The sequence below is a fragment of the Phormidesmis sp. 146-20 genome, assembly GCF_052939475.1.
In genome coordinates, this window is sequence record NZ_JBJPHT010000009.1 from 115,343 (window position 1) to 173,013 (window position 57,671).

The window sequence follows — 57,671 nt, forward strand, 5'->3', positions numbered from 1 at the left end:
CTTCCCACACTTGTTTTGCATGGCGTTGAGGACGACGTGATCCCCATTCAGGCGAGTCGAAACTATGCCAGCGATCGTCCCTGGGTAACGTTCATTGAATTGGAGAGTGATCACGCCTTGGCTAACGTCAGCGACGAAATCTGGCAGGCGATCCAAACGGTTTGTTTCAATTAGGGTTTAGCCAGACTATTTGTACTATTATTCGTACTATACTGACGAACCAGATGCGCCTAGAATCAATCCTCTTTAGGAAAAAGCAACGTGTCTGTCTTGGGAAAGTATCGTTTGTTTGATCGGTGTCGAGGAAAAATAAGTGCTTTCACTCAGTTTTCTGGCTTTTAAATCAATACAATATTGGTTTCTGATTAAGTGGGCGGATGGAGCAAAATCTGGAGACTCCACCTCTGATAGAATTCATCTTCTCAAACATCTACTACTATCTTCAGTAAAGATGTAGTTTACAGAATCCGAATATTCGGGTAATTATTTATCTTGCAAGTGGCGTGTTCAAATTTTGGTTCGTCTATGTTTGAAAGATAGCGAAACCTGTTCTTGAATTCTGTTACTGTCCGATCGCTGGCCCTTGTCCAGTCGATGCCCCAATTGTCGTTCTCAAGGAATTTACTATGGTAGAACCTGAATTGAAACAAGCAGAATACACCGCTACTCCCAGTGGCGTAATTGAGCCAATCAACACAGACGAAGCGGGCACTCTCGCACCGATGAACTCGGCTGATAATGAACAATGGCGCGAAATTGGTGAAAAAGCCTACTCCTTTGTCTCTGCGCTGCCCGAATACATTGGCAAGTTTTTTGCAGAATACCAAAAGCCGATCGTAAATCTGGGTCTGATTTTTGGCTCGATCGTCTCTGTGAAACTGACCCTCGCCGTCCTGAGCGCGCTTAACGAAATTCCCTTGCTGGAGCCAACCTTTGAGCTAATTGGTTTTGGATACGCCATCTGGTTTGTCTATCGCTATCTGCTGAAAGCCTCTGATCGTCAAGAACTGTCGCAAGAGATTGATAAGCTAAAAAATCAGGTAGTTGGCAAATAATCTGGATGATCGGCATCCTGTTTTAAGATAGACTGCCCAAGAGGTTCAATTGGCCTTTTGGGCAGTTGTTTTAAGGGAGCGATCGAGTTGACAGGTAAGGGTTGCGAGGTTCTGTGAATGTAGTTTTGTTTGACTTTGATGGAACGATCGCAGACAGCATTGAGACGGCGATTCGAGTGATCAATCAACTGGCAAAAGAGTTTGGCTATCAGCCGATCGAGGGTGAAGATCTCCAACGATTGCAAAATCTAAGTTCTAAAGAAATTATCAAACAAACCGATATTTCTATTTTCAAATTGCCCTTTCTGCTGCGCCGATTTATTGGTGAGATGCGACGAGAAGTTCAGCAAATTGAGGTGATTCCTGGCATGAAAGAATCGCTGCAAGCCCTGAAAGTGAGAGGCGATCGTCTGGGTATCGTTTCTACCAATTCTGAAGAAAACATCCAATCCTTTCTCAAGATTCAGCAGTTAGACGCGCTTTTTGACTGTGTGGTTTGTAGTCGCCACCCGTTTGGCAAAAGTCGCTTGATCAAACGCATTCTTTGGCAAAATCAGCTTGATCCCGGATCAACTTTCTATGTCGGCGACGAAACGAGAGACATTGAGGCAGCCAAAAAGAGTGGTGTGAGGGCGATCGCGGTGACCTGGGGTTTCAATTCTCCTGACGTGTTAGCGGCGCACCAGCCCGATTTTTTGATTCAAACTCCTGCTCAACTCCTGGAAATTTTGGCTTGACCTGTCCGATTTTGAATCTGTCTCGCCTCAGAGTCTTAATCTAATCTTCCAGGCTATCTTGTGAGGATCAGGCTACCGTAAGGGTGAAGAATTGCAGCCCCAGCTTTTACAGAGTTAGCAGAGAGTCTTATGGCACAGAGTTTTGGAGTAATTGGTCTTGCAGTCATGGGCGAGAACCTGGCGCTCAATGTCGAGCGTAATGGCTTTCCCGTTGCGGTTTACAACCGTTCTCGTGAGAAAACCGATGCCTTTATGGAAAAACGGGCAGGCGGTAAAAATGTTAAGGCGGCTTATACGATCGAGGAGTTTGTTGCGTCGCTCGATCGTCCCCGTAAAATTTTGATTATGGTCAAGGCGGGCGCACCTGTCGATGCCATGATCGATCAACTCAAACCCCTGCTCGATGAGGGTGACATTCTGATCGATGGAGGAAACTCCCTGTTTAGCGATACTGCCCGTCGCGCCCGCGCCTTAGAAGAAGCCAAGTTTACCTTCATCGGCATGGGAGTCAGTGGAGGCGAAGAAGGTGCCCTAAATGGCCCCAGTTTGATGCCGGGTGGTACAAAGTCCGCCTACGAATATCTAGAACCGATTCTCACCAAGATTGCGGCTCAGGTAGACGATGGGGCTTGCGTGACTTACATTGGGGCGGGTGGCGCAGGTCACTACGTCAAAATGGTTCACAACGGTATTGAGTACGGTGATATGCAACTGATTGCAGAAGCCTACGACCTGCTCAAAAATGTGGCTGGTTTGAATAATGATCAGATTCAAGCCGTTTTTGCTGAATGGAATACGACCCCAGAACTCAATTCTTATCTGATTGAAATCACCGCCGACATCTTCAAAAAACTCGATCCCGATACGGGCGGGCACATTGTTGATGTGATTCTAGATGCCGCTGGACAAAAGGGGACAGGGCGCTGGACGGTGACAGATGCTCTCGAACAAGGGGTCGCGATTCCCACGATCATTGCGGCGGTGAATGCTCGGATCATGTCTTCCTTCAAGACAGAGCGGGTAGAAGCGTCGCAGGTGTTGACTGGCCCAGGAACGCAGTTTTCAGGGGATGCCAAAGCCTTTACCGACATGGTGCGGGATGCGCTCTACTGCTCAAAAATGTGTTCTTACGCGCAAGGCATGGCCCTACTTAGTTCCGCTTCCAAAACCTATGGCTATGCGCTAAATCTGGCTGAATGTGCCCGCATCTGGAAAGGTGGCTGTATTATTCGGGCTGGCTTTTTGGATAAGATCAAGCACGCTTTCAATGAAAATCCTGATCTACCCAACTTGCTCCTGGCTCCTGAGTTCAAACAAACCATTTTGGATAAGCAGACTGCCTGGCGTGAAGTGGTGGCTCAAGCGGCTAAGAGTGGAATTGCGGTTCCGGCGTTTAGTGCATCGCTGGACTATTTTGATAGCTACCGCCGCGATCGCCTGCCTCAAAATCTCACTCAGGCACAGCGCGACTACTTTGGCGCTCACACGTACTTGCGTACCGATAAGGAAGGTGTTTTCCATACAGACTGGACTCCGATCGAGTCTGCCAACACTTCAACGCCGCCCGTTTTCTTAAAGGATCAGTCAGAAACTCATTCAACGGCTGATGTCGAGAAAGTAGAAGTGCAAACCAAGAGCTAAGGGGTTGAGTTGAGGGATGAAAAAAGCATTAGAACTGGCTTCATCCCTTGACTTTAGCAGCTTTTAACTGATTCACGATTGAAATTCACAAAACAAGGCGCATTCAGTTGTGCCTTTTTTTTGCTTCCGGTTATTTGGGATCAACGATCGACCCCATGAATAAAATCGAACCCGTCTTGTTGTCCCGAATCGCACAGAAAAAGGGACGATCGACTTTCATCTCAAAGGGCTGACTGTCCACCTGAACGGAGGTAGTACGAATGCCTATCGAGGTGACAGCCGCCGCCTCGGTGCCTTCTTCATTGACTTCGACAAAGGTTTTGTGTTTGACTTCATCGATCTTGACGGGCACGTCGGCTAAGTTGGAGAAATTGGCTTGGCGATCGAAGGTTTCTCCCATGCCCAAGGCAGACAATGCTTTCTTGAGTTCGATCTCATATTCCATCTTGAAGCGGGGCAGTTCGATCAGTCCTTCCCGCTTGCCAAATTTTTTCATCCAGGTCTGCCAATTTTCGGCCGTCAAGGTCTTGGAGAACGCAGTCAAATTAGATCCTTTTTTGGGCAAAAACACATACAAACTGGTGCGCCCCTTTCCATAAGGCAAGCTCACCGCTTGAAACTGCTCCGTCTCAAAGTAGCGATATTCGCCTTTTTGCTGCATGGTGGGATGCTGTTTTTGGCTGCCGTTGGGCAAAGAGAACGGACGATCGCTCGTCTGCTGTTTGTCAAATTCAGTTGTCCACTTGCCTTTAAAGTAGATGGCGTTGACCAAAAACATCACTTGGTCGGGGTCGATCGAGTCTACGATTTCGCTAATTTTGCCGCGAGTATTGCGATCAACCCAACTGTTGATAGTTTTGGGGGCGGTCGGACTGGAGAAATCTAGCGTCGTCACCTCGGCATTGTAAAAAGTTTTGTTACTTTCCAAAAACGCAGCCTTGAAGGTTACGCCCTGTCTAGCCCAAAGAGAATTGGCGATCGTTAGCTCAACTTTTGGATCTCCCTGTTGCAGAAGTTGCTTCAAGTCCGAGTTTGCCTGATTCACTGCTTGCAGGCTCAATCCATTGACTTCTAACGCTTTGGCCATCGCTTGCTGAGTTGTGCCCCCTGCGCCGTTGTAAGCCATTGAGAGCGCGATCGCCACACTCGACGGCGACACAAACACATTCTTTTTGCCATCCTGCTTCAGCACTTCAGAAAATAGCTTGAAGCCAAAGCGGGTGTTGGCGGTGACGAGTTGCGGGTTGACCACAAGCTTGGTTTTTGGAGGCTGCTTGGTTTCGGTGCGGGGTGGATTTTTGGCCGTCAGATTCGGACTTGCCACGCTAGAGCAACTGATCGAACTGAGCGTGACGATCGTCGTCAGCATTGCAATTCCAAGTTTGGTCAAAATAAATTTATTCATCGATCGCGTCCCCAATGAGTAGCGTTTGGCAGTCAGCAACCACTAACTACGCTTTATGTTCTTTCTGCTACGGTACTTTACTCAAACCTCAGATTCGCGATTGGTTACCGTTTTTGTGACGGCACTGCCCACCACGCCAGCGCATAAGGCTGAGTCGGCTCATTCAACCGTTGGCGAAACTGCACCCGAATCTTGTAGCGTCCTGAACTAGGAACCTGATGAAAGATGTGTTCTACATTGTCCTTGTCGCTAACCGATGACCAGACACTTTTACGAATGTCATTGTCCTCGACCCGCATTAAGTAGAGATCTAGATTGTTGAGTCCGCGATCGCGAAAGGTGTCTCCCACCTCATAGGAACCGTTGCGATTTTTATCCAACAGTTCCACCAGCCGATCCCAGATCAGCGTGATCGAGACAAAACTCCCCTGCTGCAAAGGCTTTTCTAATACATAATCCTGAGAAGATTTTTGACCAGAAGCTTCTACACGCCTCACCCCTCTCTCCTCACTCCTCACTTCCCCATAATCCCAGCCGATCGCAGGCACCATTCCCGCCTTCCACTCGCCCGAACTAAACTGCTGATACGCTCGAAACACATTCAAGTGACCCGCCCCCATCTGAATATTCAGCGGAATTTTGGCATCTCGGTAAGCATCAGAATCGAGCCAGGTTTGATTGTTTTTCTCAACCACGGTGCGCGTCATTCCTAACAGCAGTCCATCGCCTTTGTCTTTGAGCTTTTCGGCAGAGTTAATCATGACGGCTTTCATCACTTCGTGGCGACGGGCATTCAATCCCCAGGGGAGTTTGCAGCCCAGACCGCGTTGACAACTGGCGCGAAGTTGACGATCGCCATATTCCTGCAAAAGTGCCACAGCCCCGGTGACGTGGGGGGCCGCAAAACTGCTCCCGACTGCACTCGTCTGTCTACCATCCAAAGTTGCCACCGGAATTTTGCTACCAGGAGCCAGTAGTGAAATGCCTCGACGGCCGCCCAAAATCGTTTCTACGCCATCGTTTTGCTTGAGAATGCGGGGAGCCGTATCGCCAATATTTGAGAAATCAACCTTTGCAAACACCCCATTCACTCGTCGGCTAAAGGCAATATTCATACCGTTGAAATTGTCTGTAGGAATGGGAATGCCGCCTTTGCCCTGGTTGCCAGCAATCACATAGACGACATCATGCACTCGTGCAGACCAGTCAATACACTGAGTCAACAAAGCATTACCGTCGAGTTTGGCGTTGGGGCGCGGGTCTTGCTGAAGGGCTTCCCCAAAGCTAAAGTTGACCGCTCTCAGGTCGCCGCCGTTTTGCATCGCCAGATGTTGGGTTGCTGCACATTCTTCGGGTTGTCCGCTGCGCTGAGGAATGGCGGCCGCAGATGAATAGAGTCGAGCATTGGGCGCAACGCCTTTAATTGCTTTGCTGTTGGCGATCATGACGCTGGCTACCTGAGCCGCATGGGTGTCTAAATTTGTATTACTTTTAGCTGGCTGGTTTCTTAAGAACGTTCTCGTCAAGAACACCACGCGATTTTTGTTAGCCGCTTTATCTACACCTAACTGAGGCGGCCGGCCGATTTCGACCTGTCCGATCGCGATCTTCTTGCCTGTCAAGTTATAAGGCGGCTGTTGCAATCTCAGCGCATCAATGCCATCCTCATCGATCGACGTTCGTACCGTGGCCCCCTGCAACCCTAAGCATCCAACTCCCAAAACAACCCAACTCAGATTTAAAGCTCGCGATCGCTTCACCGTCTTCACGCTCCATCACACCGTTTCACCTATTCTCCCTCATCCCTCCTCGCGCAGCGGATTACCCCCAAAGGGGGAACAGATCATCGCAGTTCTCCCTCATAGGTATTTGTTCCTAAATCTTCACAAACTTCTGCTGAATAAATGAGAGAAAATATTCACAATTTGTTAAACTGATCACAATCCTTGAACCCCAAACCGCAATACCACCATGAGCCAATCCCAAAAGCCGATCGTCATTGCTCCTTCTATTCTCTCTGCTGACTTTAGCCGTTTAGGAGACGAAATCCGCGCTGTCGATGCAGCAGGAGCAGACTGGATTCATGTGGATGTAATGGATGGTCGGTTTGTCCCCAATATTACGATCGGGCCCCTGATTGTCGAAGCGATTCGTCCGGTCACCCAAAAGCCGCTCGACGTTCACTTGATGATTGTTGAACCTGAGAAATATGTCGGCGATTTTGCCAAAGCTGGTGCAGATCACATCTATGTTCACGCTGAACACAATGCGTCTCCTCACCTGCATCGTACGCTGGGTCAAATCAAAGAATACGGCAAAAAGGCTGGTGTTGTCCTCAATCCAGGTAGCCCGTTAGAACTGATTGATTATGTTCTGGAACTGTGCGATCTGGTGCTGATTATGAGCGTCAACCCCGGTTTTGGTGGACAGAGTTTTATTCCTGGGGTGTTGCCCAAAATTCGCAAGCTGCGTCAAATGTGTGATGAGCGTGGTTTAGACCCCTGGATCGAAGTCGATGGCGGTCTGAAAATTAACAATACCTGGCAAGTGATCGAAGCGGGAGCAAACGCGATCGTCGCTGGCTCCGCTGTTTTCAACGCGCCCGATTATGCTACTGCCATTGAAGGCATTCGTAACAGCAAACGTCCTGCGCCTGAGTTGGCCGCTGTTTAGTTCTCGGATTTCAAAAAATAATCACAAAAAAGGGGGCGATCGAACTGTCGATCGCCTTTTTGATGTTTATGTAACCAATTTTTTCAAAATATTTATATAGTTGGCGAATCGTATCTGATGTTCTCAACCTGCTGTTTGATAGAAATAATTCGTAGTTTCTAGTTAATCGAAGTTTCCAAACTTGATGTAAACCCGACTGAGTTGCAATGGAAGTTTCTTCCTGGCTCGAATAACCCTCTACGAAACAACGCGCACTGTTCATCGCTTCGACGCAAAGACTTCTTCACTCCATCTAAGTTCACTCCATCTAAGCTTGCCGCCTTACATTCTGAGGCGCAGCAGATTGCTCATTTTGCTGAGGACAGTTTGATGAAAGTACTCTTGCTCTATCCCCGCTTCCCCAAAACCTTTTGGTCTTACGATCGCTTCATGGAAATGGCCAGCCTGAAGGCAACCATTCCGCCGTTGGGAATCATCACCGTTGCCGCACTTTTGCCGTCAGATTGGGAAATTCGCTTCTACGATCGCAACGTTGGTTACGAAACCGAGGCAGATTGGGACTGGTGTGATGTCGTGATTTTGTCAGCAATGCAAGCACAGCAAACCGATTTCCACGCGCTGATTGGCGAGAGTGTGCGGCGAGGCAAAAAGGTTGCAGTTGGCGGCCCCTATCCGACTTCGGTGCCTGAAGATGCTTTAGCGTCCGGTGCAACTTATCTGATTTTGGATGAAGGCGAACTCACCATTCCCTTGTTTGTCGAGGCGATCGCTCAGGGTCAACAAAGCGGCACTTTTCGAGCCACCGAAAAACCTGATGTGACACAAAGCCCTATGCCTCGGTTTGACTTGCTCAAATTGGATGCCTATTTCATGATGGCAATTCAATTTTCACGTGGATGCCCGTTTAATTGTGAATTCTGCGATATCATCACCCTCTACGGTCGCAAACCCCGCACTAAAGAGCCTGCCCAAACTTTAGCCGAACTGCAAACGCTCTATGACATGGGATGGCGTAGCTCGATTTTCATTGTGGACGATAACTTTATCGGCAATCAGCGCAACGTCAAGCGATTTTTGCGAGAACTGATTCCCTGGATGCAACAGCGCCAGTATCCGTTCACCTTTTTTACAGAAGCGTCGGTCAACCTGGCTGAAGATGAGGAATTGTTGGATCTGATGAGGCAAGCAGGCTTTTACAGCGTCTTTTTGGGCATCGAAACGCCGGATCAAGACAGCCTGCAAGTCACGCGCAAACCGCAAAACACCCGTAGTCCCTTGATTGAGGCTTGTCACAAAATTACCCAGGCAGGAATGCTAATCTATGCAGGTTTTATCTTGGGGTTTGATGGAGAACGCCGAGGTGCAGGGTCACGAATTCAAGCATTTGTTGAGGCCACTAATATTCCCCAACCCATGCTGGGAATTTTGCAAGCTCCCCCCAACACGGCACTGTGGGATCGGCTGCAAAAAGAGCAACGCTTGATCCGCCGTAGCCACGATGCTCTCGAAGTTGGCGATCAGAACACGCTGATGAATTTTGAGCCAACCCGCCCGATCGAAGAAATTGCCCAAGAATATCTGCAAGCGCTGTGGACGATGTATGAGCCAACCCACTACCTGCGGCGTTGTTTTCAGCATTGTCTGGCGATTACTGCCAATCCTCGACTTCAGCAAAATGTCCACTTTCCGCCAGGAAAAGGTCTGCGGCTCATCGCTCAACTGCTGTGGATTCAGGGAATTTGGCGATCGGGCACACGATCCCAGTTTTGGTGGCAGCTTTGGCAAATTGCGCGTCAGAAGCCGCAGTTTCTCAACATGTACCTGGGATTGTGTGCCGCGGGGGAGCATTTTCTAGAGTACCGATCGCTGGCCCGTCAGCGCATTAGCCAACAACTGGGCTACGACCCGCTCTCGGTTGCAGTAGAAGAAAGTCCACTAGAGGAAAGTCCACTGCTCGCCCACCCTCTGAAGGTGCCCTAGGCAAGGTGCTTTAGAAATTCATTCTTCGATGACTTCGCGAATCCGCCGCTCTAAGCGATCGAGATCCAGCCCACCTTCATCTCGCGAAAACCGACGAACTGACTTATTCACCTGCTGCAAATCGTTGAAGACATCGCGCAAAATCTCTTGCTGCTGACGAGCCTGGGTGACTTCGCGGGGTTCTTGCACGAGATCACGGACAATCGAATCTTCGGCACGAGAGGCAATCAGAGGGTCAGACTGTCCCTGCACATGCACAAAAGTCCGACGACCGGGGCCGCGCTCTTCTTCGATCGGAATCACAGCCGTCACCTGGTCAGAGCGCACATACTTACCAAACCCTAAGTGAACTAGCACGGATGATTGAATTCTCATTCGGATTAATCTTCTCTTTGATATTTCTATTATCGCGAGTATTCGACTTGGCTGAGTGCTAGTCTCTGAGCGGATTTCACGCTATTTTAAGTTGGGTTTTCCGCAGGATTTTAAGGGGCATTCTTTCTCAGATTCAGCCGATCGAAGAATGCCTTCAGACAGATTTTTATTCTCAAAACCTTATTTGAATGGTGAGTATGGCACTCAATTTTTCAACCACTGAGGTAATCAAATGCAGAATAGTCTTCCTTCTACCTTTAAGAAGTTAATTGACAGCGAACGTGCAGTCGCTCTGATTCTAGGAATTGTCTTTTTAGTGGTCGGGATTGCTGGGTTTATTCCTGGCTTTATTCAGTTTCCGGGAGATGCTCCTGTGACTGGAGTTTATGTTCCTAGACTGTCTTTTTCGGATGGCTATGGACATGTTTTTGGATTGTTTCCAACTAACTTTTTGCACAATGCGATTCACATCGTCGTTGGCGTTTTAGGAATTGCGGCTGCCACAAGTTTTAGCGGCTCGTTGGTTTACAATCGCGGCTTTGCGATCGTCTATACGCTGATTGTTCTCATGGGTTTGCTGCCCGCCACAAATACGACATTTGGGCTAATGCCGATCTACGGAAACAATGTCTGGTTTAATGCATTGACGGCTCTTGTTGCAGGATACGTCGGTTTCTTTAAGCCTGCTGAAGTCGAAAAAATGACTTCCTCGAATGCCTAATTAGGTAACCAAAACAACTTCAAATTAAAAGTTAGTTAGATGGGTTTGATGGGACGGTTTTGTAGCGATCGTGCTTCATCAGACCCATTTAATATTTAAGTAAAACAACACGACGTAAATTGACTGGAAAGAACTTCGTCGGATTGACATTAGTAGAACAAACATTACAACAACAAAAAAGGGAGATAGCATAAACTACTCCCCGATGCATATGAAAGATTCTCTGTTAAGAACCTCAAAACAACTGCTAATTAAACCTTGGCGAATCGCAAACTAATAACGGTAGCCACTGCTGTTGCCACTCGTACCAGGTTTGTGAACAATAAAGCTCATCACCTGACACTGTTTGATGTTGTCAAAGGCCACAACACGAATGTAGCAGTTGGAATACTCAGAGCGGCACTGTTGCACTTCGTTCAAGACTTCTTGAGGGCCAGTTGCATTAAACAAAGGCAACTTCCACATCGTCCAGTAGTATTCTGCGGGGTCAGACTTCTCGTTAAACTCGATGCAAGGAAAATAACCCTGGTCGATCGTGTATTGAATCTGACGGGCAATTTGGGCATCAGTCAGCGGGGGCAGGTAGGAGAAAGTCTCAAAACGCTGCTCTTTGGGTAGAGTTTTCATGAATGTCCTCAAAGATGGATGGGTTAAGGTGGACGCGACTCCTTTAGGAGTCTTCAGAATCAGAAGATTCAGACGGTTCAGAAGCAGTGGGAGTCGTCAAATCTAGCTGCGTAATACGTTCTAACTGCTGGCGGCGCTGCTCCATGTTGGACTCTTGAACCGACGATCGCAGCATTTCCGGCAAAAACTCTGAGATCTCATTTGCAAGATGTTCTCGCACAGTCAAAATTCTGAATGCCAAATCCTGCCGTTCGCGAAACAGCGCTTGCAAATAAGCCTCGCCGTCCTGAATTCGTTCTCGTGATGAGAATTGATGCAGCCAGTAAGCCCGCTTCGGCTCAGTTTCATCCAACTGGGCAATCACCACTCGCACTGCTTGATAAGTCAAGTAGCTGACCAGCGTTTTTGTCGTATCTTTCGCAATTCGCTTGAGATCCATAAAGGGAGGGATGAAGGATGAGGGATGAGGAATGAGTAGACTGTATTGAAGAGTAAGGTCTAGAGATTGTTGAGAATGAGTGTACTACTACATTTCTCCTCTCTCACCACCGACTCTTCTTTTCATCCTTCATCCCTTCCGCGAAGCGTATTACCCCCAAAGGGGGAACAGATCATCGAAGACAACCCCTCATCCCTGTTCATCAAACGGTATCGACAGCCTCAAACTCAAACTTGATTTCTTTCCAGAGTTCGCAAGCGGTCGCCAGATCAGGAGACCAACGGCAAGCTTCACGAATGATGTCTCCGCCTTCACGCATCAGGTCACGACCTTCGTTGCGGGCTTGGACGCAGGCTTCGAGAGCCACGCGGTTAGCCGTTGCACCAGGTGCGTTACCCCAGGGGTGTCCGAGCGTCCCACCACCAAATTGCAGCACGGAATCGTCACCGAAGATTTCCACAAGAGCAGGCATGTGCCATACGTGAATCCCACCGGACGCAACCGCCATCACACCGGGCATTGAGGCCCAATCTTGGGTGAAGTAGATCCCACGAGACGGATCGCGCTCGATGTAGTTTTCGCGGAGCAGGTCGATGAAACCAAGGGTAATTGCCTTGTCACCTTCGAGCTTACCAACGACAGTTCCCGTGTGAATGTGGTCACCACCGGACATTCTCAAGCACTTAGCCAAGACGCGGAAGTGCATCCCGTGGTTTTTCTGACGATCGATGACAGCGTGCATCGCGCGGTGAATGTGCAGCAAAACGCCATTGTCGCGGCACCAGTGAGCCAGCGTGGTGTTTGCGGTGAAGCCTGCTGTCAAGAAGTCGTGCATGATGATGGGCATTTCGAGTTCTTTGGCGTACTCAGCCCGCTTCAGCATTTCTTCGCAAGTCGCGGCAGTACAGTTCAGGTAGTGACCTTTGATTTCTCCGGTTTCTGCCTGAGATTTGTGGATGGCATCTGCGACAAAGAGGAAGCGATCGCGCCACCGTTGGAAAGGCTGCGAGTTGATGTTTTCGTCGTCTTTGGTGAAGTCCAGACCGCCACGCAAGCATTCGTAAACGGCGCGTCCGTAGTTCTTAGCCGATAGACCGAGTTTGGGCTTGATCGTGCAACCCAGCATTGGGCGACCGTATTTGTTGATTTTGTCGCGTTCAACTTGAATGCCGTGAGGGGGCCCCTGGAAGGTCTTCAAGTAAGCGATGGGAATCCGCAAATCTTCTAAACGCAGTGCTTTGAGCGCTTTGAACCCAAACACGTTACCAACCAACGAGGTCAAGAGATTGGTGACGGAGCCTTCTTCAAACAAATCCAGCGGATAGGCGATGTAGGCGATGAACTGGCTGTCTTCACCGGGGACGGGTTCGATATCGTAGCAGCGTCCTTTGTAGCGATCGAGATCGGTCAGCAGGTCTGTCCACACGGTTGTCCAGGTGCCTGTAGAAGACTCGGCTGCGACGGCGGCGGCTGCTTCTTCGGGGGGGACTCCAGGCTGAGGCGTGACCCGGAACGCTGCCAGAATATCGGTATCTTTGGGGGTGTAATCTGGGGTGTAATACGTTAAACGGTAATCTTGAACCCCAGCCTTGTACCCAGTTTTGCTCTGGGTCTTGGTTTGAGCGTACGACATATCTCCCTTCCTGTTTAAATCGTCAAAATTTCAGCAAGCAGCACCAAGCGCATTCAGACAGACCGCCTGACCGATTTTGGTTGTCCATTTTGTACCGTACACCAATAGGGGATCAGCTTGATATAAATGATCCCAATTTCTTGAATCAGTTTTTTGGCTTACATCCGCTCTGGTGTTTTTGCACGGCTTCTTAATAACAATATCAGGATTGTGATAAGCCACACTTTAGAGATTCTGGTTTGTTAAATAACTTATCGTTATGCTTTGCGTCGGTAATTATCTTTTTGCAATACGTTTTGTAATGAGATATTGAGTAAAAGTTGGGAGACGGAAATTGGAGGAGCGATCGACGGTTTGAAATTCTCTTGGCCGACCTGAGACAGCTAAAGATTGATAGCGATCGCCGTTTTGATGAGATGCAGCGCCGTCTTGATCGAAAGCGCGATCAACAAGACGAAGGCTAGTTAGAGACGACCACTAAGAGTCAGTTTGTCTATGTTGTGATTGAGAGATCTGGAAATGCAGGGGCTTTTCAAGAGTTCAAATCTCCAACTGTGATATCGATATCTTTTGAGATTGCTCCTCCAGTTATGTTGCTACCTTTCATCTCAAGATGAATCCAATCTACTAAGGATTGCTCCTCATGTAGAAACTGAAGGGCGGGTGTGACTGGAAAACAAAACAAGCCATCGGGTTTCACAACACAAGGCTCCCAAAACGGATAAACATTTCTCCTAATCTATAAACATCTTTAAGCTTCCTCCAGTTGTTTCAGCTATCAAGTGTGTAATGAAAGCAACTGTTGGTGCAAATAGCTCTTGAATAGTGCTTCCGTTGGATAGTCGTTCTCTCAAACTTGACTCCACAACAAAAAGATTATTCTCAACGTCTTCTGAGCAAGCATCAAAGCCCAGTAAAGTATTAAATTGCTCCTTCAGGAACGGCATTTCAGAAATGAAGTTTTGTTCTTGAGGCAAAAGATCATGCATTGTATTCATACTTCGACATACGAACTATTCGCTTGGTAAGGCAGCTTAAAGTGAATTGTGAACGGTCAAACTCAGAAATGTTCCGGTTGAGCGACTGCCCATAGGCTCTGCCATTAACTTTGCAAGTTCTCTCCAACCGAGTTGTTGAGCTGCTGGATGCTCACTATTCTGCCCGCTTTCTTCGTGGTCTTCGATAGTATGCATTAACCCAAGTACCATTTTGCTTAAAATGACCGTTTACATATTCATAATCACTTTGATTAGAAATTTGTCCCCACTTTTGTACTGATATTTTCCGTTGAGTTGCAGTTGGTCTAATGGAAGCTTGTGATGTCTTCTGCGTAGGAGGCTGCGGCTTAGATTGATTAGTTTCGGTCAAATCTTCTAGTTTTTTCTTCAAATCAGCTATTTCATGTTGATTCTGCCGATAGTTTTGATATAGCAACTGGTACTGTTGTTGCAACTCTAATCTTTGAAGATCTGACTGGGATTTTTCGCTTTCTAAATTTGCAACCTCAGATTCTTTTCTCCGAGCATGGTCGGTTGTAGTTTGAATCCTACTCTGGAGATCTTTTTTCTCTTGGTTTAATTGAGATAGCTGACTCTGTAGACGATTGATTTGAGCTTGTTTTCTCTGGGCAACTTCTGCTGAACCCTGAATATCTCTTTGCAGTTCAGATATTAAATTCTGTAGATTGTTTATCTGAGCCTCTTTCCGACGGGATAATTCTGTTAGCTCATGGTTATTGTTCCGTAAAGTAGTTATATCAGCATCACGGTTAGATATAGCTCTATGTAAATCAGAAATATTACGAGTAAGGCTAGAAATCTCCTGTACTCGTCTGTTGACTTCGATCTCACTCTCCTGTTTAGCCTTGAGTAACATATTGAATTGATTAGATAAAAGGTTGATTCGAGAGCGCAACTCAGTGACGAGTGATTGATAATTACTATCAGTTTCAGAACCAGTAGAGCCTAGAATTAAACGTGATGATATAGCTCTCATTAATTCATCGAGCTTATAAGCAAGACGAAGACGATATGGACTTATTTGGTTAGAATTCCGTGCTATTTCAACAGCCAATTCATTAATTACTTCTGAAAGAATGACTTGAGAGGGGCGTCTGCTACTCGCGAAGAGAACTAAATTAACTACAATCTTTTCAAGTTGTTCATAGTCTTTCTCAGCTTGACTCGCCAAGAGTTCGCGAGCAGAATCCTGGATTTCTGCTAAAACACGATAACTTCTAGGTCTTCGCGGCTCAAGTTCTTGCAAGATTTCGCTTCTTTTATGCTCCAACGCCTCAAGAGTTTTAGCGATCTTTTCATGATTTGCAGAAGGATTTTCACTAAGACGTTCCAGAATACCTTTATACAACCATGCTTGGGATTCTAGATTATTCAGCTTTTGAACTTGCTGTGTATTATTGGGCTGAGGAACTATATCTGTTCTTTGTAGTTGTTGTTGTAAGCTGTTTATTTTTGCTGAGACGGTGCCTGTGAAACACGCAAGAAATAGCTCCAACGCTTGACCAAAAGGAAATGAATAGTCAGCTAACCAACCAAATAAAGCCCAGAAGAACACCGCACACAGCAGAAATCCAACCACCTTAATGTAATTAAGGAGCTTCTTAAATGGACTTCTATTAGGCTCTAAATCAGAATTTTTGAGGTCAAAAAATTGGCTAACGAAAAAATTGCTGCCCTATCTGCTGCCCCACAACTGTTCCTGAGTTCTCATCAACCTTGATGTTGACACCTGAATCAGTGTTTTGAGAAACATGGGAAGAATTTTGAATTTGTTGATAATGAGTTACTAGTTTTTTGAGATCTTCTTGAAACTTACTATCCCATTCAGCTTCGCTTAAAATTGCAGCTTCTAAGAGTTTTGATTCAGACTTTTCGATTTGGAGTTTGCCTTGAAATCTATTTGTCAAGAAACCTAAAACATCCGCCCCAGCCTTTTCCAAAGCGCCACCTGAAACTTTATCGATCGCATGAAGCGCAATATTCACTGCTTGTAAAGCTAGTACAGATAATTCCATGTCGGTAGTGATCCCGTTGATTCTGAATCTTTGCCAATTTATAGCACATCCACCCACAGATAACCTTCACAGGCTCCTCCACTCCTCGACAATCTACAACAACAGCCTCCACCACGATTATGAAGCAGATCAACAAGTAGACGAGCAACCTGGGAGCCGTTTTATAAAGTGAAAGAATTGCTGTAATAAAAAATCCCCCACCGATCGGCAGGGGACTCTTTTATTTACCTACAGGGTTATTGGCGTTAACCAAACTTACCTGCTGTAGACGCAATCACAAAGGCAGCGTAGGTCAACACATATCCCACTGTGAAGTGAGCTAGACCGACTAAGCGACCTTGGACGATCGACATTGCTACAGGCTTGTCCTTCCAGCGAATCAGGTTCGCAAGCGGAGTCCGCTCGTGTGCCCAAACCAGGGTTTCGATCAGTTCTTGCCAGTAGCCTCTCCACGAGATCAAGAACATGAAGCCCGTCGCCCAGACAAGGTGCCCAAAGAGGAACATCCACGCCCAAACCGCCAGGTTATTCATGCCGTAGGGGTTGTACCCGTTGATCAACGGCGCAGAGTATTGCCACAGGTAGTCACGGAGCCAGCCCATCAGATAAGTCGAGCTTTCGTTAAACTGAGCCACATTCCCCGACCAAATCGAGAGATGCTTCCAGTGCCAGTAGAACGTCACCCAGCCGATGGTATTCAGCATCCAGAACATGGCGAGGTAGAACGCATCCCAGGCTGAGATGTCGCAAGTACCGCCACGACCCGGCCCATCACAAGGGAAGCTGTAGCCAAAGTCTTTCTTGTCAGGCATCAGCTTAGAACCTCGCGCATCCAACGCACCTTTGACCAAAATCAGGGTGGTGGTGTGCAAGCCAAGCGCGATCGCATGGTGAACCAGGAAATCGCCAGGGCCAATGGTCAAGAACAGAGAGTTGGTGCCGCTATTAATCGCATCCAACCAGCCAGGGAGCCACACGTTTCCGTAGTTGGGCCAGGCGGTCGAAGCAATACTGTTGGGGTCAGACAGCAAGGTCTGCATTCCGTACAGTGCTTTACCAGAGGACGCTTGAACGAACTGTGCAAACACAGGCTCAATCAAGATTTGCTTTTCAGGCGTTCCAAAGGCAACCACCACGTCGTTGTGAACGTACAAGCCGAGGGTATGGAAGCCGAGGAACAGAGACACCCAGCTCAGGTGAGAGATGATAGCCTCTTTGTGCTGGAGAACGCGATCGAGCACATTGCCTTTATTCAGGTCAGGATCGTAGTCCCGAACCCAGAAGATAGCGCCGTGAGCAAACGCCCCCACCATCAAGAATCCAGCAATGTACTGGTGATGGGTATACAACGCAGCCTGTGTTGTGAAGTCCTTCGCCATGAAAGCGTAGGGAGGCAGCGCATACATGTGTTGAGCAACGAGCGAGGTGATGACTCCGAGAGCCGCCAGCGCCAGTGCCAGTTGAAAGTGGAGGGAGTTGTTAACAACGTCATACAACCCCTGGTGAGGCAGGTTAAACTGACCCTCCGATCGTCCACCGACCAGACCCTTCTTACTGTCCAGCATGTCTTTGATGCTGTGACCGATGCCGAAGTTTGTCCGATACATGTGACCCGCAATGATGAACAGGACGGCGATCGCCAGGTGGTGATGCGCCATATCCGTCAACCAAAGCGACTCGGTTTGAGGATGGAAGCCACCCAAAAAGGTGAGAATTGCAGTTCCTGAGCCTTCGCCCGTCCCAAAGATGTGGTTCGCCGTATCAGGATTTTCTGCATACACGCCCCAGTTGCCCGTAAAGAAGGGCCCTAGCCCTGCGGGGTGCGGCATCGTCGAAAGGAAGTTTTCCCAGCCGACGTGCTGACCGCGAGATTCGGGGATGGCAACGTGGATCAAGTGACCCGCCCAGGCGAGAGAACTCACACCAAACAACCCAGACAAGTGGTGGTTGAGGCGAGACTCTGCATTTTTGAACCAGGCCAGACTCGGACGGAATTTGGGCTGAAGGTGGAGCCAGCCAGCGAATAGCATGACGGCCGCCAAAACCAGCAGGAAGATCGACCCTTGATAAAGGTCTGCATTCGTCCGCATCCCGATCGTGTAAAACCAGTGGTACAGACCAGAGTAAGAGATGTCAACCGGGTAGTTTGCGCCGCCCTGAGAGAACGCATCTACCGCAGGTTTACCGAACTGAGGGTCCCAAATCGCATGAGCGATCGGGCGGACATTTAGAGGATCTTTGATCCATTGTTCAAAGTTGCCTTGCCAAGCGATGTGGAATTCGCTGCCTGATGCCCAAAGAAAGATGATTGCCAGGTGACCAAAGTGGGTCGCAAAAAGCTTTTGGTAAAGCTTCTCTTCCGTCATTCCGTCGTGGCTTTCAAAGTCGTGAGCCGTAGCGATTCCGTACCAAATCCGACGGGTTGTGGGATCTTGGGCAAGGTCTTGGCTAAATTTTGGAAATTTAGTTGCCATAAGTGCGTTTTATTCCTCCTGGCTTATCCAAGTGACAGTGCCCGCGCTAGGAAGAATGCCCATGTGGTGACAATTCCGCCTAGGAGGTAGTGAGCAACACCTACAGCCCGACCTTGAATGATGCTCAAGGCGCGAGGTTGAATCGCAGGTGCAACTTTTAGCTTATTGTGTGCCCAAACAATCGACTCGATCAGTTCTTGCCAGTAGCCGCGACCGCTAAACAAGAACATCAAGCTAAATGCCCAGACAAAGTGAGCGCCCAAGAACAGCAAGCCGTAAGCTGACAAAGCTGAACCGTAAGAGCTAATCACCTGAGAGGCCTGTGCCCAGAGGAAGTCACGCAACCAGCCGTTAATCGTGATTGCACTTTGAGCAAAGTTGCCGCCTGTGATGTGGTCAACGGTGCCGTCAGGATTGACTGTGCCCCAAACATCCGACTGCATTTTCCAACTGAAGTGGAAGATGGCAACGGAGATGGAGTTGTACATCCAAAACAGACCGAGGAAGACGTGATCCCAACCAGAAACCTGGCAGGTGCCGCCACGACCGGGGCCGTCGCAAGGGAAGCGGAAGCCCAAGTTTGCTTTGTCAGGAATCAGACGTGAGCTACGGGCAAACAGAACGCCTTTCAAAAGAATCAGCACCGTGACGTGAATCGTAAAGGCGTGGATGTGGTGAACCATAAAGTCTGCCGTCCCCAGGACGATCGGCATCATGGCAACCTTGCCGCCGACTGCGATCGTACCGCCGCCAAACGCATAACTCGCAGGAGCCAAAGCATTGGGAGCCGTTGCGCCTGGTGCCAGCGTGTGGAGATTTTGAATCCACTGCGCGAACACAGGCTGAAGTTGAATTGCCGTATCCGAGAACATATCTTGAGGACGACCCAAAGCGCGCATCGTGTCGTTATGAACGTACAGACCGAAGCTGTGGAAGCCCAAGAAGATACAAACCCAGTTGAGGTGAGAAATGATAGCGTCGCGGTGACGGATGACCCGATCGAGCAGATTGTTTTGATTCACAACCGGATCGTAGTCGCGCACCATGAAGATGGCACCGTGAGCCGCTCCACCGACGATAAAGAAGCCACCCAACCACATGTGGTGAGTAAACAGCGACAACTGTGTACCGTAGTCAGTCGCCAGATACGGATAGGGAGGCATCGCGTACATGTGTTGCGCCACGATGATGCTCAGGGAGCCAACCATTGCCAGGTTAATGGCGAGTTGAGCGTGCCAGGAAGTAGTCAGCACTTCATAGAGACCCTTGTGACCTTCGCCGGTGAAGGGGCCTTTGTGTGCTTCCAAAATTTCCTTGATGCTGTGACCGATGCCCCAGTTGGTGCGGTACATGTGACCCGCGATGATAAACAGGACGGCGATCGCCAAGTGGTGATGTGCCGTGTCTGTCAACCAAAGCCCGCCTGTGACAGGGTTTAAGCCACCTTTAAAGGTGAGGAAGTCAGCGTATTCGCCCCAATTTAATGTCCAAAAAGGAGTCAGCCCTTTGGCAAAGCTGGGGTAGATGTCTGCCATCAGTTGCGAATTCAAAATGAACTCGTGAGGCAGAGGAATCTTGTCTGCGGGAACGCCGCGATCCAAAAGCTCGTTGATGGGAAGAGCGACGTGGATTTGGTGTCCAGCCCAACCGAGGGAACCCAGTCCAAACAAGCCAGACAGGTGATGGTTGAGCATCGACTCCACGTTCTGGAACCATTCCAGTTTGGGAGCGCGTTTGTGGTAGTGAAACCACCCGGCAAACAACATCAGACCAGCCATGACCAGACCGCCGATCGCGGTGACATAAAGCTGGAATTCGTTGGTGATGCCTGCTGCTCGCCACAGTTGGAAGAACCCAGAGGTAATCTGAATCCCGTGGAAGCCGCCGCCGACATCAGCATTGAGGATTTCTTGACCGAAGATCGGCCACACCACTTGAGCACTGGGCTTTACGTGGAGGGGATCAGCAAGCCAAGCAGAATAGTTTGAAAAGCGAGCGCCATGAAAGTACATGCCACTCAGCCAGATGAACACAACTGCCAAATGGCCAAAGTGGGCGCTAAAGATTTTACGAGAAACGTCTTCTAAGTCGCTGGTATGGCTATCGAAATCATGGGCGTTGGCGTGAAGGTTCCAAATCCAGGTGGTGGTTTTTGGGCCTTTAGATAGGGTGCGATCGAAGTGACCCGGTTGTGCCCACTTCTCAAAGGAAGTAGGAGTCGGATCTTTATCGACAACAACCCTGACCTTTGCCTCGCGCTCCGGTGGGCTAATTGTCATTGAGACTCTCCTCTCTCTAGACAAGGAACGAGCAAGTTCCGAACTTCAGGCTGGTCTTTGATCCCAGACGGTTCGGTTTTGCTGCACTGAATGGCTATCTTCATTCGTATAAAAGCGTGTGCTTTGTAACTTGCGTGCAGTCTTAACGGTTGATCTGAGAACAAAGTGTCTTTTCACAACTAGGTCAGAATCCTGCAATCGTCATGAAAGTAGCCTTTGTGGGTTCTCATTGCGTCATTATAGGTGGATGATGAAGACGTTTTCAGAGACAGTTAACAATAATTCAAACTCTGTGAAAGAGGGATAGTGATTGGGTTCCAACTTTTAGCAAGTCATCAAAAGTCAAGGGTTTGTCGATTAACTTTACATCTCTCAAACATCGAAAAAGTAAATCAAAACCATTGAGCGTAAACGATATTTTATTCATCTAGTTATTAACAATTTGTTGTAGAAGCAAGACGCAGCAAGTGATCTGTGCTTTGTAAGACTAAATTTGTCGTCGCGAATTCAATTTCCTCCATTACCGTTCTCTAAAGACAGCTTGTTTTGGCAGGTTTTTAGAGCGCAGTTCGCCCTTCATACATATATCTACACAGTTTTACAAATCGTCAGGTTGAGAAATATTCAATCGATCGCCCCACAAACCCCTAAGCTGGTAGCTGAAGACTGGTTCGTATGTAGGAGTATGCTCGGTGTTTGGGATCAACCGCTGGTGGACTGTTGCTAAGACGTTACTGATATCTGGACTGCTGCTGTTAAATCTGTGGGGATGCAGCGAAAAGGTTGTATCCGTTGAGCCGCCTGCTCCGGGTGCTGCCCCTGTCAAGTTGGCTGGCAAGATTTCAGAAGTTTCGCCGCCAGAGGTGATTCAAGAATTGCGGCAGGTTTTAGAGAAGTATCAGCCGCAGGTGACGATCGTCTCTCCTCGTGCGGGCGAAGTGTTGCAGGACGATGCCGTAGAGGTGCGGCTTCAAGTCAAGGATCTGCCCCTATATAAGGATGAGAGTTTGGGACTGGGATCTCATCTGCATGTCTTTCTAGATAATCAGCCTTATCGGGCAGTTTACGACACGAGTCAGCCCATTACATTCACAGATGTGGCCCCTGGGACTCATACGATTCGAGTATTGGCGGGTCGTCCCTGGCATGAGAGCTTTAAGAATGATGGCGCGTATGCCCAGACGATGTTTCACGTTTTCACCAAAACTTCTGACAATAATCCTGATCCCAATTTGCCGCTGTTGACTTATAGCCGTCCACAGGGGACATATGGCGCAGAACCAATTTTGCTAGATTTCTATTTGACCAATGCTCCTCTGCACCTTGTCGCCGAAGAAGATGAGCAAGATGATGTGGTGGACTGGCGCATTAAGGTGACGGTGAATGGGGAGAGTTTTGTGGTCGATCGCTGGCAGCCGCTCTATCTCAAAGGCTTTAAGCCAGGTAAAAATTGGGTGCAGTTGCAGTACATCGACGAGAAGGGCAATTCGATTCAGAATGTCTACAACAGCACGGCACGAGTCTTCACCTATGAACCGAACGGCAAAGATACGTTGTCTAAGTTAGTTCGTGGTGAAATTTCTGCGGCAGATGCTCGTGGCATCGTTGACCAAAACGACAAGCCTGGAGTACCTTCACCAGCACCGACTCCTTCTCCAGAGCCGATCCCCGTTGTTCCGTCCCCTGTTCCGTCAGTGGAAGTCACCCCGGAGCCGACCCCGACAGAAAAGCTGATCGAGGATGAAACCAAAGAAGACGAGACGAAGCCTGCGATCTCTCCGAGTGACCCGCAAGGGGGCGAGCCTGAGTCACCAGCGCCGAAAGGCTTCTTCAATCGCTTCCGCCGTCCTGAGAATCTGGAACCTTCTCCCGAACCAACGCCAAGTGTGACTCCTGAACCCATTCCTACTGTGGAGCCAACGCCCAAAGCAGCACCACCGACTGAAAGCCCCATTCCCGAACTCCCGGTTCCATCGGCTAAAGAGGCTCCTCAAGGCGGATTCTTCGATCGCTTTCGCCGCCCTCGATCGCCCAAGCCCTTTCCCATTCCTACGCCAGACCCGACTCCGAGTGTGTCTCCCATTCCTGAGATAGAGGAAGCTCCACCAGAGTCAGTAGAGAAGCCCATTCCCGAACTTCCGATTCCCCCGGTCAAAGAAGCCCCTCAAAGCGGATTCTTCGATCGCTTCCGTCGCCCCGAACGGGTAAAACCACTCCCACAGGTGACACCCACTCCCACAGTGGAGCCAACGCCTGAAGAGACGGTCTCTCCGAGTTATCCGCAAGGGGTCGAGCCAGCCCAAGAACCAACTTCAGACCCTTCGAGTCCAACGGTCAAAGAAGCCCCCAGAGAAAGTTTTCTCGATCGCTTCCGCCGTCCTGAAACAGTAAAACCGTCTCCAACTATCACACCAGATCCGACTCCCTCTGTAGAACCTGTTCCTGAAGAAGCAGTCGAGCCAACGGATTCAGAGGAGCCAATTCCCGAACTTCCGATTTCACCCGTCAAAGAGACCCCTCAGAAAGGATTCTTCGATCGCCTCCGTCGCCCCGAAATGCCCCAACCTTCTCCCAGCACTGCGCCTGAGCCGCTTGTAGAAGACCCGATCGAAGCAGTCGAAAAAGCTGAACCAGAAGAAGCTCCCTCGCTTCCTGAAACTCAGTCACCTGAAACTCCCGAAGTGCCTGCAACCAAGCCGAGAAGCGAATTAGAGAAGCGATTGGGAATGCCGCTTAATCCGCCAATTGCCTCACCTCCTCTTAAAGTCAAACCCACTGAACCAGGACAGCCAGCCGCTAAAGTCGCCGAACCGTCAAATCAAACGAATCGTCCTGTTGAACCCGCCCCGCCCGAAACTCCGATCGAACTCCCCAAAACACTAGAAGCCCCCTCTGACGAACCCATCCCCATCCCAGCCATTCAGTAAAAGTCAGCAACAAACAAGTTAGTAGAATCAGAGGCGCGATCGAATCGGGCCTCTTTTTTTCGCTAGGGTGAGGGCATCAAGCTTTGCAAATTTTTTATGCCTCGCGTCCGTGCCCCCCAACTGCCTCAAGACTCCGTTTGGCTAAATACCGATCGTCCCCTCTCGCTCAAAAATCTCAAAGGGCGGGTTGTTTTGCTCGACTTCTGGACTTATGGCTGCATCAACTGTCTACATGTTCTGCCCGATCTGAAATATTTGGAAGAGAAATATCAGAATTGCTTGACGACGATCGCCATTCACTCTGCCAAGTTTGATCACGAGCAAGAAACTGAGAACATTCGTCAGGCAATTTTGCGCTATGACATTGAGCATCCAGTGTTGATCGATCGCAATTTTCGAGTCTGGCAAGACTATACAGTTCGAGCCTATCCAACCTTTGTGGTGATCGATCCCCAGGGGTATGTTGTCGCTACGGTGTCGGGAGAAGGCAAGCGAGAATTTTTAGACGAACTGATCGGCAAGCTGATTGAGAAAGCACAAGGAACGATCTCTTCGAGTTACCCGCAAGGGGTCGCTTCGAGTTACCCGCAAGGGGTCGCCCCTCAAGAAATCACCTTCACCCTCGAAAAACAGCAGAATTCTCTGATTACACCCTTAGCCTTTCCAGGAAAAGTCTTGGCAGACGAGGCAAGCAATCGCCTTTTTGTCGCCGATACCGGATATCACCGGATTGTGGTGAGTACCTTGAAGGGTGAAGTTCTCCAGATTATTGGAACAGGCAAACCAGGGTTTACAGACGGGCAGTTTACGGACGCGCAATTTTCTGCGCCGCAGGGCATGACGATCGATGCCATCCATCAGATTCTCTATGTCGCTGATACTGGAAATCACACCATCCGACGAGTGGATTTAGAGCGGGGAAAGGTGGAGACGATCGCAGGCACCGGACAACAAAGCCGAAATCTACGTCCCCACAGCGGTAAAGCGTTAGAAATTGCCCTCAATTCTCCCTGGGATCTGGAACTGAGCGAAAATCAACTTTTCATCGCAATGGCAGGTTCGCATCAAATCTGGCGGCTACTAGAAACCGGAATTCTCACAACCTACGCAGGCAGCGGAGCAGAAGGCTGGGCAGACGGACACACCACCCACGCCGCATTTGCCCAACCCAGCGGACTCACTACCAATGGAGAAACCCTTTTTGTTGCAGATAGTGAAATCAGTTCAATTCGGGCGATCGATCTGCGATCGTCCCAAGTGACAACCCTTTGCGGCAGTGGCGATCTGTATGGCTTTGGCGATGTAGACGGCACAGATGACGCGGCTCGACTCCAACACCCTTTAGGCATCACCTTTGCAAACGGTTCTGTGTGGATTGCAGACACTTACAATCACAAAATTAAATCTGTGAATCCTGAAAGTCGCCTCTGCCATACCGTTTTGGGAGACGGCACCCCTGGACATCAAGACGGTAAATATCCCCAATTTTTTGAACCTTCGGGACTCAGCGCTACTCAAACTCATCTCTATATTGCTGACACTAACAATCATGCAATTCGACAAGTTGATTTGCAAACATTGGAAGTGAGAGCGATCGCTTTCCCAAGTCTCTGTGCGCCCGATGTCTGCTTCCCCAAATCAAGAAGATTCTAGCTAGACTGAATTGGAAATTTCAGCGATCGCCCGCTCAACATCAGCAGGAGCAGATTTATGATAGGTCAAGTCATCGGAGACGATCGCTACGAAATTCGGCAGCAGCTTGGCAAAAAAATAGGGCGACAAACGCTATTAGCCTGGGATCGACACCTTCAAGAACAAGTCGTCCTCAAACTGCTCACCTTTGGTCAAGAATTTGATTGGAGTGACCTGAAACTGTTTGAGCGCGAGGCAGAAACGCTACGATCGCTCAGTCATCCTTGCATTCCTCAATACCGAGATTTTTTCGAGTTCACTCAACCCAACGGTCAGGGGTTTGCGCTGGTGCAAAGTTACGTCGAAGGGCGATCGCTCGAATCGCACCTCAAAGCTGGACGCACTTTTGCCGAGTCAGACGTAAAAGAGCTTGCCCAGGCACTTCTCAACATACTGATCTATTTGCACGATCGCCATCCTCCCCTGATTCACCGCGACATCAAGCCGAGCAATATTCTATTGGGCAATCGTTCTGGTAACTCGATCGGTCAGGTGTACCTCGTCGATTTTGGCTCAGTGCAAACCTTGCTGGCCAAAGAAAGCGGCACGATCACCGTCGTCGGCACTTATGGCTACATGCCGCCAGAGCAGTTTGGGGGACGAGCCTGTCCTGCTTCAGACTTGTACAGCTTAGGCGCAACGCTGATCTATCTACTGACGGGGCAACACCCTGCCAACCTTCCACAAAAACAGCTACGCCTTCAGTTTGCATCGCTGGTCAATCTCAGCCCAGAGTTAACAAACTGGCTCACCCAACTCGTAGAACCCGACTTAGACGTGCGGCTATTCTCCGCCCAAAAAGCGCTGCACTGGTTGAATGAACCACCAAAAATTCAGTCTTGCGCGATCGCGCCTTCTCTGAAAGGGCGAGTTGAATTGTCTGCCACTCGCGATCTTTTGATCATCCAATTTCCCAAGGCGAGAACCGAGAAAGTTAATTTCAAAGCTCCCGATCGAGAAAACTTTCTCACCCAAGGAACCACCGGGTTTGTGGGTTGCTTGATGATGGGACTGTTCTTTGGGTGGGGCGCCTCTTTGTACTACCTTCTCGTATTTGCTTGTTTCATCGCAGTAATGCGAGTGATTCCAAAACCTTTGCCAAAATCTTCTTCCTTTGTTGATCGCTACACCCTCGGCATTGATGCCCAATGCATCGCACTTTCTGTTGTCTTAGAACACAAACTTCTAACGCTGCTTTCTAACACGAGAGAATCGATTACCGAGCTAGAGTATCAGGCAGCAACCTACGACACAGATTGCGTCGTGAGAATCTGGGCAGGCAAGCAGGTTTATGAATTGGGCGGCGATCGATCGCTCTCTGCAACAGAGCTGAGATGGTTGGCAAACGAACTCAGTGATTGGCTAAGACTGCCGATTCGCCAAACCAGACTGTATGACGCGCCTCCCTCCGAGCGATTGACTGACGAGGCAATTTCCGTAACTCATTCGCAGACTCAAAAACCCGACCAAAGCAATGTGATTTTGCTCAAACGCCCCGATTGGATTGATATTTTGATCCCATTTGAAGATGACAGTCAAGACACCTACACTCGCCTGTTTATCGACAATCAGCAGATTCGTATGGCAGTCTCGACTCAAGCAGATCCTCCACCCAGTCTCAGACTTGCCATCACAGAGCTGGAACTCTACCAGGGAGATCCCAGCGCGATTAGAGTTTGGGCTGGCAAACGAAAATATCAGCTAGGCGGCGATGGATCGCTCTCTGCGGCAGAGTTGACCTGGTTAGCGCGGGAGTTGAGTGACTGGCTCAAACTACCGATCGCTGAGACATTCCCCTAATGATTGCAGGCTGACCATTAAAAAAGACACCCAAAAAAAGACACCCAAAGCTGAGTGTCCCTAAAAGTCGATGAATTTTGAGCGATCGACTACTGCGCGTTTTGACGATACCAGGCGATTGTATTTCTCAAGCCTTCCTCAAATCCGACCTGAGCGGTGAAACCAAAAGCGGCTTTTGCCCGTTCGGTATCTAGACAGCGACGCGGTTGACCATTGGGCTTATCCGTTTGCCAAACAATCTCACCCTTAAACTCCATCAACTGACAAATCAAGGTAATCAGATCGCGAATCGAAATCTCATACCCCGTTCCCAAGTTGACAGGTTCAGGATCGCTGTATGCCTGAGTGGCCATCACAATTCCTCTCGCCGCATCCACCGAGTAGAGAAACTCACGAGTCGGACTACCATCGCCCCACACAGGTAACTGTTCGTCACCTCGAATCTGCGCCTCATGCACCTTGCGAATCAACGCCGGAATCACATGCGAACTGCGCGGATCAAAGTTGTCTTCGGGGCCGTACAGATTCACAGGCAGAAGGTAAATGCCATCAAATCCATATTGCTGACGATAGGCTTGAAGCTGCACCAGCAGAGCTTTTTTAGCAACCCCATAAGGGGCGTTGGTCTCTTCGGGGTAGCCGTTCCAGATGTCGTCTTCCTTAAACGGAACAGGTGTGAACTTGGGATAGGCGCAGATCGTACCCACGCAGACAAACTTCTCAACCCCTGCCTGATACGCCGAGTGAATCAACTGAGTGCCCATCATCAAGTTGTCATAAAACAACTCCGCAGGCTTTTCCTGGTTGAGACCGATACCGCCGACGTGAGCCGCTAAGTGAACAACCACATCTTGCTGATCGACTGCCCGTTGACAGTTTTCGAGCTGCTTGAGGTCACAGTCTTGCGATCGCGGCACCGTAATTTTCTCTAAGTCAGCCCCCGCGTCACAGAGTTGGCTGATCACTTGACGACCCAAAAAGCCAGCGCCGCCCGTTACCAAAATCCGCTTATTTTTGAGATCTAACGTTGTTGAAGTCATGCTCTTCTCCAGGGCAAGTGCGATCCTAAAACGATGTGCTACCGACAAGATTTTGGCGAATGGTGGCGTGATCTTGAGCAAATTTGCTGTCGGGGGAGCCTAAGCCCAATGCGCCTAAGTCAGCCTCAACCATCAGGTGAACCAACTCTTCAAAGGTGACAGAGGGTTCCCAATCGAGCTTTTGCTTTGCTTTTGCCGGGTCGCCAATCAACAGATCCACCTCAGTCGGACGGAGATAGCGATCGTCAAACTCAACGTAGTCTTGCCAATCCAGATTCACATAGCCAAAAGCCAGATCCAGAAATTCTTTGACCGAGTGCGTCTCACCCGTAGCGACCACATAGTCGTCGGGCTGTTCTTGTTGCAGCATCAGCCACATCGCCCGCACATAATCTTTGGCATAGCCCCAGTCGCGTTTGGCATCCAGGTTGCCCATAAAGAGCTTTTTCTGTTTGCCAGCGACAATCCGAGCAACAGCGCGGGTGATTTTGCGAGTCACGAAGGTTTCGCCGCGACGGGGAGATTCATGGTTAAACAAGATCCCATTACAGGCAAACAGGCTATAGGATTCGCGGTAGTTGACCGTCTGCCAGTGACCGTACATCTTGGCACAGGCGTAAGGGCTGCGAGGATAAAACGGCGTGTCTTCATTTTGAGGGACGGCCTGAACTTTGCCATACATCTCAGAAGAGCCTGCTTGATAAAAGCGAACTTCGATTCCGGTGCGCTGTTGATAGTCACGAATGGCTTCTAGAATTCTCAGAACGCCCATTCCGACGACATCGGCGGTGTATTCTGGCGAGTCAAAACTAACGCGGACGTGAGATTGAGCGCCCAGGTTGTAGATTTCGACAGGCTGAACTTCTTCTAAAATGCGGCGCAGCGTGGTGCCATCTGCCAGATCGCCATAGTGCAAAAACAGTCTTGCATCTTCGACGTGGGGATCTTCGTAAATGTGATCGATGCGATCGGTGTTAAAGGTCGAAGTCCGACGAATAATGCCATGAACTTCGTAGCCCTTTTCGAGAAGCAATTCGCTCAAATAGGAGCCGTCTTGACCTGTGATACCCGTTAAAAGTGCCCGCTTACGCTGCGTCATTCTTGATTTTCCTCGCCTGCAACTACTGGTTAGAAAGGAGCCGCCATGCACGATCGCTGACTCGCTTCCGATTACTGTAACGTCAATCTATCTTGAATTTTCTACGTCTAGTTATCCCTCGGACAGTCGCACAAATAACATCCAGGCTACCGTAAAGCGGTTGTTTGGGTGATGAAGGTTCGATAGAATCTAGAACAAGATTTGTTGAAGGATTCATCACTCGCCGTACTGTGCTGGACTGCTCAAGGTCGCGTTTCGATCTTTGATGAAGACTAGAAACCAAGCGGTAGAAACGCAAATTTGATAGAGCCGTGCTGCTAGTAAATACACGCAAGGGGGGTTTAGTCCGGATCGGCAGTCAGGCTTGATGGTTTCCACATAAAAAATCGACTCCCTGAAGCTTTTGTAAAGCTTTGAGCAGAAAGTCGATCGATTTGATTGATTTTGAAAATTCAGTTAAGAAGTTTTCTACAGACCCCGATATTTCATAAGGCCAAAGCTGACGTAGGGTGCGCTTTGCAATCTAATACGCGCCGTTGTTTTTTGGGAAGAGGACAACCCCGATCGTTCTCACAATCAGCCGTAGATCTAGCCAAAAATTTCTAGCGTTGACGTAGTAGAGATCCATTCTGACCCGTTGAGGATAGGGGATGTCGTTACGCCCGGAGACTTGCCACAATCCTGTGATGCCAGGGCGAGTGGTGAGAATGCGATCGATATGTTGTCCATATTTGGGCAATTCTTCTACCACAAGGGGACGCGGCCCGACCACACTCATATCGCCCTTCAGCACGTTCCAAAATTGAGGAAACTCGTCGAGGCTCGTAACTCTGAGAATCTGACCAATCCAGGTGATGCGCGGGTCGTACTTGAGTTTGAAATTGTCTTCAAATTCCTGGCGCATCTGGGGAGAGGTTTCCATGATCTCCACCAGTGCTTCGTCGGCGTTGGCAACCATCGTTCTAAATTTGATGCAGCCAAATCGTTTGTAGCTTTTCCCGACGCGCTCTTGCACGTAGAAAATGGGCCCCTCCGAACTGAGCGCAATCAGCATCGAGAGAAGCAGATAAACCGGAGAAAACAAAATTAAAACTGCAAGCGAGAATGCAATATCAAACATTCTTTTAGCGCGTTTCCCATGCAGGGTTTTGAGAATAAGCGGTCTTATCTCACGCTTGAGAAATGTCCGAATAGATTTACCGGAGATGAGTCGGCTTTCGGCAGTCATCTTACTCCTTAACAATTCCACACCACACAGTCAAATCATAAAGCCATAGACCCCATCTGAGGAAATTTGCTCCCAGGTAAATGAGTAATTTCGACTAATTTGACTAATTTGTTCAGAAATGTCAGGAGTTTTTGGCTTGAAAGTCTTGATAAGCGGTTTCTAAAAATGACAAATACTGTTGTTGGAAGCGATCGGCTCGAAAATAAAGAGCGTGCGACCGGGCGACGGCTGGCTCCAAAATAGAATAGTGTGTTTCAAAAATTTGCACCGCTTCGATCACCGCTTGTTCAGTTTGCTCAGGAAATAAAACGCCCGTTCCCTGGCTGCCGTGTTGCCGCACATCTCGCACCGTTTCCAAAGTGCCGCCTGCCCCAAACGCGATCACAGGAGTTCCGCAGGCTTGAGCTTCGACGGGAGCGATACCAAAATCTTCGTAAGCCGCGTAGACAAAGGCTTTGGCTTGAGAAAGATACTCGCTCACGACATCATCGGGTTGCCATCCTAAAATCTGAACATTGGGCTGGGCGATGCGTTGCAGGTGTTTGAGTTCTGCACCGCTGCCAATCACAACTAAAGGCAATCCCAATTGATTAAACGCCTGAACGATCAGTGAGATTTTTTTGTAGCTAACGAGTCGAGAAACGGTGACATAAAAATCTTGTTTGGCAGAGTTAAACGGAAAGCGATCGATATTCACAGGGGGATAAATCACTTTGGACGATCGTCGATAGTAGCGCCAGATGCGTCGAGCCGTGGTTTTAGAGTTGGCAATGAAATGATCAACTCGATTGGCAGAAATCACATCCCATTGGCGCAGTCGATGTAACAAATATCGAGTTGGAATGCCTGCCAAACCCCGCCCTAATCTACTGCCGTCTAGATAGTCAAATGTCAGATCCCAGGCATAGCGCATTGGGGCGTGACAATAGCAAATGTGCATCTGATGCGGAGCCGTGAGAACGCCTTTGGCCACTGCATGAGACGACGAGAGAATCACATCATAGTGACGCAGATCAAGCTGCTCGATCGCCAACGGCAAAAACGGCAAATATTTCTGAACACCCCTTTGAGCAAACGGAAAATGCTGTAAAAAAGTCGTGCCAATCTTGCGCTGATAAAGATAGCTTTTGGGATTCACCGATTCAAAATCAATCAGTGCGTACAAATCAGCATCCACATGTTTGAGAATTTCCTGCACAACAAGTTCTGAGCCACCTGTTGCTTTGGGCGTTAACCATTCGTGAACGAGTGCGTAGTTAGGATTCACCGAAAGGATTTACCGAGACTTGGGGGCATTAATGGCTTTGCATCATATCGCGAAACGCTTTCGATCGCTCACCTTGGATGTTAGAGAAAGCAGACTGTTTTTTGTGATACGGCAGTGTTCAAAATTTACTGGTAAAAACTAGTAATTGCCAACCCTTTGTGAAGGTTCGTCTTAGTGACGTTTGGCGAAAAAAATAGCCAGCTTTGTCAAGAAGCCGGCCCAAATCAACCTGTTGTCGTTTTCGTATCTTTTTACATTGGAGAAGACCCATCCACGTGTTCCCATACTTGCGGCGGGTTCTTTCTAGGTCATTAAGCCCTATTCGCTCAACATTGTAACAACATACACAAACTTTTTGTCACGAATATTCACAGTTTGGTGACATAGCTCTTTCTAATGGTAGAGGACGCGATCGAAAAGCCTGACTGATTGCCGGGTCTAATCGCTACTTTTCGCTGACTCGTTGAGGCTGTCCCCAGAGGATGCGCTCTTGCTTGTAGATAACCGTTCCAGGTTTTGCGCCTTTAGGTTTATAGACGTGCTTGGGTTCGGTGTAGACGACGGGGACTTGCTCACTTTGTCGAGCGCGGCTGTAGTAGGCCGTCAAGTCAGCCGCAAATTGCAGATCAGATTCGTCAGGCGCGGCTCCAGGTTCCAGTCGTAAAAGGACATGACTGCCAGGAATTTCTTGAGTGTGAAACCAGAGATCGTATTCATTTGCCGATCGCGTCAATCGATCGTTTTGTCGATTGTTCCTTCCCACCAATAATTCAAAGCCGCTGGGCGTTTTGTACTGATAAGGACGACTTGCCGCATCTTCTTTAGCTGGTTCTTTTTGGTAGTCAGACGCTTCTATATAGTTTTGCTGAATCAGTTCTTCGCGCACCTCTTCCAGCGCTTCTAAATCTTCGGGCGCTTGATAGTCTGTAAATTGAGTCAGCGTGGCTTCGACCTGTTCGAGGTAGTCGATTTCTTCTTGAACGGCTTGAAGTAACGGCTCGATCGCCCCACGAGTTCGTTTTAATTTTTGGTGACGTTTGTAGAGTGCCTGAGCATTTTGCACCGCGTTTTTTTCGGGATCAAGGGGAATCTTGATCGGCTGCTCGGTTTCAAAGTCTAGAAGCTCGATCGCTTTTAGTCCCGGTTCCCACAAATGCAGGTGCGCCATCAACAAATCGGCCTGCTGCTTTGATTGATCAGCCTGATCAGCGCTCGCCAACCGACCTTTAAAAGAATCTGCTTTGACTCGTAGCTTGCCCAACAGCGTATTGAGCTTCTGCTGAATTTGATGACGAAGTTGCCCAAAAACCTGCTGGTTGAGTTGGTTGGTGTAGTAGCGATCGAGCAGCGTTTGTACCGAACTCACTGGCTCAGTCATCGCCCAACCCATTACGGTGTAGCCTGTCGCCGTCCAACCCGGTTGAAACTCGCCATTCTCTAGCGTCTTTAGCCAGGTCTGCCAGCGGTCAAACAAGCGCTCCCAATCTGCATTGGTCAAATTTTCGGTCGATTCGTCTGGGTCAAGCTTTGCCGCTTGCAGCATTGAGAGCAACAGGGCAGAACTGAGACCCCGATAGTTTTTGAGCAGATTACGACGAATGGCACCGGGCACCAGCGCAACGCGCGATCGCCAGCTTTCCAAACTTTCGCTCAAAGTGGGACTCGGATCTCTGAGCGCAGGCGGCAACTCATAAGGCTGACCCGTCTGGATCGGGCGAACGCTAGATTGATTAGAACTCACCTGATGAGCCGCTGTCACAATCTGATTGTCCTGATTTGCCAAAATCACATTGCTGTATTTGCCCATAATCTCGACATACAAATGCCACAAAACCGGATCACCCGGACGTTTGGCAAATTGCAGATCGATCGCACGCTCCCACGCAGCCACAGGGACGATCGCCACCAGGGCCAGATTTCCCACCTGATGACGCAACTGTTGACTAAAGGTAAAGGTATCTGGAGTCCGAGGCGGCGGACTGCCCACCCCAATTCGAGCCGCTTGCGGATGCCAGGAAATCGTTAGCCAACCTCGCCGATCTAATGTGCGGAGCGCCAGAGATACCGTAAAGCGATCGTGCTGATAGACTTGCTCCAATCGAGCAGGCAGCCAATCAGTCCGAATTTCGCAGCAGGTCGCGGTCAATGTCGTTAGGTCAACAGGTTGCAAAATAGTTCTTTAGAAACGATGAACAATCAAGGATGAACAGTCTTCAGGTTTGACAGTTCAATTCTGCAACCATTGTTTTTAATTCATCTGTTACGAATTCATCCCTCTCTTGAGTCTATCGTGTGGCGTAAAAATAAGGAATTCAGGACTGGCTAGACTGTGAATAGAAGTGAATAGAAAAGGTTTTGAGTTTAATGTCTTGAATTTGCTGTCTTAAGTCCGGTATCCAAAAGCTATGTATTAAGTTTGCGTGTTTACCTTGTAGTGAGATTTTTTTGCAGATACGATGAGGGGTGAGTTCCCTAGCTTGGCTCGATCGGACAAACCGCCCATGACCGATATCAAGTTGATCAACATTGGGTTTGGCAATATTGTGTCCGCCAATCGAGTTGTGGCGATCGTCAGTCCTGAATCTGCGCCTATTAAACGACTCATCACTGACGCAAGAGACGAAAAAAGGCTCGTAGATGCCACCTATGGACGACGCACTAGAGCCGTGATTATTACAGACTCAGGACATATTATTCTCTCAGCCATTCAGCCCGAAACGGTGGCCAATCGATTTGTTTTTACCAGAGAGACAGAAGAGTAGCGTTTTGACTTCTTCCAAGTTTTGGATTAAGAACTCAGAACTCCAAACTCATAAAGGTTACACGCTATACTCACATAATCACAAAACCGGGAACTTTAGCGCTAACGCATTCGAGGCAGACTATGGGCAAGGGTAGACTCATTGTTTTGACGGGGCCAAGCGGTGTAGGAAAAGGCACCTTACTGCGATCGCTGCTTCGTCGTCATCCAGAAATTTATGTATCTGTCTCAGTCACAACTCGCGCTCCCCGTCCTGGAGAAATTGACGGACGGGACTATTACTTTGTGACGCGGCTCCAATTTGAGCGGATGGTCGCGCAGGGCGAACTACTGGAATGGGCAGAATTTGCAGGCAACTGCTATGGCACTCCTCGTCAGGCAGTCCAAGAAAAGATTCAATCAGGACAGTGGGTAATTTTAGAGATTGAACTGGACGGAGCGAGGCAGATTCGCAAAACCTTCCCCAGTGCGCTGCGAATGTTTATTTTGCCCCCTTCGATGAGTGAGCTAGAAACTCGCATTCGTGGACGGGGACAAGATTCTGACAGTGCGATCGAGCGGCGTTTGGCAAGAGCCAGAGAAGAAGTGAATGCGGCTCATGAGTTTAACATTCAAATCGTCAATGATGACCTCGAAGAAGCCTTGAGCAAGATTGAAACAGCCCTCTTTGAGCCTGCTCCCGCAGTCTGTTAACTGACTTCACTGATCAATTGTTGTCCAAACTGCTCAAACAATCGGTCAACTAGATTACGCTTCAAACTAAATCAGGCAGATCCAGTCTTATCGATTGCATCCGCCTGATTTTTTAATGTGAATTCAATCTTGTTTAGTCTAAGAAAGTAGCAATGACGATCGCCTACAGCCCTGCCGCAAAGTTCTTAAACAAAGCAATATTATTCAGCAAAAAGTAAGCAAGGGCTGCTCCTCCAATTCCCCCAATCAAAAAACCACTGGCGTACTCATTCCAACCGTGTTCTGATTGGAATGTATCGGGTGGATTGGGCGTTGTAATGGTAACCGTCGGCCCAGGAGGATTGCTGCTGGCATAGAGAGAAAGGGTGAGTGTGGAGATGATTAGCAGCCCGATCGTAGACAGCAACCCAGCCAGATTAGCAATATCAGTGTCGCGCAACGGCCCCAACTTGGCAAATGGGCCAAAAATCCAGTAGCCGTGAGCCATTCCCACTTCTAGCCCTCGACGCAGCGGTGACAATCCAGCCCGATAAGCTGGGAGTGCATTGATATAAGCCCGGACGATCGGAGACGAATTGATCGGAGTCGCCAAGTTACCGTCCTGAATGTCGTAGCCCGGAAAAACCACTTCACGATTTCGAGGATCACCAGGATTATTGTTGGCTTCTGGATGTTTAAGGACTTGCATAGAAATTCCTCAGTGTCAAATTAACGGAATGGAGTGATTTTACGAAGTTGCGATCGTTCCTTCATCACTCTGAAGACACAAGCCATTTAACTAAGTTTGAAACGCAAATTCTGCCCGTAAGTAGATCTGCCTAAATCTCTCCAATAGGTCAGCAACTGGTAAAGCGGATTACAAAAAAAATCTTTGGGTGAATGTCATACTGCTGTGAGAAAGTTCACCAAGTTTCTTTATAAAGATTTAAGATTTCTGAACAATTGGTCGGAACTACCCTGATCACTTCTATCTTGGAAGAAGTTTGGAGGAAGACTCGGAAAGCGTTTTTCCAGTTTACCTGTCCTGTATGACTGCTCAGAGTGTGCCATGTATATGAGCCTTGCATCCAGCTATTTGCGTTCTCTCGCGTTGACAAGCGTCTTCAGCTTTATTGCCCCTTTGGTGTTGGTTGGAAGCGCGATCGCCGGGCTAGGGCTATTGGGGCTGTTTCCCTGGCTGGATGGCTTTTCTCGAATGGGGCTTGAGCAGGTCAAAATCTTTCTTCAAACCTTTGGTAATGGTAACGCGCTAGAAGGCTCACTGGTGATTGGGTGCGCCTGTGCTCTGGTCGGTGCCCTGTTTGACACCTATATTTTCTACCGTCAGCGCAGCTTTCGTCAGTAAGAAACTCGTTAAAAATTCCCCAAAAATTGCCATTACTCACTATCTTTAAAGAGTTTGATCCCGTTGCTCTTCATCGTGAGTGAGATCCATTGCTGCAAAGTCAAGTTTTCAGATGTTTTGTGATTCGTTTGGTAATTTTTCTGGCGATCGTTCTGACGTGGGAAGGGTTGCCTCAAGCCGCTTATGCTCGTACCGAAGTTCCGCCGACTCAATCCATTCAGCCCTATGTGGATCGAGTGATTGATCAGGTCACTGAGTTTAAGCTCGACAACGGCATGAAGTTTATTGTTCTGGAACGGCACCAGGCTCCCGTTGTTTCGTTTCTCACCTATGCAGATGTGGGCGGCGCAGACGAGCCGGACGGAAAAACAGGAGTGGCTCACTTTTTAGAACACTTGGCCTTTAAGGGAACGACGCGAATTGGAACGACGAATGCTCAAGCAGAAAAGCCCTTGCTCGATCGCTTAGATCAGCTTTCTGAACAAATCCAAACCGCAAAAGGCGCAGAAGCGACTAAATTGCAGCAGGAGTTCGATCGCACCGAAGCCGAAGCCGCCAAGCTGGTTGAGCAAAACGAACTGGGACGCATCGTTGAGCAAGCAGGCGGCGTGGGGTTGAATGCTAATACGTCGAGCGATGCCACTCGCTATTTTTATAGCTTCCCAGCAAACAAATTGGAACTGTGGATGTCGTTGGAGTCAGAGCGCTTTTTGGAGCCAGTGTTTCGCGAGTTTTACAAAGAAAAAGCTGTCATTCTCGAAGAGCGCCGACTGCGGACGGATAACTCCCCGATCGGGCAAATGATCGAAGCTTTTTTAGACAAAGCGTTTCAGGTTCATCCCTACAAGCGTCCGGTGATTGGCTACGACCAGGATATTCGCAATCTGACGCGCAAAGATGTGCAGGAATTTTTTGAGACTCACTATGCGCCCAATAATCTGACGATCGCCCTGGTGGGAGATGTCGATCCCAAAGAAGTGAAGCGCTTGTCCCAGATTTATTTTGGTCGGTTCAAATCAAGACCTGCTCCTCCAGATGTGACGGCTGTGGAGCCACCTCAAACTCAGACTAGAGAAGTCACCCTGCGTCTCAACTCACAACCCTGGTATCTCGAAGGCTATCACCGTCCCGCATTGAACCATCCCGATAGTATTATTTACGAAGCGATCGCCAGTCTTCTCAGCGATGGGCGCACGTCTCGTTTATACAAATCTCTAGTCGAAGAGAAGCGAGTCGCGTTGGCCGCTCAGGGACTCAATGGATTTCCCGGCGACAAACATCCCAACTTAATGTTGTTCTACGCGCTGACGGCTCCCGGAAAATCAGTGGAAGATGCGGCAAAAGCGCTGCGATCGGAAACAGAACGCCTGAAAACGGAGTTGGTTTCTGCTCAAGAATTAGACCGGGTAAAAACTCAAGCGAAAGCGGGATTGCTGCGATCGCTCGACTCAAATAGCGGCATGGCTGAATCGTTGTTGGAGTATGAAGTCAAAACCGGAAGCTGGCGCAATTTATTCAAAGAGTTGGAAGCGATCGCCAAAATTACTCCCAATGATGTCCAACGCGTCGCTAAAGCAACCTTTACGGCTGAGAATCGAACGATCGGACGCATTCTGCCTCTAGAACGTTAAGCTCAAATCAAGACGTAACAGGAGTAACAAAATGACTTCTACCAGTTTGCGAGAAATCTGCTCTCTAGAAGATTGGATGCAAAACCCTGTGAAAGGGACAGAATGGGTCAATGGAGCGCTAATCCATAAGAATCCGGAGGTTTGGGTTGATGGACATCTCATTGCAAATAATGGAATGACGCTGAAGCATGGTCGAGTCCAGGCAAAACTGGCAACTCACTGGGAGAATTACAAAGAGCAAAGTAAGCTGGGTGGAGAAGTTTATACAGAAGCGCCGTGTCGCACAAACAAACAAGGACGCAAGCCAGATGTTGCCTACTTGAATCCATCTCTAGCGGCTCAGTTTGGCAATGCTGAAACGCTGCCCCAAAGTTTTCCGTTGAGTGCTGAAGTGGTCTCACCGACTGACTTTGCAGAAGCTGTGATTGCAAAAGCCTATGAGTATTTGCAGTCTGGTGGTGAAGAAGTTTGGCTAATTTTCCCAAACAATTTTTGGGTCATCGTCCTGACTCAGGAGACGAGAAAAATCTTTGTTTCTGGTGAAGTGGTTTGTACTCAAATCGTGTTACCAGGTTTTAGAATGGGCGTTGACGAACTGTTGGCTTGAGTGTTGAAAGTTTTGTTAGGGATTGTGTGTTGAATGAAAGCAATGAATCGTAAAAATCGGATTGCAAAAACTGTTACACTTGTATTTTCGTTCATTGTCTTGCCTGCGTTGCTGTTATCGTTGGCGCTGATTCTCCCAGCTTCTGCTGACGTACCCAAGCATTACACCGATCTCAAATTTTCATCCCCTCCCGAAATTAAGCTGCCTGACTACACTCGCTTTCAGCTTCAAAACGGCATGATCGTCTACTTGATGGAGGATCACGAATTGCCTTTGGTCAGCGGTACAGCACTGGTACGTACAGGCGATCGCTTTGAACCCCTCGATAAAACAGGTTTAGCGGGATTGACTGGAGCCGTGATGCGATCGGGCGGCACTCAAAAAAACTCCCCTGACCAACTCAATCAACGCCTAGAACAACGGGCGGCCTCCGTCGAAACGAGCATTGGCTCTACGTCAGGAAGTGCCAGTTTTAGCGCTCTCAGCGAAGACTTAACGGAAGTCTTTGACTTGTTTGCAGAAGTGATTCAGCAGCCAGCCTTCGCGCCTGAAAAATTTAATTTAGCAAAACTGCAAACGCAAGGAGGAATCGCTCGACGCAACGATGACCCCAACGAAATTGCAGGTCGAGAATTTGAAAAACTTATTTATGGCAACACTAGTCCCTACGCGAGAACCGTTGAATATGCAACACTAGAAAACGTCACCCGTGAAGACTTAATCAGTTTTTACCAACGCTATTTTTATCCCAAAAATATGCTTTTGGGAATTGTAGGTGATTTTGATAGTCAAAAAATGCGATCGCTCATCGAGTCAAAATTCAACACCTGGAATTCCGCAAAAGCTCGATCCACTCCTTCACTACCAGACGTTTCTCAAGCCAAACAGGGCGGTATCTTCTTTGTCAGTCAGCCACAGCTAACGCAAAGCTATATTCAAATGGGGCATCTGGGCGATACGCTAAAAAATCCCGATTACCCAGCGCTGTCTGTTATGGACAATGTGTTAAGTGGATTTGGAGGGCGACTATTTAACGAAGTGCGATCGCGCCAGGGTCTTGCGTATTCAGTTTACGCCAGTTGGAGTCCGCAGTTCGATTACCCAGGCGTATTTATAGCAGGAGGACAGACGCGATCGGACGCGACAGTTCCCTTTATTCGATCAGTGTTGGGCGAGTTAGAAAAGATTCGCACTCAGCCTGTTTCTGAAAGTGAATTAGCGTTCGCTAAAGATTCTGTATTGAATTCGTTTATCTTTAACTTTCAAGATCCCAGTCAGACGCTTTCGCGATTGCTGAGATATGAGTACTTTGAGTATCCGATGGATTTCATTTTTCGGTATCGCCAGCAAGTTGAGAAAACCTCGATCGCTGATGTTCAAAGTGTTGCAAAAAAATATCTTCAGCCTGAAAAAATTGTGACTTTAGTCGTGGGCAATCAGAAAGATATTCAACCCTCACTCGCCAGTCTGGGGCAACCCGTAACGGCGATCGACATTACCATTCCCCCACCCAAATTGGCTTCTCGTCCTACGCCCTGATTTATCGATAGATCGCATCTTCGATCGTCACTCTAAAAAACTCGCCCTCTGACTCAAAGCGATTGCTGCCAAAATACCAGCCCACTCGCAGTCGAGTCGGAATCGTGTAGCCGCCAAACGTTCGTTCTTCTTCTGCGATCGCTCCAAAGTCCACATCATGAAACTCAGCCCCTTCTGGATTGCCCCAGCGCGACAACATTACGGTTAGAAGTCGCCCCTGGTCAACTGTCAGCGAGAGCTTTGCTAAATTGCCATAGGCGAAAAATTGAGCGTGAAGACGTGAACCATCAGCCGTCCAATCAGCGCGATCGTCACAAAAGATAGACGGCAACCAGACCGATTCTGCCTGAACTCGACCCATCGCCGATCGCGTCACATCACCCCCCGCAGCCATCATCACTGGAATCACGCCCAACAGCTTCCATTGCATTGAGCCTGCTCCATCAACCAGGCGATCGAATCCCTTGATCGGAATGCCATTCATTCGCACTGTAGCCTGCCAGATCATTCCTCGACTTCGACAAATCACTTGCTCCGCTCTAAAGGGAAGCCAACGCTGCAACTTAATTTCGCCATGCATCCGTAAGCGAACCGCCGACGCAAGCACTGTTTTGTAAGCAATGGCGTGGTTGAGATACTGCTGCACCGACTCAGGAAGATGGGTAATTTGCTCAGGTCGAAAAGTCTGCTCACCCAACGGTACCGTCTCCCACAGTTCATCAAGCGATAAGTCTGAAGTCGTCGTTTTGATCATGATTGCCCTTTCACCTCTAGCCTACGAGACAAAAACAGCACCTCTCACTCAAAGAATAAAACAATCATCTGAGGAACTCGTGAGGCGACTCCATGCATTAGCTTTCGATCAACTCACGAACTCTGTTAAGCAAAGAACCCCAAAGCCAGTTCTCCCTCCTCCCTCCTCCCCCCTCTCTCACTTTTACACTTTGTAATCTTCCATATAAGTACTTCCTCCCTCCGAAGGCCTTAGACTCTTAAAATACTGCAAACATTCAGCCAACTTCCTTCAGTTCCTATGTTTCCAACTCATCGTCCCCGTCGTCTCCGCAATCATCCTCAACTGCGTCGGATGGTTCGTGAGCATGTGTTGACTACCAGTGATTTGATTTACCCGTTGTTTGCCGTACCTGGTGACGCGATCGCCAAAGAAGTGCGCTCCATGCCGGGGGTGTTTCAGTTGTCGATCGACAAAATCGTCGAAGAAGCCAAAGAAGTCTACGACCTGGGTATTCCTGCAATCATTTTGTTTGGCATCCCCGCTGACAAAGATGTGGATGCGACGGACGCTTGGCACGAGTGCGGAATTGTCCAGAAAGCAACAACTGCCGTCAAACAAGCAGTGCCCGATCTGATCGTGATCAACGACACTTGTCTTTGTGAATATACGCCGCATGGTCACTGTGGCTATCTCCAAGTTGGCGACCTGACGGGACGAGTTCTCAACGATCCAACGCTGGAATTATTGAAAAAAACCGCCGTCGCTCAGGCAAAGGCAGGAGCCGATATCATTGCGCCCTCTGGCATGATGGATGGCTTTGTTTCAGCGATTCGAGAAGGACTGGATGCCGCAGGCTTTGAAGACATCCCAATTCTCTCTTACGCTGCTAAATATGCCTCTGCCTACTATGGTCCGTTCCGAGACGCAGCAGAATCAGCCCCCCAATTTGGCGATCGTCGTACCTACCAAATGGACCCTGGCAATGTGCGTGAAGCGATCAAAGAAATCGAACTCGACATCGCAGAAGGAGCCGATATGCTCATGGTTAAGCCTGCCTTGTCTTACATGGATATCATTCATCAAGTCAAAGCAGCGACCAATCTTCCGGTAGCCGCCTACAACGTATCGGGTGAGTATTCGATGATCAAAGCGGCAGCGCTCAACGGCTGGGTCGATGAAGAGAAGATTGTTCTAGAAACGCTGACTAGTTTCAAACGGGCCGGGGCGGATTTGATTCTCACTTACCATGCCAAAGATGCAGCCCGCTGGCTAGGAGCCTAATGTTTGGCGCGATCGCTCTTTCTATGCAATGTCTGAATCCAATGTCTGAGGAATCTGCGATCGTGCCTTGCAAAAATTCTGATGCGCCGCTTTTCTCAAACTTTCGAGTTCCACAAAAATTGGCTTAAAGTTTCTTAGACTGGGGAGTCAGGGGTAGAAGCGTTAAATAACGACGTGAAAGAACTCAATTGAACTAACACAAAAAAAGTAGTCCGCAGCACAGACTACGAACTACTCACATGGATTAGGAACAGCAGAAACTTTATTTGACGGTGCTGTTTTGACGGCGACGCAGCATCAGACCCGCAGCCCCCAGACCCAGCAAGGACAGCGCGACAGAAGGCTCAGGCACAGGCTTCATCAGTGCTCTAACATTCTTTTCACCGATGTCTACGATGAAGACTGTATCGTTGAAGTCACGATCGGAGTTTTCGTTTCTGCCGCCCGTCGCATTCTTGTCACCGTACAGATCTTCAAAGCCCAGCAGCAAGTAGCGATTGTTGACCGCATAAGCCACGACGTGTTGAAGACCATCTGCATTCATAGCCGTCTGGGTGCCAAAGACGTTTGCGCCTGTGCCCCGATTTAGACCATCTGCGCGTAGAGAAAAGTCGAGTTGAGAACCGCCCAAAATCTGACCCAATCTAACGCCATCTCCCAGCTTCAGTGCGTTTCCGCCCCAACCGCCGACGCAACCGCTTCCTTCACAAGAGATGTCTCCAAAGAGCAGCCCTTTGGTGTTGGTTGCACCCTCTGACGTAAAGGCGAGTTGGTTGCGGTAGCCTGCCCCTTCGTTGATGAAGAATGCAGAAACGTTGTAGTCGTACTTGAGCTTGAGCTTGGCGGCATCAAGTTTGAACTGTCCGCTATTGGGAAGCTCAACACTTTCTGCTTGGACGTACTGCTGATAGGGTGCGTCGTCAAAGCCTGTTTGAGACTTGTCCAGAATGGTGGGTTGAGCGCTATTCCAAACGGTGTCGCTGGGAGAAAGAGCGGCGGCTGATGCGGCTGAAGACTGAGCAACCACTCCGGTGACAACAGCGGTCGCAGCGAGGAAACCTGAGAAGAATTTGGTGTTCATGGATGTGTAAATGAAGTGCAGCTAAGGTCTTGAAATCAGTCCGTTGGGGTGACAGTTCTCCAACCGTACTGTGTATCTTCTAATACTTCTAACAGTTCTTTTGGGCTGCGTCACTACTTTCGATTGTTCTTGGTTAATTCTTTATTGGAAGCCTCTCTGGACGATAGTTTCACGGATCTATGAGAGTCTGTAAAAAGTTGATCTTCTACTACCTAACGAATAAATTAAGTGTTATTACTGGGATAGAGCCTGAATTGTTTCTCATTAACTACCAATTCAACAAATTTCCAAAAAAGTGACTCCGCATACCTAGCGAAGCCCAGGAAAAGCCATCAGTAGCGCTACGGGCAAAAGGACTGTTTATAGAAAAAGGGACGATCGTACGTGCTCCGATCGCACTCTACTGGTTGGCTAATCAAAACGTAGCGCCTCTATATCGACCAGGACGCTTAACCACATGCCTACGAACAAATTTTGGGATGTCGCCTCGGTGCCCCATGACAATGACCGCATCTCCTTCGGCTAAGGTTAGCGACTGGTTGGGATGATTGATGGTCGTTCCGTCGGCTTGGCGCAGTGCAACGATGATAAACGTGCCTTTGCCGCGAAATTCAATATCGCCGATCGTTGCTCCTATCAGAGTGATGAACACGTTAACGGCATCATCGGGCAAAACCGTCGCGAGAACCTTGGCTCGATCAATTCCTGCGGCGTACAAAATTGCTTCGTCGGTAGCGCTGCCGAGTCGCACCAGGTAGTTGAGGGTTTCGGCTTTGGCAATGCGTTCGGGGTTGTTGTCGATGACGACGAAGGGCAGATTGGCATCGGCTATTTTTCGCGCTAGGATTTGCCCCATGCGCCCAAAGCCACAGATGATGACGTGCTGTTCTAGGGTTTCGATCGCGCGGGTCATTTTTCTGGCTCCCAATGCTTTGTTGATTTCACCTTCGGTAATCATTTGGACAAAACCGCCGACCATGTAGACGGCTGATGATGTTCCGGCGACGATGACCAGGATAGTCAAGATTTTTTTGTCGGGGGTGTCGATCGGGCGCACTTCGCCATAGCCCACTCCAAATGTGGTAATCACCACCATGTAAACGGAGTCCAAAACTGACCAGCCTGCCATGACATAGCCTATTACGGCGAGGGCAAACGTGATTGCAAAAAAGAGTGCCCCAGTGAAAATGCGTCTAAGTGAGCCTTGCATGAGTAACGGTCATCATAATAGAGAAAAGAACTTGCAAATCAGTTGGGTTAAACAAGATTGTTTTCATACTACTGATCTGCTTATCTTGTTCATAAACTTTTCTCTAAAGTCTGTCTGTTCTCTGGATGTCTCTTAGCGTGTGATGGCGATCGCCGAGTTGAATCGTTACAAATTAACTTCTGTGCTTCGGATGGTTTTGTGGAGGGTGTAAAAGGTTTTATAGCTTAAGTCAATTCGACAAATCTTTTTGCTTCGTTGCTTGGCACTTCTGCCCCCCAACCCCCAATTCTGGGGGACTTTTAGACAAGATTCTGGTTTACAAGTCTTCTAGTAGGAGACTAAAGACTGCACTAACGAGAAAGGGTTGCAAGACGATCGGCAATCCAGATTTTGATAATCGCTAAATCCCCGAATTCTGGGGGACTTTTAGATCAGGTTTCTAGTTCAAAGTCCAAATTTAAGTTAATTGAAGTATTCATCATCCAGCGATGTCTTGATCAGAAACATACAGCCACCCTGGGTATGAGGCGCATGACTAGAGCCTTGACTTGAGCGAATGTAATCGCCCCCATAATAGACCTGCCCCGCCACCTCCAAATCGCCCTCCAGCATGTAGATTTCTTCAACCGATGCGTGACGATGAGTGGGATAAGTCACCCCGGCTTCAGCCCGTAAAAGACAAGTCAACTTACGGTCAGTTCGATCGCGATGTAGAATAGCGATCGTCACTCTAGGGACAAAAGGATGGGGTTGCCACACTTGATCCTCAGCGCGAACAAATCGATCACCGGGTAGCGGCCGCGCGGAATCTGCAACTCTAATCTTGTCAAACAACCGTTCTTTGAGATTGGGCGCGATCGCCGGACTGGGAGCGCTATAAGCTAGGGCCGCCACCACCGCCTGAAAATCTGCCAATTCTGCTGCCAATTCTGGAGACTGCGTGATCGCCTGATCTACCAACCGTCGATCGTCCTCGTCCAAACTATCTAACGAGCGCGCTGCGATCATCTCATCAATACAAGGATTTTCAGGTTCCATCACATCTCTGCTTCATCGTAAGTGTATGAACTTGGATCAAAAATAATACGCATTCTAATTTTAGGGGTTGAATTCAAGGTCTCCTGGCAATTATCTAGATTAACGCGGCAGAAGAGGCAGCGACATTAGACCAGAGAAATGGAACTAGAGACACGGGAATCGTTACATCAGACCGGAGACATTCGACTAGAGACTTTAGTAGCAGTCCAGAGTCCGAAGTTCAGAGTCCAGAGTTCCCACCCACTTCTCATTCTTGCCAATTTCCTAAAGCCGTGCGGAGCTTACTCAGCCCCAGACGAACTCGCGTTTTGACCGTGCCCAAAGAAGCCCCCACCTCAGCCGCAATCTCGCTCTGAGACAACCCTTTGTAGTAGGCCAACTCGATGACTTGCCGCTGCTCATCCGGAAGTTTGCTGAGGGCAGTAGACACAATATCCCGACGTTCTAAAATTAGGGCATCTTCGATCGGATCTACGCTAGATTTACCCGATTGGATCTGAGCCGCCTCGATCGAAGCCATTTCGGTCTTGGTGGCCCGCTGCAAACTGCGTAATCGGTCTAAAATTCGACTGCGAGCCAGCATAAAAATCCATGTGTCCACCCTGGCGCGAGTGGGGTCGTAGCGATCGGCCGTGCGCCAGACTTGTGAAAACACATCCAACACAACCTCTTCGCTTTCCTCGGTCGATCTCAGACTTTTGTGAGCGATGGCGTGAATGATTCGAGCGTAGCGATCATAGAGTTGGGACAGTGCAGCCTGATCTTTTTGGGCAACCTTTGCCAGCAACATAGCCTCTTCTGACTTCGCTGGATCATCATTTAAAATGAATGACATTCTATGCCTGTCTTAAACGTTTTCTGAAGGGGTCGCAATGGACTTCAACGACTGAACTATTTTCTACGGAGCTAAAATTTTAGAAATTGGTTTTATTAGCTGATTGTAAGGTACGACATACTTGTTACAGATTAACACTTCACCCAGCTAAAAAGATGAGAATTGCCTGAGAGAAAAGTCTTACACAAGCTGGGAATATTGTCTTTGCAGTCTCTTTGACATCCCCACGTCATCCTCTCTGGTCAAGCCGAATCGCCTGCTCTAACGCAGACTTTTCTCTAGCGCGATATACATAAGGCTGCAATCTCGCCCCATCCAATCCCGTTAGAATGCACAGATCTTCTAGTTTGATGCCGCGCATTAACATCTCAACTCGCCAGGTTTGCTGGGTTTGCTCCAGGGTAGGAGGGTGTCCTTCGGGCGTGACCAGACCATGAGTTAATTGTTGCCAACGCTGTTGAGCTTCGTCTTCTAGCAGCGATCGACCATTCTCCACAAAGATTTCTGGATAAGTATCTTTACGACTTCTCAGCCATTGAGTTAAGGGATTTTTGGCATACGAGCCGTAGCGTTTGCCCATGATCCACTGATTGATCGGGACTTGTCTAATCAACCCTTGACTAACTTGCAAAAGCTGATGGGTGGCATCGTGAACATGGTGCAATCGCTCCAGACTCAACGCCTCATCTAGACTCAATCCTGCTCCAAACAAAACATACACCAGCGCATAATCTTGCAGCCCTGCTTTTTTGCCCCGTTGTAGAATTAAATGCACCAAATTCGCAGGTAGGTCTGCAATCTTTGCGATCGAAGTCGCCGCGACGGGTGGCACAACTGGAACGATCGCCCCTGGAGTCTGAGAAACCGCTCCATGCAAAAACAGCGTCACCAAATTTTCTAAAAAGTCATCGCGATCCTGCCACAGATCATGAAACTCGCTGGTAAACTCAATCACCGCATAGCCCAACAGCATATCATTGAGCAAACTAGCCAACTTTTCGGCGGGTAAATGGCTGTGAAGCTGCCCGCGATCGATGACGGTCTGAAAGTAAGCAGCCACATATCGATTGGCTTGAGTAAACCCCTTCCCCAACGCTTCACGGTTTTCAGAAGGATATTGACCTGACTCACCGACGACCGATCGCACCACTTCTGGAATTCGCTCTAATGCTTGCAAACACGCCGTTGCGTAGTCTTTGAGTGCTTGGTAGATACTACTGGTCTGATCGGCTCGCTGGATCAAGTCCTGCCCCAGGTTGGTAAACACCGCCGCTTCCTCAATCACCGCCAGCAGCAATCCGTGTTTGTTGCCAAAATGCCGAAACAGCGTCACTTCATTCACATCGGCCAACTCTGCAATCTGTTTGGTCGTCGTTTCGGTGACTCCCTGAGCGGCAAATAGCTCCAGTGCTGCATTAATTAAACGCTGTCGGGTGGGGCTTCTGGGGTTAGACATGCGAGAAATGCAAGCAGCACTTGCACAAATACAAAACTGTTGCTATCGTGATGGAATGTAAGTAACACTTGCATCCTTACTCTTACTGTAACTGGCTTTCTTACTAAACGGGTGAAGCGGTCTTGCCGTTGATCAAGGCGCTCTCTGGGAGCGATTCACCCAGAGTCGCTGCAAATAACGAATCGCATCTAAAATTTTGCGATTTGCACACTCTGTTATTTGGTGAGTTTATTGGGTGAGTTACCGCCATCTTAAATCAAGGATTTTTATGACTTCCAATCCGATGCAATCTGTTGTTTCAAATCGTCGCTCTCCTGGAGCTACTCGCGAGGAGTCGCCTGCTTTTAGCTGGGTCAATCTGGGCTTCTTTGGCACCTTTCATTTGCTGGCGCTGCTGGCTCCGTGGTTTTTTTCCTGGTCGGCGCTGGGCGTGATGCTGGTGCTGCACTGGCTATTTGGCAGCATTGGGATTTGTCTGGGCTATCACCGATTGTTGACGCATCGTAGTCTTCAGGTGCCGAGATGGTTGGAATATACGCTGGCAGTCTTAGGCGCACTCGCATTACAAGGCGGCCCGGTCTTTTGGGTGGGCGGACATCGAATGCACCATCTGCATACCGAAGATTCGATTCAAGATCCCTACTCTGCCGATCGTGGGTTTTGGTGGAGTCATATGATCTGGTTGTTTTATCCACAGAAGCAGTTTTTTGACTACGATTCTTACAAAAAGTTTGCGCCTGATCTAGACAAACATCGGTTTTATCGCTGGCTCGATCGCTCGTTTCTATTACTTCAAATTCCCGTAGCGGTCGGGCTGTATCTGGTGGGCGGATGGTCGTTTGTGATTTATGGGGTGTTTTTGAGAGCCGTTTTGTTGTGGCATAGCACCTGGTTGATCAATTCGGCTTCTCACATGCGAGGGTATCGATCGTTTGACTCTGACGACAATTCTCGTAATCTGTGGTGGGCAGCAATTCTCACCTATGGCGAAGGCTGGCACAACAATCATCATGCTTACCCCAATGTGGCCAAAGCGGGCTGGAAATGGTGGGAAGTGGATGTAACCTGGTGGGCGATTCAAGGCTTGAAAAGTGTCGGGTTAGCTAAACGAGTTGTTTTGCCGCCGCCAAGCTGAGAGGTTGATCTGATGTAAGTTCTGGGGTGTGTTCTACAAATTAGATGCGCCCTATTTTTGTATTAAATCGTTAAATTTCTACGATCGTTCTACAACAACCTTTTGTCTACATTGAGACTGGCAAATAGAATTTGCGCCTAAAAGAACAAAGTATGCCTTTGCAGACTAAACTCATCCAGGGGTTTGTTAATCCGCGCAGGCGGATTTTGTTCTTTTAGCTGCGGTTTGAACCGCCAGGCAAAAAGTCTTGTCAAGCAACCAGCTATAAGGCAGTGCGCTACTCAAGTGCGGCGAACTCCGATCGATATCTCACGGTTCCAACACAGCCCTCTAAGGCACCCGCTTTTAATTCCAATACCATAAATGCCTCATCTGGAACTGCATACTCACACTTCAGTCCCTTCTCGCTGGCTTGTCTAAAGCCAAATCGTGAATAGTATTTTGGAGAACCCAGGACAACAACGGCTTGGCAACCAGATTGACTGCACATTTGTAAACCCTGCCGAATCAGTAATAAGCCAATTCCTTGTCGCTGATAGTTGGGGAGCACTGCGACGGGTGCTAATCCAAGAATGAGTAAACCATTCGTTAAATCATTAGTTGAATCATTGGTATATTCTCCTGCGATCGCAACTGGACTAAAGAATACATGTCCCACAATTTGATCAGCCGCCACCGCAACCAGCGATAACGTAGAAGTAGCGCCTCGCAAGCGATCGACTAAATTTGCCTCACCCTCTCGCCCAAACGCTGCAATATTGACTCTGCGAACCGCTTCTATATCTTCTGGCTTCTCAACTCGAACTTTCATAATTTAGAACTTCTCAATGTAATTTTTTTGAAATTCCAAAACAGACCTCAAAGTTACTCTTCGGCTCGACGCATTGTGAGCAATCCTTGACAATAGCTGATCAATGTTTTGAGTCGTTCTTTGATCTGCTGCACTCGTTGATCCTGAGTGGTCGATCGCCGCGCCGTTTGCAAAAACATCACATCCATATTCAAGAGTCTAAGCTGCTTGTCCATCTCAACCTGAACGGCATACGATCGCTGACTAACGTCTACGTCCAAAGCTTCTAGATCCAAACTGCTGATCTGGGTTTGAAAGAATTTTTGAATGTCTAGAACTTCTGACTTTAAAATCGCACCGTCGCACTCAGGCTGATTGACCAACGCCTCAAGCGCCTGCAAAGCGTGGGAAAATTCTTGGTAGCGATCGCGGTGTGACGCTGGCAACATGCTCTCAAGGTTTGACACTTTGCTCAGTTTAGCGTGGGGTTTGGGTCGCTTTTTAGGGGTTCTGTCTGGATTCATCGATCGTATTTCAGCAGATGACATAATTTATTGCTTGCCAAAAATCCCTTTAAAGCCCAAGATTCCTGTAAGGAAACTTATTCCAATTGATAGAATGAGCATAAAACCAGTCTGACCCTAAGACAGTCAAAAAATTCACCCTTTAATTGATATAACTCGGCAAATCTTCTAGCGTCTGACCAAGAATCGCTGTTTTGCAGTCTCTCATTTGCTCAGTTAGTTTCGTGAATGAACCTGGCACGCTTTTAGCTCTGCTAGAACTCTTCACTTTCAAAGCGACTAAATGTATATTCGTATACATTCTTGCAGTAGAATCATTCGTTATTTAGTTAAGTCTCCGATCCCAACTCTCCGAGCCTGACAGCATGAACGTAGCGGCTTCTATCATTCCTATCACTGACTTCACGCCTCCAGATTGGTTGCGCGAGTGTTTCATTCAGCAACCCCCACTCTCTGCGGGCGAGATTCCTAAAGACAACGATCTGATTTGTCGAGCCTTTGACTTTGCCTATCAGCTTCACGAAGGGCAGTATCGAGCCTCTGGCGAGCCTTACATTGCCCATCCCGTAGCGGTTGCGGGGTTGTTGCGCGATTTGGGCGGCAGTAGCGTCATGATTGCGGCTGGCTTTTTGCATGATGTGGTCGAAGATACGGAGGTCACGCCCGAAGAGATCGAGCAGCGATTTGGGGCAGAGGTGCGGCTGCTAGTGGACGGAGTAACCAAGCTTTCTAAGTTCAATTTCTCCAGCAAAACAGAACGTCAAGCCGAAAACTTTCGCCGCATGTTTCTGGCAATGGCGCAGGATATTCGCGTGATCGTCGTCAAACTAGCCGATCGCCTGCACAATATGCGGACACTCGAACATCTACCCGATGAAAAACGCCGCCGGATTGCTTTGGAAACGCGAGAAATCTTTGCGCCCCTCGCCAATCGTCTAGGCATCGGCAATCTCAAATGGGAACTCGAAGATCTGGCGTTCAAATATCTCGAAAATGACGCTTATCGCGAAGTTCAGCAATTGGTGGCGGAGAAGCGCATCGATCGAGAAACCCGCCTCAGCGATGTGGCCAACAAATTCAAAGAGCGGTTAGATCAACTCGGCGTTCACTGTGTCGAAATTAGCGGTCGTCCCAAGCATCTGTATGGCATTTATCAAAAGATGCAGCGCCAGCAAAAAGGCTATGAAGAAATTTATGACGTGGCGGCAATTCGGGTGATTGTCGAAACCAATGATGAATGCTACCGCGCTCTGGCCGTCGTTCATGACAGCTTTCGTCCCATTCCTGGACGCTTTAAAGACTACATCGGACTGCCCAAACCCAACCGCTATCAATCGCTTCACACTGTTGTCATCGGCGACCAGGGACGACCGCTAGAAATTCAGATTCGTACTCTGGAAATGCACCACGTTGCCGAGTATGGGATTGCCGCCCACTGGAAATACAAGGAAGGCGGATCTAACAGTGCCCTGACCACCACCGACGAAAAATTTACCTGGCTACGACAACTTCTCGACTGGCAAAACGACCTCAAAGACGCGCAAGAATACCTCGAAAGCATTAAAGACAATCTGTTTGATGGTGATGTATTTGTCTTTACGCCACGCGGAGAAGTCGTCTCTCTGAGTCCGCGATCGACCCCCGTAGATTTCGCCTATCGCATTCACACCGAAGTTGGCAACCACTGTGCAGGAGCCAAAGTCAATGGTCGCATGGTGCAGCTAGATACCACGTTGAGAAACGGTGACATCGTAGAAATTATTACCCAAAAGAATTCTCACCCCAGCCTCGATTGGCTCAACTTCACCGTCACCACGGGAGCCAGAAATCGCATTCGTCAATGGTATAAGCGATCGCATCACGACGAAAATGTGGCCCGTGGGCGAGAGTTGTTAGAAAAAGAATTGGGCAAAAATGGCTTTGAAGCGCTGCTCAAGTCTGCCCCGATGCTCACTGCTGCCGAGCGATGTAACTACCACAGCGTCGAAGATTTGTTGGCTGCCGTCGGCTATGGCGAAATCACCGTCAATCTGGTTATCAATCGCATTCGAGAAGCCGTCAAAGCTCAACAGCCTTTAGCCAAACTTTCTGATAGTCTCGATTCTAAGATTTTGCTGCCGCTGCCCTCCACTTTACGATCGCTGCCGCCTGCCCCCTCTAGCAAGTCACCGATCGCAGGTGTGGAGGGTTTGTTGTATCACGTCGCGGGCTGCTGCAATCCGGTGCCGGGAGAAGCGATCATTGGCGCAGTCACTCGCAGTAATCGGGGCATTTCCATTCATCGTCAGGGCTGCCCGAATGTGGATCAGGTCGATGGCGATCGTCTGGTGCCCGTCAGTTGGAATCAGACAACTCACAATGGCGGCCGACCGCAGGTTTATCCCGTTTGCATTCAGATTGAAGTCATCGATCGCGTTGGCGTTCTCAAGGATATTCTCTCGCGTCTAACCGACAACAATATCAACGTTCGCAATGCTCAAGTGAGGACGTTTCCCGATCAGACGGCTGTGATCGACTTGGGAATCGACATCTGTGATCATGCTCAACTCGAACATACCTTTGCTCAGATCAAGAAGATGACCGATGTCTTGAGTCTGCGTCGAGTCAATCAGGTCGAAGATTAAGGGACGATCGGAATCACAATCAGGTCTGGTAAAGTAGCGGAAAACGGATTGCTGACGATGAGCGAACCCTTATTCTGCGTTGAAAATCTGCGTGTGGCCTACCGCGAAGGGCAAAAGAATGTCGTGGATGATGTGTCCTTTGTCTTGCAGCCGGGCGATCGTCTGGGACTGGTCGGAGAATCAGGCTGCGGTAAATCCACATTGGGACGGGCCGCGATGCGGTTGCTCTCTTTGGATGCCAGAGTTGAGGGACGAGTCAGCTTTCAAGGAGATTCGGTTTTAGACCTGTCGCCTGCTCAGTTGCGTCGCTTTCGAGGAGAAGCCGTTGCTCTGATTTTTCAAGATCCGATGATGCGCCTTGATCCGTTGATGTCGATCGGCGATCACTGTCTAGAAACCCTCAAAGCCCACGAGCCAACCCTTTCGACAAAACAGGCTAAGGAACGCGCGATCGCCACCCTTAGCGCCGTCAACATTCCCGAAAGCCGCTGGTCACAGTTTCCCCATGAGTTTAGTGGAGGAATGCGGCAAAGAGTCGCGATCGCCCTCGCTCTGTTATTAAATCCCAAACTCATCGTGGCGGATGAGCCTACGACCAGTCTGGATGTCACCATTTCGGCTCAAATTCTCCAAGAACTGACTCGACTGTGCAGTGAGCGGAATATGGCACTGCTGCTGATTTCCCACGATCTGGCCCTGGTTGCCGAATATTGCGATCGCATCGCGGTCATGTACGATGGCAAAGTTGTCGAAACGGGCACGACACAATCCGTCTTTCAAGCACCTCAGCACGACTACACGCGATCGCTGCTCAACGCCGCCCTCCACCTTCAACAACAAGCCAAATCCGAGTCCTCACGCCTCACGCCTCACACCTTACCTATTCTGAAATTACAAAATCTCAAACAGCACTACGCGCTGGAACAGAATTTGCTCGATCGCTTGTTTTCTCAGACTGATCGAACGATCCGAGCCGTCGATGACATCACACTGGAACTCTACGCCGGGGAGACTTTGGGCTTGGTCGGAGAATCGGGCTGCGGAAAAAGTACGCTGTCACGAACGATTTTGCAACTGTTGCATCCAACCTCTGGGGGCGTGGAATTTTTGGGGCAGGACTTGACAAAGCTCGATCGCGCCCAGCTTCAACAACAGCGCCGTCAGATTCAGATGGTGTTTCAAGATCCGCACGCCTGTCTCAATCCTCGAATGACTGTTGGGCAAAGCGTGGCCGATCCGTTATTGATTCACCAATTAGCTACGCCAGAAAAGGCCAAACAAGAAGTCGAATCGATGTTAGAGCGAGTGGGCTTGTCGCCAGCAGAGTTTTACGATCGCTATCCCAATCAGCTTTCGGGCGGACAACAACAGCGAGTCGCGATCGCGCGTGCCTTGATTACTCGTCCCAAACTTTTGATCTGCGATGAGCCAGTTAGCATGTTAGACGCGACGGTGCAAACTCAAGTGCTGCAACTGATGCAAACGTTGAAAACCGAATTCGATCTAACTTATCTGTTTATTACGCATGATCTTTGGGTGGCGCGGTTTTTTTGCGATCGTATCGCCGTGATGAATGCCGGAAAAATCGTCGAACTCGGTGACACACAGACGCTCTTCAAACATCCACAACACCCTTATACTCAAGCGCTTCTCGGTGCGGCTCCCTTGCTGAGTCGAATGACGGGCTAGGGAAGGGAGGAGGGAGGAGGGAGGAGGGAGGAGGGATGAAAAAATTAGAACGATCGCTCTCCACAACCCAACCTTTCTATCTCAGAACGGAACGATCCGCTTCCACAACCCAACGTTTCTATTTCAGAACAGAACGATCGACCTCCAGCCATCCAACGTTTCTATTTGAGATCAAAACGATCCACTTCTAGAGTCCAACACTTCTATCTCAGAACGGAACGATCCACTTCTAGAGTCCAACGTTTCTATTTGAGATCAAAACGATCCACTTCTAGAGTCCAACACTTCTATTTCAAAACGGAACGATCCACTTCTAGAGTCCAACGTTTCTATTTGAGATCGAAACGATTCACTTCTAAAGTCCAACACTTCTATCTCAGAACGGAACGATCCACTTCTAGAGTTCAACACTTCTATCTGAGAACGGAACGATCGTGTTCTAAACAGCGTGAACTCAATGAATTTGCTGAACTTTGGATGAGAACCTCTGGCTAAAAGTCTCCCAAAGTTGGAGGGTTGGGGGCAGAAGCACCAAACAGCGAAGCAAAGAACGCTATCGAACTGAACATTGGACTAAAAGTGTCAACTTGGTGAACCGACCGTTAGAGAAGTGGTGACTGATGAGTTTAAGGTTAGAATGCTTCGGAGTAATTGGCTCTAGCACCGTTTTAGATACCTCATCGCAACCTATGGCAAATCCTGAGTCCAAACCAGATGGCTTAGAACAATTTGTTGGAAACCTGCTCGCTCGCAGTGTGATCTTGCTGGGCGTGATCTTTTTAGTGATGCACATGGCGGGAAAGCGTCCTTCTTCGTGGTTTGCAGATTCGGCCACTGGTGCCAAGGCTCCTTTGGTGATGCGCGGCGGCGATCCTTATATTCGGGCTTTGATGCGAACGATTTCGGCGAGTGAGTCGAATGTGCGTAGCCCCTACACGGTGATTTATGGCGGAGACCATATCAGCAATTTGAGCCATCATCCCGATCGCTGTGTGACGATCGTCGCGGGCCCCAACATAGGAAACTGCTCGACGGCGGCGGGACGCTATCAATTCATCACCACCACCTGGATTGAGCAAGCCCAACGCTATCACCCTGCCCCGCCGAGAATGTTTTTTTGGCAAAGTTATAGTTTTGAGCCTGAATATCAAGATCAAGTCGTTTATCAATGGCTAAGTGACTCGCAGGCGTGGGGTGTAGATTTGCGTCAGTTGCTCAAAAAAGGGAGAATCAACACCGTTTTACAGCGGCTCTCTGGCACCTGGACAAGTCTCGGCTATGGAATCGAAGACAATGCCAATACAGCCGAACTGCCCAGCATCTACAAACAAATGCTTCGAGAAGAATTGGGGCAAGCCGCATCGCGACCCCTTGCGGGCAACTCGAAGAGATCGACCCCCTAAAAACTGGTCACTTATTGCCTGGCGGTTCAAATCGCAGCGACGAGAACAAAATCCGCCTTCGCAAATTACAAACCCCTGAAGCCGTGAATTCGATGGGGACTTTGAGCCAAAAATCTTCTCTTAAAGTTCCCTAAAATTGGCAGCTTGGGAGGCAGAAACACGCAACGCCAAAGCGAAAAAATCAACTCTCTAATACCAAATCAATCTGTTAATGCTACAGATCCTTCGCCCCCTAAATCCCCCATTCTGGGGGACTTTGAAACCTAGAAAAGTCTTGACCTCTAGGGAACTCCTACATTCAAAGTCCCCCACTCGTGGGGGATTTAGGGGGCTGCAAGATCTGTAGCGTTCAAAGATCAATTTGGTATAAGAAATCATCCAAACTGACATCACTTTGAGCACTTTGTTGGGGATCAAATTACAATGATTAAGCTCAAGTTTAGAAGTCATTAACTTAGATTAAATAGAAGATTAAATAGAAAATAAGCTTTGGCTTCTAAACCAAATTAAATAGAAAACTACTTCTTTTAGAAGAGACTTAAAATCAATTTGATCTAATACTCTAATCCTATTGAACTGTTGTGCTTTTATTAGTTCAATTGACATTTATTTAACTCATAATCAGCACTTCCAAACAAGTTGTAGGGCTGAAGTTGTAAGACTTGGTATCTTGTTCATATTCTGACGGACTGTAAATCGATCGCACCCTTTTCACAACTGCAATAGAAGCTTTAACACAAGAAATTGTGAGGAATCATCATGTTTTTTCTCAAGCGATTGAATAGGAAAGTACTCAATTATTTAGCTATCGCGCTACTAACTCTAACGCTACTGATCGCGCCGCCATCCTTAAATTCTCAGACTTCATCTCCAAGCCTCACGTCGATCGCCGCTGCCCAATCCGCTCCCGAAAGCCAGCAAAAAGACGAACAAAAAGGGGAATCCAGCGGATCTAACAAGCCTGACCTTCCGCTCGACCAAAAAGAAACTAAAGGAATTGATTTCTTTAAGATGACAATGGGAGCGATCGCAGGGTTAGTCCTATTTATCTATGGCGTAACTCGACTTGCCGAAGGGTTAGAAGATGTCGGCGAAGAACGGATGAAAAATCTGCTTAGTAAGTTTACAACCAACCGATTTGCAGGCGTAGCTACAGGCATTGTCGCC

The 57,671-nt window shown here is 48.7% G+C and carries 49 protein-coding genes (2 of these 49 running past the window's edge); 24 read left to right on the plus strand and 25 right to left on the minus strand.

Translation table 11 applies throughout. From position 1 onward, the window contains the following. From ACKFKH_RS10375 to gndA, 4 genes are all read left to right on the plus strand, one after another. Positions 1-174 carry the end of a YqiA/YcfP family alpha/beta fold hydrolase gene (locus ACKFKH_RS10375; protein WP_446858206.1) on the plus strand. 456 nt of this gene lie to the left of the window's left edge, so only the last 174 of its 630 coding nucleotides appear in the window; the start codon falls outside the window, past its left edge; it ends in the stop codon at positions 172-174. Between the two features lie 452 nt (positions 175-626). Beyond that, on the plus strand, positions 627-1,055 hold the full coding sequence (locus tag ACKFKH_RS10380; protein ID WP_446858207.1) for a CAAD domain-containing protein: 429 nt from the start codon (positions 627-629) through the stop codon (positions 1,053-1,055). A 113-nt stretch (positions 1,056-1,168) separates the two neighbouring features. Continuing rightward, on the plus strand, positions 1,169-1,792 hold the full coding sequence (locus ACKFKH_RS10385) for an HAD-IA family hydrolase (protein WP_446858208.1): 624 nt from the start codon (positions 1,169-1,171) through the stop codon (positions 1,790-1,792). Positions 1,793-1,921: 129 nt separating this feature from the next. Further along, positions 1,922-3,433 (plus strand): NADP-dependent phosphogluconate dehydrogenase, encoded by a 1,512-nt coding sequence (gene gndA, locus ACKFKH_RS10390; protein WP_446858209.1) that lies wholly within the window; start codon positions 1,922-1,924, stop codon positions 3,431-3,433. Positions 3,434-3,563: 130 nt separating this feature from the next. On the opposite strand, the gene ACKFKH_RS10395 is transcribed toward gndA, so the two are convergent. Continuing rightward, positions 3,564-4,838, minus strand: a complete 1,275-nt coding sequence (locus ACKFKH_RS10395) for a serpin family protein (RefSeq protein ID WP_446858210.1) — start codon at positions 4,836-4,838, stop codon at positions 3,564-3,566. Between the two features lie 104 nt (positions 4,839-4,942). Continuing rightward, positions 4,943-6,598, minus strand: coding sequence for a S8 family serine peptidase (locus ACKFKH_RS10400; RefSeq protein ID WP_446858211.1), 1,656 nt, complete (start codon positions 6,596-6,598; stop codon positions 4,943-4,945). Between the two features lie 211 nt (positions 6,599-6,809). Between ACKFKH_RS10400 and rpe the strand changes: the two genes are divergently transcribed. Further along, on the plus strand, positions 6,810-7,511 hold the full coding sequence (gene rpe / locus ACKFKH_RS10405) for a ribulose-phosphate 3-epimerase (RefSeq protein ID WP_446858212.1): 702 nt from the start codon (positions 6,810-6,812) through the stop codon (positions 7,509-7,511). A gap of 369 nt (positions 7,512-7,880) precedes the next feature. Continuing rightward, a complete protein-coding gene (locus ACKFKH_RS10410; RefSeq protein ID WP_446858213.1) occupies positions 7,881-9,491 on the plus strand; it encodes a B12-binding domain-containing radical SAM protein in 1,611 nt (536 codons plus the stop codon). An 18-nt stretch (positions 9,492-9,509) separates the two neighbouring features. Here ACKFKH_RS10410 and ACKFKH_RS10415 read toward each other — a convergent pair whose 3' ends face one another. Next, positions 9,510-9,866, minus strand: a complete 357-nt coding sequence (locus tag ACKFKH_RS10415) for a hypothetical protein (protein WP_446858214.1) — start codon at positions 9,864-9,866, stop codon at positions 9,510-9,512. A gap of 232 nt (positions 9,867-10,098) precedes the next feature. Here ACKFKH_RS10415 and ACKFKH_RS10420 point away from each other — a divergent pair, with 232 nt between their 5' ends. Next, positions 10,099-10,587, plus strand: a complete 489-nt coding sequence (locus tag ACKFKH_RS10420) for a DUF4383 domain-containing protein (protein WP_446858215.1) — start codon at positions 10,099-10,101, stop codon at positions 10,585-10,587. Between the two features lie 273 nt (positions 10,588-10,860). On the opposite strand, the gene ACKFKH_RS10425 is transcribed toward ACKFKH_RS10420, so the two are convergent. The 3 genes from ACKFKH_RS10425 to ACKFKH_RS10435 form a co-directional block, all read right to left on the minus strand. Beyond that, positions 10,861-11,214, minus strand: a complete 354-nt coding sequence (locus ACKFKH_RS10425; RefSeq protein WP_446858216.1) for a ribulose bisphosphate carboxylase small subunit — start codon at positions 11,212-11,214, stop codon at positions 10,861-10,863. A gap of 43 nt (positions 11,215-11,257) precedes the next feature. Next, positions 11,258-11,653, minus strand: coding sequence for a RuBisCO chaperone RbcX (rcbX, locus tag ACKFKH_RS10430; protein ID WP_446858217.1), 396 nt, complete (start codon positions 11,651-11,653; stop codon positions 11,258-11,260). 202 nt (positions 11,654-11,855) lie between these two features. Then, positions 11,856-13,286 (minus strand): form I ribulose bisphosphate carboxylase large subunit, encoded by a 1,431-nt coding sequence (locus tag ACKFKH_RS10435; RefSeq protein WP_446858218.1) that lies wholly within the window; start codon positions 13,284-13,286, stop codon positions 11,856-11,858. Between the two features lie 320 nt (positions 13,287-13,606). Between ACKFKH_RS10435 and ACKFKH_RS10440 the strand changes: the two genes are divergently transcribed. Then, a complete protein-coding gene (locus ACKFKH_RS10440) occupies positions 13,607-13,750 on the plus strand; it encodes a hypothetical protein (protein WP_446858219.1) in 144 nt (47 codons plus the stop codon). Between the two features lie 270 nt (positions 13,751-14,020). On the opposite strand, the gene ACKFKH_RS10445 is transcribed toward ACKFKH_RS10440, so the two are convergent. The 5 genes from ACKFKH_RS10445 to psaA form a co-directional block, all read right to left on the minus strand. After that, positions 14,021-14,284, minus strand: a complete 264-nt coding sequence (locus ACKFKH_RS10445; RefSeq protein WP_446858220.1) for a hypothetical protein — start codon at positions 14,282-14,284, stop codon at positions 14,021-14,023. Between the two features lie 154 nt (positions 14,285-14,438). Further along, the gene (locus tag ACKFKH_RS10450; RefSeq protein WP_446858221.1) at positions 14,439-15,884 is read right to left on the minus strand and encodes a hypothetical protein; all 1,446 of its coding nucleotides are present in this window, start codon (positions 15,882-15,884) and stop codon (positions 14,439-14,441) included. A gap of 76 nt (positions 15,885-15,960) precedes the next feature. After that, complete coding sequence (locus ACKFKH_RS10455) at positions 15,961-16,320, minus strand: hypothetical protein (RefSeq protein ID WP_446858222.1); 360 nt, start codon at positions 16,318-16,320, stop codon at positions 15,961-15,963. Between the two features lie 245 nt (positions 16,321-16,565). Further along, positions 16,566-18,794 carry a photosystem I core protein PsaB gene (gene psaB / locus ACKFKH_RS10460; protein WP_446858223.1) on the minus strand — a complete coding sequence of 743 codons (2,229 nt, stop codon included), beginning with the start codon at positions 18,792-18,794 and terminating at the stop codon, positions 16,566-16,568. A 23-nt stretch (positions 18,795-18,817) separates the two neighbouring features. After that, positions 18,818-21,073, minus strand: coding sequence for a photosystem I core protein PsaA (gene psaA, locus ACKFKH_RS10465; protein ID WP_446858224.1), 2,256 nt, complete (start codon positions 21,071-21,073; stop codon positions 18,818-18,820). A gap of 692 nt (positions 21,074-21,765) precedes the next feature. On the opposite strand from psaA, the gene ACKFKH_RS10470 reads away from it, so the two are divergent. The 3 genes from ACKFKH_RS10470 to ACKFKH_RS10480 all read left to right on the plus strand — a co-directional run bounded on the left by ACKFKH_RS10470 (position 21,766) and on the right by ACKFKH_RS10480 (position 27,492). Then, positions 21,766-24,000, plus strand: a complete 2,235-nt coding sequence (locus ACKFKH_RS10470; RefSeq protein ID WP_446858225.1) for a hypothetical protein — start codon at positions 21,766-21,768, stop codon at positions 23,998-24,000. A gap of 96 nt (positions 24,001-24,096) precedes the next feature. Further along, on the plus strand, positions 24,097-25,653 hold the full coding sequence (locus ACKFKH_RS10475) for a thioredoxin-like domain-containing protein (protein WP_446858226.1): 1,557 nt from the start codon (positions 24,097-24,099) through the stop codon (positions 25,651-25,653). A 57-nt stretch (positions 25,654-25,710) separates the two neighbouring features. After that, positions 25,711-27,492, plus strand: coding sequence for a serine/threonine protein kinase (locus ACKFKH_RS10480; RefSeq protein WP_446858227.1), 1,782 nt, complete (start codon positions 25,711-25,713; stop codon positions 27,490-27,492). A gap of 89 nt (positions 27,493-27,581) precedes the next feature. On the opposite strand, the gene ACKFKH_RS10485 is transcribed toward ACKFKH_RS10480, so the two are convergent. From ACKFKH_RS10485 to ACKFKH_RS10505, 5 genes are all read right to left on the minus strand, one after another. After that, positions 27,582-28,532: a GDP-L-fucose synthase family protein gene (locus ACKFKH_RS10485; protein ID WP_446858228.1), complete on the minus strand. Its 951-nt coding sequence runs from the start codon at positions 28,530-28,532 to the stop codon at positions 27,582-27,584. Positions 28,533-28,557: 25 nt separating this feature from the next. Further along, a complete protein-coding gene (gene gmd, locus ACKFKH_RS10490; protein WP_446858229.1) occupies positions 28,558-29,631 on the minus strand; it encodes a GDP-mannose 4,6-dehydratase in 1,074 nt (357 codons plus the stop codon). 523 nt (positions 29,632-30,154) lie between these two features. After that, entirely contained in the window at positions 30,155-30,859 is a 705-nt protein-coding gene (locus ACKFKH_RS10495) for a sugar transferase (protein ID WP_446858230.1), read from the minus strand. 121 nt (positions 30,860-30,980) lie between these two features. Further along, positions 30,981-32,126, minus strand: a complete 1,146-nt coding sequence (locus ACKFKH_RS10500) for a glycosyltransferase (protein ID WP_446858231.1) — start codon at positions 32,124-32,126, stop codon at positions 30,981-30,983. Between the two features lie 445 nt (positions 32,127-32,571). Further along, complete coding sequence (locus ACKFKH_RS10505; protein WP_446858232.1) at positions 32,572-34,296, minus strand: Rqc2 family fibronectin-binding protein; 1,725 nt, start codon at positions 34,294-34,296, stop codon at positions 32,572-32,574. A gap of 331 nt (positions 34,297-34,627) precedes the next feature. Between ACKFKH_RS10505 and remA the strand changes: the two genes are divergently transcribed. Then, the gene (gene remA, locus ACKFKH_RS10510) at positions 34,628-34,888 is read left to right on the plus strand and encodes an extracellular matrix/biofilm regulator RemA (RefSeq protein ID WP_446858233.1); all 261 of its coding nucleotides are present in this window, start codon (positions 34,628-34,630) and stop codon (positions 34,886-34,888) included. A gap of 122 nt (positions 34,889-35,010) precedes the next feature. After that, a complete protein-coding gene (gene gmk, locus ACKFKH_RS10515; protein ID WP_446858234.1) occupies positions 35,011-35,580 on the plus strand; it encodes a guanylate kinase in 570 nt (189 codons plus the stop codon). 163 nt (positions 35,581-35,743) lie between these two features. Here gmk and ACKFKH_RS10520 read toward each other — a convergent pair whose 3' ends face one another. Next, on the minus strand, positions 35,744-36,268 hold the full coding sequence (locus ACKFKH_RS10520; protein ID WP_446858235.1) for a photosystem I reaction center subunit XI: 525 nt from the start codon (positions 36,266-36,268) through the stop codon (positions 35,744-35,746). A 360-nt stretch (positions 36,269-36,628) separates the two neighbouring features. Between ACKFKH_RS10520 and ACKFKH_RS10525 the strand changes: the two genes are divergently transcribed. The 4 genes from ACKFKH_RS10525 to ACKFKH_RS10540 all read left to right on the plus strand — a co-directional run bounded on the left by ACKFKH_RS10525 (position 36,629) and on the right by ACKFKH_RS10540 (position 40,702). After that, positions 36,629-36,925, plus strand: coding sequence for a hypothetical protein (locus ACKFKH_RS10525; protein WP_446858236.1), 297 nt, complete (start codon positions 36,629-36,631; stop codon positions 36,923-36,925). Positions 36,926-37,044: 119 nt separating this feature from the next. After that, the gene (locus ACKFKH_RS10530; protein WP_446858237.1) at positions 37,045-38,556 is read left to right on the plus strand and encodes a M16 family metallopeptidase; all 1,512 of its coding nucleotides are present in this window, start codon (positions 37,045-37,047) and stop codon (positions 38,554-38,556) included. Between the two features lie 31 nt (positions 38,557-38,587). Beyond that, positions 38,588-39,163 (plus strand): Uma2 family endonuclease, encoded by a 576-nt coding sequence (locus tag ACKFKH_RS10535; RefSeq protein WP_446858238.1) that lies wholly within the window; start codon positions 38,588-38,590, stop codon positions 39,161-39,163. Between the two features lie 42 nt (positions 39,164-39,205). After that, complete coding sequence (locus ACKFKH_RS10540) at positions 39,206-40,702, plus strand: M16 family metallopeptidase (protein ID WP_446858239.1); 1,497 nt, start codon at positions 39,206-39,208, stop codon at positions 40,700-40,702. A gap of 1 nt (position 40,703) precedes the next feature. Here the strand turns inward: ACKFKH_RS10540 and ACKFKH_RS10545 are convergent, their stop codons facing one another. After that, a complete protein-coding gene (locus ACKFKH_RS10545; protein ID WP_446858240.1) occupies positions 40,704-41,456 on the minus strand; it encodes a DUF6544 family protein in 753 nt (250 codons plus the stop codon). 279 nt (positions 41,457-41,735) lie between these two features. On the opposite strand from ACKFKH_RS10545, the gene hemB reads away from it, so the two are divergent. Continuing rightward, positions 41,736-42,719 (plus strand): porphobilinogen synthase, encoded by a 984-nt coding sequence (gene hemB, locus ACKFKH_RS10550; protein WP_446858241.1) that lies wholly within the window; start codon positions 41,736-41,738, stop codon positions 42,717-42,719. A 262-nt stretch (positions 42,720-42,981) separates the two neighbouring features. On the opposite strand, the gene ACKFKH_RS10555 is transcribed toward hemB, so the two are convergent. The 5 genes from ACKFKH_RS10555 to ACKFKH_RS10575 form a co-directional block, all read right to left on the minus strand. Further along, positions 42,982-43,800: a DUF4114 domain-containing protein gene (locus ACKFKH_RS10555; protein WP_446858242.1), complete on the minus strand. Its 819-nt coding sequence runs from the start codon at positions 43,798-43,800 to the stop codon at positions 42,982-42,984. Positions 43,801-44,215: 415 nt separating this feature from the next. Further along, complete coding sequence (locus ACKFKH_RS10560) at positions 44,216-45,010, minus strand: NAD-binding protein (RefSeq protein WP_446858243.1); 795 nt, start codon at positions 45,008-45,010, stop codon at positions 44,216-44,218. A gap of 462 nt (positions 45,011-45,472) precedes the next feature. Then, on the minus strand, positions 45,473-46,048 hold the full coding sequence (locus ACKFKH_RS10565; RefSeq protein ID WP_446858244.1) for a cupin domain-containing protein: 576 nt from the start codon (positions 46,046-46,048) through the stop codon (positions 45,473-45,475). 247 nt (positions 46,049-46,295) lie between these two features. After that, positions 46,296-46,883: a sigma-70 family RNA polymerase sigma factor gene (locus ACKFKH_RS10570; RefSeq protein ID WP_446858245.1), complete on the minus strand. Its 588-nt coding sequence runs from the start codon at positions 46,881-46,883 to the stop codon at positions 46,296-46,298. 229 nt (positions 46,884-47,112) lie between these two features. Beyond that, a complete protein-coding gene (locus ACKFKH_RS10575; RefSeq protein ID WP_446858246.1) occupies positions 47,113-48,339 on the minus strand; it encodes a TetR family transcriptional regulator in 1,227 nt (408 codons plus the stop codon). Positions 48,340-48,607: 268 nt separating this feature from the next. Between ACKFKH_RS10575 and ACKFKH_RS10580 the strand changes: the two genes are divergently transcribed. After that, entirely contained in the window at positions 48,608-49,474 is an 867-nt protein-coding gene (locus ACKFKH_RS10580) for an acyl-CoA desaturase (protein WP_446858247.1), read from the plus strand. 277 nt (positions 49,475-49,751) lie between these two features. On the opposite strand, the gene ACKFKH_RS10585 is transcribed toward ACKFKH_RS10580, so the two are convergent. Beyond that, positions 49,752-50,285: a GNAT family N-acetyltransferase gene (locus tag ACKFKH_RS10585; RefSeq protein WP_446858248.1), complete on the minus strand. Its 534-nt coding sequence runs from the start codon at positions 50,283-50,285 to the stop codon at positions 49,752-49,754. 53 nt (positions 50,286-50,338) lie between these two features. Then, on the minus strand, positions 50,339-50,812 hold the full coding sequence (gene patD, locus ACKFKH_RS10590; RefSeq protein ID WP_446858249.1) for a heterocyst frequency control protein PatD: 474 nt from the start codon (positions 50,810-50,812) through the stop codon (positions 50,339-50,341). 341 nt (positions 50,813-51,153) lie between these two features. Between patD and ACKFKH_RS10595 the strand changes: the two genes are divergently transcribed. The 5 genes from ACKFKH_RS10595 to ACKFKH_RS10615 all read left to right on the plus strand — a co-directional run. Then, entirely contained in the window at positions 51,154-53,412 is a 2,259-nt protein-coding gene (locus tag ACKFKH_RS10595; protein WP_446858250.1) for a RelA/SpoT family protein, read from the plus strand. Positions 53,413-53,469: 57 nt separating this feature from the next. Then, positions 53,470-55,101, plus strand: coding sequence for a dipeptide ABC transporter ATP-binding protein (locus ACKFKH_RS10600; protein WP_446858251.1), 1,632 nt, complete (start codon positions 53,470-53,472; stop codon positions 55,099-55,101). A gap of 35 nt (positions 55,102-55,136) precedes the next feature. After that, complete coding sequence (locus ACKFKH_RS10605; protein WP_446858252.1) at positions 55,137-55,292, plus strand: hypothetical protein; 156 nt, start codon at positions 55,137-55,139, stop codon at positions 55,290-55,292. Positions 55,293-55,790: 498 nt separating this feature from the next. Further along, positions 55,791-56,504: a glycoside hydrolase family 24 protein gene (locus tag ACKFKH_RS10610; protein ID WP_446858253.1), complete on the plus strand. Its 714-nt coding sequence runs from the start codon at positions 55,791-55,793 to the stop codon at positions 56,502-56,504. A 759-nt stretch (positions 56,505-57,263) separates the two neighbouring features. After that, positions 57,264-57,671 carry the 5' portion of a Na/Pi cotransporter family protein gene (locus ACKFKH_RS10615; RefSeq protein ID WP_446858254.1) on the plus strand. The gene runs 852 nt beyond the window's last position, so 408 of the gene's 1,260 nt are visible here — the first part of the coding sequence; it begins with the start codon at positions 57,264-57,266; its stop codon lies off the right edge, out of view.

Coding starts and splice junctions, on each gene's coding strand:
- psaB (WP_446858223.1), bottom strand. CDS start 18,794: ATGGCAACTAAATTTCCAAAATTTAGCCAAGACCTTGCCCAAGATCCC.
- ACKFKH_RS10420 (WP_446858215.1), top strand. CDS start 10,099: ATGCAGAATAGTCTTCCTTCTACCTTTAAGAAGTTAATTGACAGCGAA.
- ACKFKH_RS10535 (WP_446858238.1), top strand. CDS start 38,588: ATGACTTCTACCAGTTTGCGAGAAATCTGCTCTCTAGAAGATTGGATG.
- ACKFKH_RS10485 (WP_446858228.1), bottom strand. CDS start 28,532: ATGACTTCAACAACGTTAGATCTCAAAAATAAGCGGATTTTGGTAACG.
- rpe (WP_446858212.1), top strand. CDS start 6,810: ATGAGCCAATCCCAAAAGCCGATCGTCATTGCTCCTTCTATTCTCTCT.
- ACKFKH_RS10425 (WP_446858216.1), bottom strand. CDS start 11,214: ATGAAAACTCTACCCAAAGAGCAGCGTTTTGAGACTTTCTCCTACCTG.
- ACKFKH_RS10395 (WP_446858210.1), bottom strand. CDS start 4,838: ATGAATAAATTTATTTTGACCAAACTTGGAATTGCAATGCTGACGACG.
- ACKFKH_RS10575 (WP_446858246.1), bottom strand. CDS start 48,339: ATGTCTAACCCCAGAAGCCCCACCCGACAGCGTTTAATTAATGCAGCA.
- gndA (WP_446858209.1), top strand. CDS start 1,922: ATGGCACAGAGTTTTGGAGTAATTGGTCTTGCAGTCATGGGCGAGAAC.
- ACKFKH_RS10495 (WP_446858230.1), bottom strand. CDS start 30,859: ATGACTGCCGAAAGCCGACTCATCTCCGGTAAATCTATTCGGACATTT.
- ACKFKH_RS10475 (WP_446858226.1), top strand. CDS start 24,097: ATGCCTCGCGTCCGTGCCCCCCAACTGCCTCAAGACTCCGTTTGGCTA.
- patD (WP_446858249.1), bottom strand. CDS start 50,812: ATGTCATCTGCTGAAATACGATCGATGAATCCAGACAGAACCCCTAAA.
- ACKFKH_RS10435 (WP_446858218.1), bottom strand. CDS start 13,286: ATGTCGTACGCTCAAACCAAGACCCAGAGCAAAACTGGGTACAAGGCT.
- ACKFKH_RS10455 (WP_446858222.1), bottom strand. CDS start 16,320: ATGGAATTATCTGTACTAGCTTTACAAGCAGTGAATATTGCGCTTCAT.
- ACKFKH_RS10540 (WP_446858239.1), top strand. CDS start 39,206: ATGAATCGTAAAAATCGGATTGCAAAAACTGTTACACTTGTATTTTCG.
- psaA (WP_446858224.1), bottom strand. CDS start 21,073: ATGACAATTAGCCCACCGGAGCGCGAGGCAAAGGTCAGGGTTGTTGTC.
- ACKFKH_RS10410 (WP_446858213.1), top strand. CDS start 7,881: ATGAAAGTACTCTTGCTCTATCCCCGCTTCCCCAAAACCTTTTGGTCT.
- ACKFKH_RS10580 (WP_446858247.1), top strand. CDS start 48,608: ATGACTTCCAATCCGATGCAATCTGTTGTTTCAAATCGTCGCTCTCCT.
- ACKFKH_RS10600 (WP_446858251.1), top strand. CDS start 53,470: ATGAGCGAACCCTTATTCTGCGTTGAAAATCTGCGTGTGGCCTACCGC.
- ACKFKH_RS10560 (WP_446858243.1), bottom strand. CDS start 45,010: ATGCAAGGCTCACTTAGACGCATTTTCACTGGGGCACTCTTTTTTGCA.
- ACKFKH_RS10480 (WP_446858227.1), top strand. CDS start 25,711: ATGATAGGTCAAGTCATCGGAGACGATCGCTACGAAATTCGGCAGCAG.
- ACKFKH_RS10570 (WP_446858245.1), bottom strand. CDS start 46,883: ATGTCATTCATTTTAAATGATGATCCAGCGAAGTCAGAAGAGGCTATG.
- ACKFKH_RS10595 (WP_446858250.1), top strand. CDS start 51,154: ATGAACGTAGCGGCTTCTATCATTCCTATCACTGACTTCACGCCTCCA.
- rcbX (WP_446858217.1), bottom strand. CDS start 11,653: ATGGATCTCAAGCGAATTGCGAAAGATACGACAAAAACGCTGGTCAGC.
- ACKFKH_RS10585 (WP_446858248.1), bottom strand. CDS start 50,285: ATGAAAGTTCGAGTTGAGAAGCCAGAAGATATAGAAGCGGTTCGCAGA.
- gmk (WP_446858234.1), top strand. CDS start 35,011: ATGGGCAAGGGTAGACTCATTGTTTTGACGGGGCCAAGCGGTGTAGGA.
- ACKFKH_RS10565 (WP_446858244.1), bottom strand. CDS start 46,048: ATGGAACCTGAAAATCCTTGTATTGATGAGATGATCGCAGCGCGCTCG.
- hemB (WP_446858241.1), top strand. CDS start 41,736: ATGTTTCCAACTCATCGTCCCCGTCGTCTCCGCAATCATCCTCAACTG.
- gmd (WP_446858229.1), bottom strand. CDS start 29,631: ATGACGCAGCGTAAGCGGGCACTTTTAACGGGTATCACAGGTCAAGAC.
- ACKFKH_RS10610 (WP_446858253.1), top strand. CDS start 55,791: ATGGCAAATCCTGAGTCCAAACCAGATGGCTTAGAACAATTTGTTGGA.
- ACKFKH_RS10545 (WP_446858240.1), bottom strand. CDS start 41,456: ATGATCAAAACGACGACTTCAGACTTATCGCTTGATGAACTGTGGGAG.
- ACKFKH_RS10415 (WP_446858214.1), bottom strand. CDS start 9,866: ATGAGAATTCAATCATCCGTGCTAGTTCACTTAGGGTTTGGTAAGTAT.
- ACKFKH_RS10380 (WP_446858207.1), top strand. CDS start 627: ATGGTAGAACCTGAATTGAAACAAGCAGAATACACCGCTACTCCCAGT.
- ACKFKH_RS10520 (WP_446858235.1), bottom strand. CDS start 36,268: ATGCAAGTCCTTAAACATCCAGAAGCCAACAATAATCCTGGTGATCCT.
- ACKFKH_RS10445 (WP_446858220.1), bottom strand. CDS start 14,284: ATGAATACAATGCATGATCTTTTGCCTCAAGAACAAAACTTCATTTCT.
- ACKFKH_RS10555 (WP_446858242.1), bottom strand. CDS start 43,800: ATGAACACCAAATTCTTCTCAGGTTTCCTCGCTGCGACCGCTGTTGTC.
- ACKFKH_RS10605 (WP_446858252.1), top strand. CDS start 55,137: ATGAAAAAATTAGAACGATCGCTCTCCACAACCCAACCTTTCTATCTC.
- remA (WP_446858233.1), top strand. CDS start 34,628: ATGACCGATATCAAGTTGATCAACATTGGGTTTGGCAATATTGTGTCC.
- ACKFKH_RS10525 (WP_446858236.1), top strand. CDS start 36,629: ATGTATATGAGCCTTGCATCCAGCTATTTGCGTTCTCTCGCGTTGACA.